This window comes from Roseateles sp. FW301-B2 (assembly GCF_058788955.1).
The window spans coordinates 1-55,904 of record NZ_JBYTBE010000032.1; the positions used below are offsets into that span (position 1 = coordinate 1).

Annotated in this window: 53 protein-coding genes (1 of these 53 running past the window's edge); 30 read left to right on the top strand and 23 right to left on the bottom strand. The window is 67.4% G+C overall.

Annotation, left to right across the window (positions count from 1 at the left end):
* Positions 1-129: 129 nt before the first annotated feature.
* The 3 genes from metG (at position 130) to AC3WQY_RS19175 (ending at position 3,350) form a co-directional block, all read left to right on the top strand.
* Positions 130-2,175, top strand: coding sequence for a methionine--tRNA ligase (gene metG / locus AC3WQY_RS19165; protein ID WP_492710126.1), 2,046 nt, complete (start codon positions 130-132; stop codon positions 2,173-2,175).
* 54 nt (positions 2,176-2,229) lie between these two features.
* Entirely contained in the window at positions 2,230-2,433 is a 204-nt protein-coding gene (locus AC3WQY_RS19170; protein WP_285231416.1) for a DUF3460 family protein, read from the top strand.
* 65 nt (positions 2,434-2,498) lie between these two features.
* Positions 2,499-3,350: a segregation and condensation protein A gene (locus AC3WQY_RS19175; protein ID WP_492710178.1), complete on the top strand. Its 852-nt coding sequence runs from the start codon at positions 2,499-2,501 to the stop codon at positions 3,348-3,350.
* Here the strand turns inward: AC3WQY_RS19175 and AC3WQY_RS19180 are convergent.
* From AC3WQY_RS19180 to AC3WQY_RS19190, 3 genes are all read right to left on the bottom strand, one after another.
* Positions 3,347-4,081 (bottom strand): response regulator, encoded by a 735-nt coding sequence (locus AC3WQY_RS19180; protein WP_285231415.1) that lies wholly within the window; start codon positions 4,079-4,081, stop codon positions 3,347-3,349. The genes AC3WQY_RS19175 and AC3WQY_RS19180 overlap by 4 nt on opposite strands.
* A gap of 123 nt (positions 4,082-4,204) precedes the next feature.
* Positions 4,205-4,657, bottom strand: a complete 453-nt coding sequence (locus AC3WQY_RS19185) for a MaoC family dehydratase (protein WP_492710129.1) — start codon at positions 4,655-4,657, stop codon at positions 4,205-4,207.
* Positions 4,657-5,289, bottom strand: a complete 633-nt coding sequence (locus AC3WQY_RS19190; protein WP_285231413.1) for a nucleotide-binding protein — start codon at positions 5,287-5,289, stop codon at positions 4,657-4,659. The genes AC3WQY_RS19185 and AC3WQY_RS19190 overlap by 1 nt, the downstream gene beginning before the upstream one ends.
* A 47-nt stretch (positions 5,290-5,336) precedes the next feature.
* Between AC3WQY_RS19190 and kefF the strand changes: the two genes are divergently transcribed.
* The 3 genes from kefF to AC3WQY_RS19205 are packed head-to-tail and all read left to right on the top strand — an operon-like array spanning position 5,337 to position 8,248.
* Positions 5,337-5,969 (top strand): glutathione-regulated potassium-efflux system oxidoreductase KefF, encoded by a 633-nt coding sequence (kefF, locus tag AC3WQY_RS19195; protein ID WP_492710131.1) that lies wholly within the window; start codon positions 5,337-5,339, stop codon positions 5,967-5,969.
* Complete coding sequence (gene kefC, locus AC3WQY_RS19200) at positions 5,969-7,804, top strand: glutathione-regulated potassium-efflux system protein KefC (RefSeq protein ID WP_492710132.1); 1,836 nt, start codon at positions 5,969-5,971, stop codon at positions 7,802-7,804. The genes kefF and kefC overlap by 1 nt, the downstream gene beginning before the upstream one ends.
* A gap of 12 nt (positions 7,805-7,816) precedes the next feature.
* Positions 7,817-8,248 carry a DUF1841 family protein gene (locus AC3WQY_RS19205; RefSeq protein WP_492710134.1) on the top strand — a complete coding sequence of 144 codons (432 nt, stop codon included), beginning with the start codon at positions 7,817-7,819 and terminating at the stop codon, positions 8,246-8,248.
* 31 nt (positions 8,249-8,279) lie between these two features.
* On the opposite strand, the gene AC3WQY_RS19210 is transcribed toward AC3WQY_RS19205, so the two are convergent.
* The 3 genes from AC3WQY_RS19210 to flgA form a co-directional block, all read right to left on the bottom strand.
* The gene (locus tag AC3WQY_RS19210; RefSeq protein WP_425334612.1) at positions 8,280-8,678 is read right to left on the bottom strand and encodes a hypothetical protein; all 399 of its coding nucleotides are present in this window, start codon (positions 8,676-8,678) and stop codon (positions 8,280-8,282) included.
* A 77-nt stretch (positions 8,679-8,755) separates the two neighbouring features.
* Entirely contained in the window at positions 8,756-9,085 is a 330-nt protein-coding gene (flgM, locus tag AC3WQY_RS19215) for a flagellar biosynthesis anti-sigma factor FlgM (RefSeq protein ID WP_285231408.1), read from the bottom strand.
* Positions 9,086-9,229: 144 nt separating this feature from the next.
* Positions 9,230-9,985 carry a flagellar basal body P-ring formation chaperone FlgA gene (gene flgA / locus AC3WQY_RS19220; protein WP_492710136.1) on the bottom strand — a complete coding sequence of 252 codons (756 nt, stop codon included), beginning with the start codon at positions 9,983-9,985 and terminating at the stop codon, positions 9,230-9,232.
* Positions 9,986-10,151: 166 nt separating this feature from the next.
* Between flgA and flgB the strand changes: the two genes are divergently transcribed.
* The 14 genes from flgB to AC3WQY_RS19290 are packed head-to-tail and all read left to right on the top strand — an operon-like array spanning position 10,152 to position 26,365.
* Positions 10,152-10,565, top strand: a complete 414-nt coding sequence (flgB, locus tag AC3WQY_RS19225; protein ID WP_285231406.1) for a flagellar basal body rod protein FlgB — start codon at positions 10,152-10,154, stop codon at positions 10,563-10,565.
* Positions 10,566-10,596: 31 nt separating this feature from the next.
* Positions 10,597-11,013, top strand: a complete 417-nt coding sequence (gene flgC, locus AC3WQY_RS19230; protein WP_285231405.1) for a flagellar basal body rod protein FlgC — start codon at positions 10,597-10,599, stop codon at positions 11,011-11,013.
* Between the two features lie 20 nt (positions 11,014-11,033).
* Positions 11,034-11,717 carry a flagellar hook assembly protein FlgD gene (locus AC3WQY_RS19235; RefSeq protein WP_492710139.1) on the top strand — a complete coding sequence of 228 codons (684 nt, stop codon included), beginning with the start codon at positions 11,034-11,036 and terminating at the stop codon, positions 11,715-11,717.
* Positions 11,718-11,757: 40 nt separating this feature from the next.
* Positions 11,758-13,119 carry a flagellar hook protein FlgE gene (gene flgE / locus AC3WQY_RS19240; RefSeq protein ID WP_285231403.1) on the top strand — a complete coding sequence of 454 codons (1,362 nt, stop codon included), beginning with the start codon at positions 11,758-11,760 and terminating at the stop codon, positions 13,117-13,119.
* Between the two features lie 31 nt (positions 13,120-13,150).
* Positions 13,151-13,876, top strand: a complete 726-nt coding sequence (flgF, locus tag AC3WQY_RS19245; protein WP_492710141.1) for a flagellar basal-body rod protein FlgF — start codon at positions 13,151-13,153, stop codon at positions 13,874-13,876.
* Between the two features lie 11 nt (positions 13,877-13,887).
* Positions 13,888-14,670, top strand: a complete 783-nt coding sequence (gene flgG / locus AC3WQY_RS19250; RefSeq protein WP_285231401.1) for a flagellar basal-body rod protein FlgG — start codon at positions 13,888-13,890, stop codon at positions 14,668-14,670.
* 11 nt (positions 14,671-14,681) lie between these two features.
* Positions 14,682-15,356, top strand: a complete 675-nt coding sequence (locus tag AC3WQY_RS19255) for a flagellar basal body L-ring protein FlgH (protein ID WP_492710143.1) — start codon at positions 14,682-14,684, stop codon at positions 15,354-15,356.
* 42 nt (positions 15,357-15,398) lie between these two features.
* Positions 15,399-16,526, top strand: a complete 1,128-nt coding sequence (locus AC3WQY_RS19260; protein WP_492710145.1) for a flagellar basal body P-ring protein FlgI — start codon at positions 15,399-15,401, stop codon at positions 16,524-16,526.
* Position 16,527: 1 nt separating this feature from the next.
* Positions 16,528-17,406 carry a flagellar assembly peptidoglycan hydrolase FlgJ gene (flgJ, locus tag AC3WQY_RS19265; protein WP_285231399.1) on the top strand — a complete coding sequence of 293 codons (879 nt, stop codon included), beginning with the start codon at positions 16,528-16,530 and terminating at the stop codon, positions 17,404-17,406.
* A gap of 9 nt (positions 17,407-17,415) precedes the next feature.
* Positions 17,416-19,479 (top strand): flagellar hook-associated protein FlgK, encoded by a 2,064-nt coding sequence (gene flgK, locus AC3WQY_RS19270; protein WP_492710147.1) that lies wholly within the window; start codon positions 17,416-17,418, stop codon positions 19,477-19,479.
* Between the two features lie 29 nt (positions 19,480-19,508).
* Entirely contained in the window at positions 19,509-20,717 is a 1,209-nt protein-coding gene (gene flgL, locus AC3WQY_RS19275; protein ID WP_285231397.1) for a flagellar hook-associated protein FlgL, read from the top strand.
* Entirely contained in the window at positions 20,717-21,907 is a 1,191-nt protein-coding gene (locus AC3WQY_RS19280; protein ID WP_492710148.1) for an EAL and HDOD domain-containing protein, read from the top strand. Before flgL ends, AC3WQY_RS19280 begins: the two co-directional genes overlap by 1 nt.
* A gap of 30 nt (positions 21,908-21,937) precedes the next feature.
* A complete protein-coding gene (locus AC3WQY_RS19285; RefSeq protein ID WP_492710150.1) occupies positions 21,938-25,711 on the top strand; it encodes a PAS domain-containing sensor histidine kinase in 3,774 nt (1,257 codons plus the stop codon).
* 51 nt (positions 25,712-25,762) lie between these two features.
* The gene (locus tag AC3WQY_RS19290; RefSeq protein WP_492710151.1) at positions 25,763-26,365 is read left to right on the top strand and encodes an ANTAR domain-containing response regulator; all 603 of its coding nucleotides are present in this window, start codon (positions 25,763-25,765) and stop codon (positions 26,363-26,365) included.
* On the opposite strand, the gene AC3WQY_RS19295 is transcribed toward AC3WQY_RS19290, so the two are convergent.
* Positions 26,366-28,057 (bottom strand): sensor histidine kinase, encoded by a 1,692-nt coding sequence (locus AC3WQY_RS19295; RefSeq protein WP_492710152.1) that lies wholly within the window; start codon positions 28,055-28,057, stop codon positions 26,366-26,368.
* A 113-nt stretch (positions 28,058-28,170) separates the two neighbouring features.
* Between AC3WQY_RS19295 and AC3WQY_RS19300 the strand changes: the two genes are divergently transcribed.
* The 3 genes from AC3WQY_RS19300 to AC3WQY_RS19310 are packed head-to-tail and all read left to right on the top strand — an operon-like array spanning position 28,171 to position 34,651.
* Positions 28,171-30,606, top strand: coding sequence for an ATP-binding protein (locus tag AC3WQY_RS19300; protein ID WP_492710154.1), 2,436 nt, complete (start codon positions 28,171-28,173; stop codon positions 30,604-30,606).
* Positions 30,603-32,840 (top strand): two-component system response regulator, encoded by a 2,238-nt coding sequence (locus AC3WQY_RS19305; protein WP_285231391.1) that lies wholly within the window; start codon positions 30,603-30,605, stop codon positions 32,838-32,840. Before AC3WQY_RS19300 ends, AC3WQY_RS19305 begins: the two co-directional genes overlap by 4 nt.
* Positions 32,840-34,651 (top strand): GGDEF domain-containing protein, encoded by a 1,812-nt coding sequence (locus tag AC3WQY_RS19310; RefSeq protein WP_492710155.1) that lies wholly within the window; start codon positions 32,840-32,842, stop codon positions 34,649-34,651. Before AC3WQY_RS19305 ends, AC3WQY_RS19310 begins: the two co-directional genes overlap by 1 nt.
* A gap of 7 nt (positions 34,652-34,658) precedes the next feature.
* Here the strand turns inward: AC3WQY_RS19310 and AC3WQY_RS19315 are convergent, their stop codons facing one another.
* The 16 genes from AC3WQY_RS19315 to AC3WQY_RS19390 form a co-directional block, all read right to left on the bottom strand.
* Positions 34,659-35,900 (bottom strand): methyl-accepting chemotaxis protein, encoded by a 1,242-nt coding sequence (locus AC3WQY_RS19315; RefSeq protein WP_492710157.1) that lies wholly within the window; start codon positions 35,898-35,900, stop codon positions 34,659-34,661.
* 198 nt (positions 35,901-36,098) lie between these two features.
* Complete coding sequence (locus AC3WQY_RS19320) at positions 36,099-36,812, bottom strand: RNA polymerase sigma factor FliA (RefSeq protein ID WP_285235608.1); 714 nt, start codon at positions 36,810-36,812, stop codon at positions 36,099-36,101.
* A 16-nt stretch (positions 36,813-36,828) separates the two neighbouring features.
* Positions 36,829-37,653, bottom strand: coding sequence for a MinD/ParA family ATP-binding protein (locus AC3WQY_RS19325; RefSeq protein WP_492710158.1), 825 nt, complete (start codon positions 37,651-37,653; stop codon positions 36,829-36,831).
* Positions 37,654-37,691: 38 nt separating this feature from the next.
* Positions 37,692-39,350, bottom strand: coding sequence for a flagellar biosynthesis GTPase FlhF (flhF, locus tag AC3WQY_RS19330; RefSeq protein WP_492710160.1), 1,659 nt, complete (start codon positions 39,348-39,350; stop codon positions 37,692-37,694).
* Positions 39,347-41,446, bottom strand: coding sequence for a flagellar biosynthesis protein FlhA (gene flhA, locus AC3WQY_RS19335; protein WP_492710162.1), 2,100 nt, complete (start codon positions 41,444-41,446; stop codon positions 39,347-39,349). The genes flhF and flhA overlap by 4 nt, the downstream gene beginning before the upstream one ends.
* A complete protein-coding gene (locus AC3WQY_RS19340; protein ID WP_492710163.1) occupies positions 41,443-42,621 on the bottom strand; it encodes an EscU/YscU/HrcU family type III secretion system export apparatus switch protein in 1,179 nt (392 codons plus the stop codon). Before AC3WQY_RS19340 ends, flhA begins: the two co-directional genes overlap by 4 nt.
* Before the next feature lie 163 nt (positions 42,622-42,784).
* Positions 42,785-43,420, bottom strand: coding sequence for a protein phosphatase CheZ (locus tag AC3WQY_RS19345; RefSeq protein ID WP_285231384.1), 636 nt, complete (start codon positions 43,418-43,420; stop codon positions 42,785-42,787).
* Positions 43,421-43,443: 23 nt separating this feature from the next.
* The gene (cheY, locus tag AC3WQY_RS19350; protein ID WP_285231383.1) at positions 43,444-43,836 is read right to left on the bottom strand and encodes a chemotaxis response regulator CheY; all 393 of its coding nucleotides are present in this window, start codon (positions 43,834-43,836) and stop codon (positions 43,444-43,446) included.
* Between the two features lie 27 nt (positions 43,837-43,863).
* Positions 43,864-44,820, bottom strand: coding sequence for a flagellar motor protein MotB (motB, locus tag AC3WQY_RS19355; RefSeq protein WP_285231382.1), 957 nt, complete (start codon positions 44,818-44,820; stop codon positions 43,864-43,866).
* 10 nt (positions 44,821-44,830) lie between these two features.
* Positions 44,831-45,688, bottom strand: a complete 858-nt coding sequence (motA, locus tag AC3WQY_RS19360) for a flagellar motor stator protein MotA (protein WP_285231381.1) — start codon at positions 45,686-45,688, stop codon at positions 44,831-44,833.
* A gap of 234 nt (positions 45,689-45,922) precedes the next feature.
* Positions 45,923-46,690: a class I SAM-dependent methyltransferase gene (locus AC3WQY_RS19365; protein WP_492710166.1), complete on the bottom strand. Its 768-nt coding sequence runs from the start codon at positions 46,688-46,690 to the stop codon at positions 45,923-45,925.
* An 18-nt stretch (positions 46,691-46,708) separates the two neighbouring features.
* The gene (gene flhC / locus AC3WQY_RS19370; RefSeq protein ID WP_285231378.1) at positions 46,709-47,245 is read right to left on the bottom strand and encodes a flagellar transcriptional regulator FlhC; all 537 of its coding nucleotides are present in this window, start codon (positions 47,243-47,245) and stop codon (positions 46,709-46,711) included.
* Between the two features lie 33 nt (positions 47,246-47,278).
* Positions 47,279-47,602, bottom strand: a complete 324-nt coding sequence (flhD, locus tag AC3WQY_RS19375; protein ID WP_285231379.1) for a flagellar transcriptional regulator FlhD — start codon at positions 47,600-47,602, stop codon at positions 47,279-47,281.
* Positions 47,603-47,883: 281 nt separating this feature from the next.
* Positions 47,884-48,420: a flagellar transcriptional regulator FlhC gene (gene flhC, locus AC3WQY_RS19380; RefSeq protein WP_285231378.1), complete on the bottom strand. Its 537-nt coding sequence runs from the start codon at positions 48,418-48,420 to the stop codon at positions 47,884-47,886.
* A gap of 33 nt (positions 48,421-48,453) precedes the next feature.
* Entirely contained in the window at positions 48,454-48,777 is a 324-nt protein-coding gene (gene flhD, locus AC3WQY_RS19385) for a flagellar transcriptional regulator FlhD (RefSeq protein ID WP_285231377.1), read from the bottom strand.
* A 205-nt stretch (positions 48,778-48,982) separates the two neighbouring features.
* Positions 48,983-49,468 carry a hypothetical protein gene (locus tag AC3WQY_RS19390; RefSeq protein ID WP_492710167.1) on the bottom strand — a complete coding sequence of 162 codons (486 nt, stop codon included), beginning with the start codon at positions 49,466-49,468 and terminating at the stop codon, positions 48,983-48,985.
* 707 nt (positions 49,469-50,175) lie between these two features.
* Between AC3WQY_RS19390 and AC3WQY_RS19395 the strand changes: the two genes are divergently transcribed.
* From AC3WQY_RS19395 to AC3WQY_RS19425, 7 genes are all read left to right on the top strand, one after another.
* Positions 50,176-51,015 carry a flagellin N-terminal helical domain-containing protein gene (locus tag AC3WQY_RS19395; protein WP_285231375.1) on the top strand — a complete coding sequence of 280 codons (840 nt, stop codon included), beginning with the start codon at positions 50,176-50,178 and terminating at the stop codon, positions 51,013-51,015.
* Positions 51,016-51,399: 384 nt separating this feature from the next.
* Entirely contained in the window at positions 51,400-52,245 is an 846-nt protein-coding gene (locus tag AC3WQY_RS19400; protein ID WP_285231374.1) for a flagellin N-terminal helical domain-containing protein, read from the top strand.
* A gap of 218 nt (positions 52,246-52,463) precedes the next feature.
* Complete coding sequence (locus tag AC3WQY_RS19405) at positions 52,464-53,333, top strand: flagellin N-terminal helical domain-containing protein (protein ID WP_285231373.1); 870 nt, start codon at positions 52,464-52,466, stop codon at positions 53,331-53,333.
* 120 nt (positions 53,334-53,453) lie between these two features.
* The gene (fliD, locus tag AC3WQY_RS19410; protein WP_492710169.1) at positions 53,454-54,863 is read left to right on the top strand and encodes a flagellar filament capping protein FliD; all 1,410 of its coding nucleotides are present in this window, start codon (positions 53,454-53,456) and stop codon (positions 54,861-54,863) included.
* 173 nt (positions 54,864-55,036) lie between these two features.
* Positions 55,037-55,456, top strand: a complete 420-nt coding sequence (gene fliS, locus AC3WQY_RS19415; RefSeq protein ID WP_492710171.1) for a flagellar export chaperone FliS — start codon at positions 55,037-55,039, stop codon at positions 55,454-55,456.
* Positions 55,457-55,512: 56 nt separating this feature from the next.
* Positions 55,513-55,812 carry a flagellar protein FliT gene (locus tag AC3WQY_RS19420; protein WP_285231370.1) on the top strand — a complete coding sequence of 100 codons (300 nt, stop codon included), beginning with the start codon at positions 55,513-55,515 and terminating at the stop codon, positions 55,810-55,812.
* A gap of 27 nt (positions 55,813-55,839) precedes the next feature.
* Positions 55,840-55,904, top strand: partial view of a flagellar brake protein gene (locus AC3WQY_RS19425; RefSeq protein ID WP_492710173.1) — the 5' portion only. It continues 685 nt past the right edge of the window; the window shows 65 of its 750 coding nt (coding positions 1-65); the start codon lies at positions 55,840-55,842; the stop codon falls past the right edge of the window.

Sequence of the window (55,904 nt, forward strand, 5' to 3'; positions counted from 1 at the left end):
GCCCCCGCCAACCCCAGCGAGGGCTGAGGACCGGCACCCGCACGCAGGGCAGCCGCGCGGCCGACCGCGTGCGACTAAAATCCCGCCTCCGCATGGTGTTCTGCCATGCTTCGCTCCATCCGCAAAGTCATGACCCGCAAGCTCTTCGTCACCACTGCCCTGCCCTATGCCAACGCCAATTTTCATATTGGCCACATCATGGAGTACACGCAGGCTGACATCTGGGTGCGCTATCAGCGCATGCAGGGCCAGCAGGTGCACTTTGTCTGCGCCGACGATGCGCATGGCGCGCCCATCATGATTGCGGCCGAGAAGGCCGGCAAAACGCCGCAGCAGTTCGTGGCCGACATCGCCGCAGGCCGCAAGACCTATCTGGACGGCTTCCACATCAGCTTCGACAACTGGCACTCGACCGACGGCGCCGAGAACCACGAGCTGTCCAGGGAGGTCTATCTGGCCCTGCGTCGCAACGAGCTGATCGAGGTGAAGACCATCGAGCAGTTCTTCGACCCCGAGAAGGCGATGTTCCTGCCCGATCGCTTCATCAAGGGCGAATGCCCCAAGTGCGGCGCCAAGGACCAGTACGGCGACTCCTGCGAGGTCTGCGGTGCCGTCTACACCCCTACCGAGCTGAAGAACCCCTTCTCGGTACTGACCGGCGCGACGCCGGTGATGAAGAGCTCCGAGCACTATTTCTTCAAGCTCAGCGACCCCCGCTGCGTGAGCTTTCTCGAACAGTGGACCCAGACCCCCGGGCGCCTGCAGACCGAGGTGCTCAACAAGATCAAGGAATGGTTCACCAAGGATGACGAGGGCAAGGGCGGCCTGGGCGACTGGGACATCAGCCGCGACGCACCCTATTTCGGCATCGAGATTCCGGACGCACCCGGCAAGTACTTCTATGTGTGGCTGGACGCGCCGATCGGCTACCTGGCCTCGCTGAAGAACTACCTGGGCAAGCTGGGCCAGGACTTCGACGCCTATATGGCCGACCCAAGCGTGGAGCAGGTGCACTTCATCGGCAAGGACATCACCTATTTCCACACCCTGTTCTGGCCGGCCATGCTGCACTTCAGCGGCCGCAAGACGCCCAACCATGTCTATGTGCATGGCTTCCTGACCGTCAACAACGGCGAGAAGATGAGCAAGAGCCGCGGCACCGGCCTGGACCCGCTCAAATACCTGAAGCTGGGCCTGAACGCCGAGTGGCTGCGTTACTACCTGGCCGCCAAGCTCAACTCCAAGGTCGAGGACATCGACTTCAACCCCGAGGACTTCGTCGCGCGCGTCAACAGCGACCTGGTCGGCAAGTACATCAACATCGCCTCGCGCGCCGCGGGCTTCCTGAGCAAGCGCTTCGGTGGCCATCTCTCCGGCGATCTGGGCGTGGAGGGGCGTGCCCTGCTGGACGGCCTGCGCGCCCAGGCTGGCGCGATTGCCGAGCTCTACGAGGAGCGCGAATTCGGCAAGGCGCTGCGCGAGATCATGCTGCTGGCCGACCGCGTGAACGAGTACGTGGACCAGAACAAGCCCTGGGAACTGGCCAAGCTGGAAGGCAAGGACGCGGTGCTGCACGATGTCTGCAGCGTCTGCATCGAGGCCTTCCGCCTGCTCAGCATCTACCTCAAGCCGGTGCTGCCGGCGCTCGTGGCCAAGGTCGAGGCCTTCCTGCGCGTCGAGCCCATGCAGTTCGCCGATGCCGCGCGCGCGCTCGGCGCGCATCAGATCGGCAACTACGAGCACCTGATGCAGCGCGTCGACCTGAAGATGGTCGAGGCCCTGTTCGAAGCCCCGCCCGCGCCCAAGGTGGTGCCCGGCGGTGAAGACCTGGCCCCCGAGATCAAGATCGATGATTTCGGCAAAGTGGATCTGCGCATCGCCAAGATCCTCAAGGCCGAGCATGTGGAAGGCTCCGACAAGCTGCTGCGCCTCACGCTCGACGTCGGCGAAGGTCGCACCCGCAATGTGTTCAGCGGCATCAAGAGCGCCTACCAGCCCGAGCAGCTGGAAGGCAAGCTCACCGTGATGGTGGCCAATCTGGCGCCGCGCAAGATGAAGTTCGGCATCAGCGAGGGCATGGTGCTGGCCGCCAGCCACGCCGACGAGAAGGCGCATCCCGGCATCTTCGTGCTGGAGCCCTTCCCGGGCGCCCAGCCCGGCATGCGGGTGCGCTGAGCGCCCGGGCCGACCCGTAAAATTCAACCCATAGACAACCGCGAGCAAGCCGATATGCCGTTCTTCTGGAAGCCCTACAAGTCCGATGTGACCAACTTCATCGACGAGTTGCGGGCCAAGAAGCCCAGCCTCGAGCAGGAGCAGCGCGATGGCCGCGCCCTGCTGTGGGACAAGCAGGTGGACCGTCAGGCCCAGGCCGATTTCCGCACCGCGCGCGTGGCGCAGCAGCCCTACGTCTACCAGACCAAAGAGCACTGACGCAGCGGGGTCAGGTCTTGAGCGATCCTGTCGCCGGCACGCCGCCGTCGCCGCCGTTGACGGAATTGGCCGAACTGCCGGCGCTGGCCGATGCCGTGACCGAGCCGGTGCTGGTGGAGACGATTGACGGCGTGGCCGTGGCGCGCCTGTACGGCGAGCCGCTGTTCGCCATGCCGCAGGACCTCTACATCCCGCCGGATGCGCTGGAGGTCTTTCTGGAGGCCTTCGAGGGCCCGCTGGACCTGCTGCTCTACCTGATCAGGCGCCAGAACTTCAACATCCTCGACATCCCGCTGGCGGATGTGACGCGCCAGTACCTCAGCTATGTGGACCAGATCCGCAAGCACAACCTGGAGCTGGCGAGCGAATACCTCTTGATGGCGGCCATGCTGATCGAGATCAAATCTCGCATGCTGCTGCCACCCAAGAAGAGCGACGACGGCGCCGAGCCCGAGGACCCGCGCGCCGAGCTGGTGCGGCGCCTGCTGGAGTACGAGCGCATCAAGCTCGCCGCCGCCAAGCTCGACCAGGTGCCGGTGCTGGGGCGCGACTTCCTGCGCGCCCAGGTGTTCGTCGAGCAGTCGCTCACGCCGCGCTTTCCGGATGTGGCGGCCGACGACCTGCGTGCCGCCTGGGCCGAGCTGATCAAGCGCGCCAAGCTGGTCCAGCACCACAAGATCAGCCGCGAGCAGCTCTCGGTGCGCGAGCACATGAGCATCGTGCTGCGCCGCCTGCAGGGGCGGCGCTTCGTCGAGTTCGAGGAATTGTTCGATGTCAGCCGCGGCCAGCAGGTGCTGGTGGTGACCTTCATCGCGATGCTGGAGCTGGCGCGCGAACGCCTGCTGGAGATCACCCAGGCCGAGGCCTTTGCGCCCATCTATGTGCGCCTGGCCTATTCGCCCACGGAAATCAACTAGACCGCGGCGTGCCGGAAGGTCGTGAACTGGCTGTCGGGCTGGCGCTGCACCATCTGACTCACCGCCAGCACGGCCTGGGTGCGTGAGCTCACGCCCAGGGCCTTGAGCACCGCGGCCACATGGTCCTTGATGGTCTCGACCGACACGCCCAGCTCGCGCGCAATGATCTTGTTGGGCTTGCCCTGCAGCAGCAGGGCAAGCACATCGGTCTGACGGGGCGTCAGCGACAGGCCCTCCAGGCCGGTACTGCCCTGGAAGCTCGCCGCGCTGGCCAGTTCCTGGATCTGGCGCAGCTTGTTGGGCGCATCCTCGGGCACCAGATTGCGCGACCCCTCGTTGCCCAGGCTCATGGGCGGCACATAGATGCCGCCCGACATCACCAGCTTGAGCGCCTGGGCCAGCATCTCGGTGCTGGTGCGCTTGGGGATGAAACCCATCGCGCCCTGGTCGATGGCACGGATCACATCGCTGGCGCGGTCGGAGGCCGAGATCACCACCACCGGCAGGGCCGGGTAGGCGGCGCGGAATTCGTCCAGCACGTCGAAGCCGCTGGCATCGCCCAGATGCAGGTCCAGCAGCACCAGGTCGAAGTCCTGGCGCGACTGCAGGGTCTGGCGTGCCGCCGCGGCACTGTCGGCCCCCACTACCTCGACAGCATCGCCCAGGCCCTCGATCACGGTCTGCAGGGCCGACAGGATCAGCGGGTGGTCATCGATGAGCAGCACTCTCATGGGCGGCCCTCCTCTACTGGCGATGTGCTTTGCATTTGGGCCCGAATGATAGGCGGGCGCATGCGCTTTGGGCACACCCCTATTGGGTGGACAGGCTGGAATGCTTGTTCGCCAGGCGTATTGCTAGGCGTACTGGCGCGTCAGCGATTCGGCCACGCAGACCGGCTTGGCCTGACCCTCGCGCTCCACCGTCACCTCCACGGTGAGTTGCACGCCGGCTTCCAGTGCCTCGAAGGCGAGCAGCTTGAAGCGGCCGCGCAGCCGGCTGCCCACCGGCACCGGCGCCGGAAAGCGCACCTTGTTGAGCCCGTAGTTCAGGCCCATGCGGGTCTGTGCGATGCGGAAACCGGTCTCGAAGAAGATCGGCAGCAGGCTCAGGGTCAGAAAGCCATGGGCGATGGGCGTACCGAACGGCCCGGCGGCGGCGCGCGGCGGGTCGGTATGGATCCATTGCTGATCGTCGGTGGCGTCGGCAAAGCGCTGGACGCGCGCCTGGTCGATCAGGATCCAGTCGCTCGTCGCCAGTTCCTGGCCGACCAAGGGCTGCAACTCGGCAAAACTCTCGAACACACGCATCAGGCATCCAACCATTTCGTGAGCGGCTGCCACTGCGCCAGATCGCGTTCCACCCGGCTGCTCGCGACATCCCAGAGCGTCAGGCCCCGGGCCGCCAATTGCACATAGTTCTGGGTATCGCGCAACAGGCCCAGCACGGGCACCGGCAGCCCCTGCAGAAACTCCTGCAACTGCTGGACCGAGAGCGTGCCGTCCTTGGCACGCATGCCCACCAAGGCCAGCGCCGGCTTCCGCTGATGAGGAGGCAGGGCTGAACCCGCATCTTGCAGGCTTTGGATGAAGTCGTATGTCGCCTGGATGTCAAACAGGCTGGGTTGCAGCGGGACCAGCAGCTTGTCGGCCAGGCGCAGCAGGTTTTCAAGCTTCTTGCCGTGCAGGCCGGCCGGGCTGTCCAGCACCACATGGCTGACGCCCTTGGGCGGCCTGGCGATGTTCTTGGCATCGAGCTCCCAGCTGGCGATCGCGGGCAGCTGCGGTGGCCGCAGGCCCAGCCAGCGGCGCGCCGACTGCTGCACATCCACATCCCCCAGCATCACCGCATGCCCCTGACGGGCGTAGTAGCCGGCGATATTGCTGGCCAGGGTGCTTTTGCCTACGCCACCCTTGGGGTTGGCCACGAGGATCACCGGCATGCTCGCTCCTTGTCGCTGTGCTGCAGCATGTTAGCGATACTGCGGCGATGAACCGCATCCTGATCCTCTGCGCCCATCCGGACCTGGCGCATTCGCGCGTCACCCGCCGGATGCTGGCGCAGCTCGCGGCGCTGCCGCCCGGGCCGACGCAGATCGCCTGCCGCGACCTCTATGCGCTCTATCCCGACTATGTGATCGACGTAGCCGCCGAACAGCAGGCCCTGCGCGAGGCCGACCTGCTGGTGTGGCTGCACCCGCTGCACTGGTACGGCATGCCGGCGCTGCTGAAGCTCTGGGTGGACGAGGTGTTCAGCTTCGGCTGGGCCTATGGGCCGGGCGGCGATGCCTTGTGCGGCAAGGACCTGTGGCTGGTCAGCTCCACCGGCGGCGCCGCCAGCGCCTATCGCGAAGACGGCTACAACCGCCATCCAATCGAGGCCTTCCTGCTGCCCTACACGCAGACCGCGCGGCTGTGCGGCCTGCGCTTCTTGCCGCCGCTGTTCTTGCACGGCGCGCACCGCGCCAGCGAGGCCGAGCTGCAGCAGCATGCCAGCGGCTTCGTCCAGCAATTGCTCAACTACCCGAACTGGTGTGGCCAGGCCCCCGGGGGCCCGGTGGCGCCCGCCGACCGCGTCCCGGGCGACGAGCGCCCCGCCCCCGACGCCCAGGAGACGTTTTGATGGAGCATGGCAACTGGTTGCACACCCCGCTGGTGTTCATGGCCGCCGCGGTGCTGGCGGTGCCCTTGGCGCGCTGGCTGAGGCTGGGTTCCATTCTTGGCTATCTGGCGGCGGGGGTGCTGATCGGCCCCGGCGCCCTGGGCCTGGTGAGCGCGCCCGCCACCATCCTGGAGGTGGCCGAGTTCGGCGTGGTGCTGATGATGTTCCTGGTCGGGTTGGAGCTGGAGCCACGCCGGCTCTGGGCCATGCGGCACCCGATCTTCGGCTGGGGTTCGCTGCAGCTGCTGGGCTGCACCGCCGTGCTGCTGGGCCTGGCGCTGTTCTTCGGCCTGCCCTGGCGGCCGGCGCTGGCGGCCAGCCTGGGGCTGGCGATGTCGTCCACCGCGGTCGCGCTGGCGGTGCTGGCCGAGCGCAATCTGGGCCAGACCAGCGCCGGCCAGAGCGTGCTCAGCGTGGCGCTGTTGCAGGACATTGCCGCCATCCCCGTGCTGGCCCTGGTGCCCATCCTGGCGCTGGCCGGCCCCGCCGAAAGTGCGGGCGGCTGGCATGCGCTGAAGGCCCTCGGCGCGGTGCTCACCATCGTGCTGGGCGGCCGCCTGCTCCTGCGCCCGCTGCTGCGCTGGATCGCCGCCAGCGACACGCCCGAGATCTTCACCGCCGCCGCTCTGCTGCTGGTGCTGGCCACCGCGGCCCTGATGCAGGCGGTCGGCCTGTCGATGGCGCTGGGCGCGTTTCTGGCCGGCGTGCTGCTGGCCGAGAGCGAGTACCGGCGCGAGCTGGAAACCGATATCGAGCCCTTCAAGGGCCTTCTGCTGGGCCTGTTCTTCATCGCCGTGGGCATGGGGCTGGACCTGCGCGTGCTGCGCGAGCAGCCCGCCCTGGTGGCCGGCCTGCTGGCCGCCCTGCTGCTCGGCAAGGGCCTGCTGCTGAGCGCCATGGCCAGGCTGATGCGCCTGCCCATGGTGGAGCGGCCGGTGTTCGTGATCCTGCTGGCCCAGGGCGGCGAATTCGGCTTCGTGGTGTTCCAGCTGGGCCAGCAGTCCGGCCTGCTCAGCGCCAGCCAGGGCTCGGCCCTGGTGGCCGCGGTGGCGCTCTCGCTGGCCTGCACGCCCGCGCTGCTGCTGATCTCGGACCGCTGGCTGCTGCCGCGCCTAGCCGCCAAGGGCCGGCCGCCGCTGGAAACGCTCAAGGAACAGCAGCAGGCGCCCATCATCATTGCCGGCTTCGGCCGCTACGGCCAGATCGTCGGCCGCATGCTTTATGCCAACGGTTACACCGCCACCGTGCTGGAGCATGATGCCGAGGCCGTGGAGGGGCTGCGCAAGTTCGGCTGGCGCGTCTTCTACGGCGATGCCTCGCGCCTGGATCTGCTGCGCACCGCCGGTGCCGCCAGCGCCCGCGTGCTGGTGCTGGCGGTCGACGACGTGGCGCAAAGCCTGGCGATCGCCGAGCTGGCGCGCACCCATTTCCCGCAGCTGCAGGTGGTGGCGCGGGCGCGCAATGTGCGGCATTACTACAAGCTGCGCGATCTGGGCGTCACCCTGATCGAGCGCGAAACCTTTGATGCCGCGCTGATGAGCGCGCGCAGCGTGCTGGAGCTGCTGGGCCTGCAGCCGCATGCGGCGCGCAAGCTGGCCTGGCGCTTCCGCCGTCACAACCTCGAGCAACTCGCGCTGATGGCGCCGCACCACAAGGATGAAGCCACGCTGGTGGCGATGGCCAAGCAGGGCCGCCAGCAACTCGAGGAGATGCTGGCGCAGGAGCGCGCCGCCGCCGCCCGGCATCCGCCCCAGGCCTGGGGGCCGCCCGCCGCCGAGCACGACCAGGGCGTTTGAGACAATCGCCCCATGTACGCTCCTTCCCAACTCGAGGTGCGGCGCTTCTTCTGCGCCACCTACCGCAAGCTGCGCGACCGCCAGCCGCTCTCACCGATGGAGGCGATCGCCGCCGACTGGATCGATCAGCACCCGGAGTACCACGCCGAACTGGCGGACGAGGAAGCGGCGCTGGCCGCCGTCTACAGCGTCGAGGAGGGGCGTACCAACCCCTTCCTGCATCTGTCCATGCACCTCACCATCACCGAGCAGCAGTCGATCGACCAGCCGCATGGCATCCGCCAGGCGGTGGAGCTGCTGGCGGCCCGGCGCAATTCCCTGCACGAGGCCCATCACGTGGCGATGGACTGCCTGGGCGAGATGGTGTGGGCCTCGCAACGCAGTGGCCTGCCGCCGGATGGCCACGCCTATCTGGACTGCGTACGCAAAAAAGCCACGCAATAGCGTGGCCTTTCGGGGCAGTGGGCCTGCTGGCTTAGGCCTGGATCGAGCCACCCAGGGATTTGCGCTCGGCCTTGCCGGAGGCGGAATAGACGCCGGTCGCTTCGGCCGGCATCAGCACGTCGATGGCGCGGTCCAGTGCCGCGGTGGCGCGCGCCAGCGACTCGCGCTGCGCGGCCACACGGCCACCGGCCAGCACCAGGCGGTTGCGCAGGCCGGCCGGCACATTGCCGGCACGCGCCGCGGCCGAGAAGCGCTCGATCGCCCTGGCCAGCGCCACATGCAGGCTGGCGGCGTGCAACTCGATCGCCTGGGTGTCGCGGCGCAGCAGCGCCTCGCCCAGCAGATTCAGGCAGCTTTCAACCTCGACCAGGGGCAATTCGAGCTCCTGGGAGAGCGATTCGTTGGTTTCTGAAGATGGCAAGGCGTGCATGGTCGGACCCGCCGGGTTGGCGTTCAACAAGGGCTCACAAAGAACTCAAGCCGGCTCCCCTGCGGGAGCCGAAGGCCTCAGTGCGGCGACATTCGGCTGACCATTTCCTGGGCATTCGCGATCAGCTTGTCGGCAATCGCCTCGGCATTGACGCTGAACTTGCCCTCGGCGATGGCCTGCGAAATACGCTGCACCTTGGCCGCGTCGAAGCTGCCTTCGTCCGAAACGCCGGAAATCAGGCTGCTGGCATTGCTGGACAGCGCGACATGCGCGCTGGCCTCGGCGCCACCCGCCTTCTTCGCGCCGCCGGCCGCATGGCCTTGGGCGCGCCCCGCGTCGGCCGCGCCGCTGCGCTCTGTGCCGACCTGAGCCGGTGCGTGCATCTCAGGGCTGTTACCGATCTTCATGGTGTTCTCCAAAGGAAGGGGCTAGCCCCCAACCTGTCCAGGTTTTTCGGTGTATCGACCATCCAGCCGCGAACTTTAGCCCCGCGGCGCAAAAAAAATAGCCAGGCTCCGACCCGCAGGCCGGACCCACGATCAAGGGCGTGCTCATAGCAGCACCTCCACGCGTCGATCACCGACGGCCCGACCCGTGACGGTCCGGCCATTCTCAAAACGCACCCGCACGGTCTGGCCGTCGAGTCCGACGCTGAGCGCCTGACCCTCGCTGGCCACCGCGAAACCGGGCGCTTGCGCCCAGACCCGCACCGTATCACCGGCTGCAAACCACTGCCGCAGCTTGATCGCCCCCGTGCCAAGCGCCTCACCGGCCGACACGGGTCGGCTCAGCGGGCGGCCCAACAAGAGGCCCGGGTCGGTGGTGACCGTCCCGGCAACTGCCGCTATGTCTATTTCGGCCTCGCGCAGATGCTCTTGAGCCAGTACCGTCCCCGCAGCCAGGGGGGTGGCGGCCACCAGGGCGCGGGCATGCACCTGCACCTGCACCGGCAGGGTCACATTCCAGCGCGCCCGGCCATCCACGCAGCGCAGGCCGATGCGGCTGCGGCCCCAGATCTTCTGGCCGGCCGGCAAATAGGGTTCCACCTGGGCGCAGGGTGCCAGCCGCAGGCGTGCATCCAGCTGCCCCACCTCGACCTCCACGCGCGCCCGCTCGGGCGCAGCGGCCCGGGCGGCGGTCTGGGCCAGCTGCTGTACATGGGCAATCAGAGCCGGATCCAGGGGCCCCGCCGGCGGCACGGCCACGTTCGCCGACACCTGCGCCGTCGCACCCAGGGCCAGGGCCAGACCCGCGCCGGCGAGGCGCAGGTGCTGGGCGGCAGCGGGATTGAGGGCGATTTGAAGCATGGGCGGACTGTAGGCCCAGGCGCGGCCGCTTTGAGCGTCGAAATGCGGCCTGAAGTCCTTGCTATTCCCGCTCATGTTTTCCGAGCTGCTGTCCACAATCGCTTCACCTGCCCCATGGCCCCCATGCGTCTTGCATGAGGGCCGCGCAGATTCCAAGGGGAAGCACATGATCAACCGACTCACTGACGCGCTGAACTTCCAGACCGAGGCCCTGACCTTGCGCTCTGAGCGTCAGCGTCTGTTGGCCAGCAATATCGCCAATGCCGACACCCCGGGCTACCAGGCCCGCGACATCGACTTTGCCCGCGCGCTCAAGGAAGCCACCGGCCAGATCGCCACCGCCGGCGCCATGCAGGTCACCCAGGCCGGCCACATCAGCCCGGCCGCCGGCGCTCGCAGCGACAGCCAGAAGCTGCACGCCCTGGCGGCGCAGACCAATCTGGACAGCAACACGGTGGACATGGATCGCGAACGCGCCAACTTCGCCGACAACGCGGTCAAGTACGAGGCCACGCTGCGCTTCATCAACAGCAGCGTGCGCACCACGCTGGACGCGATGAAGTCGCCGAATGCCGCTTAAGGCTGCATAAGGCCGCATAAGGAGTCACGCCATGTCGATGTTCCAGATCTTCCATGTCGCCGGCAGCGCCGTCAGCGCGCAGAGCCAGCGCCTCAATGTGGTGGCCAGCAACCTGGCCAACGCCGACACCGTGGCCGGCCCCGACGGCCAGGCCTACAAGGCGCGCCAGGTGGTATTCCAGACCCAGCTGATGGGCGCTGGCCAGGACCAGGGCAATGCCGGCGTGCGCGTGAGCGAGATCTCCGAGGACCAGACCCCCGGCCGCCGCGTGCACGACCCCAAGCATCCCAAGGCCGACGCCGAGGGCTATGTGACCTACAGCAATGTCAACAGCGTGGAGGAAATGGTCAACATGATCTCGGCCTCGCGCTCCTACCAGAACAACATCGAGGTCATGACGACAGCCAAGAGCCTGTTGCTCAAGACCTTGCAAATGGGTCAATCCTGACCCGCCGCCCGGAGCTCGCCATGGCTGTCAGCACTGTCACCCCCACGACCACGAGTGGCACGACCACCACCACCAAGACCGGTGCCACCAAGGATGCGGCGCAGACCGCGGCCGACACGCAGGACCGCTTTCTCAAGCTGCTGGTGGCGCAAATGAAGAACCAGGATCCGATGAATCCGATGGACAACGGCCAGGTGACGACGCAGATGGCGCAGATCCAGACCGTCAGCGGCATCAGCACCCTCAACAGCAATCTGCAGGCCATGTCCAGCAGCCTGGGCAGCCAGTTCAGCCAGATGCAGGTGCTGCAGGGCGCGGGCCTGGTGGGCCGCGATGTCTCGGTGGCAGGCAACCGCATCGCCATGAATGCAGAGACCGGCAAGGGCGAGGGCAGCTTCGAGATCGCCAGCCCCGCCGACCGCGTCAAGCTGGAGGTGCTGAATGCCTCCGGCGCGGTGGTGGACACGGTGGAACTGGGCGCCCAGACCAGCGGCCTGCACGGCTTCAGCTGGGACCCCAAGCAGCTCGACACCAGCGGCAGGCTCTCCTTCCGCATCAGCGCCAGCAGCGGCAGCGCGGCGCTCTCCAGCACCACCTATGCCTCGGACCGCGTGGTGGCGGTCAACAACAACAGCGGCAAGCTGCAGCTGCAGCTGCAGAACCTGGGCCCGGTGGATTACACCAGCCTGAAGACGATCGACTGACCCCGCTTTACTGACACCAGACCAGACAGGACGACACATCATGGGCTTCCAACAAGGCTTATCCGGACTGAACGCAGCGAGCAAGAACCTCGAGGTGATCGGCAACAACATCGCCAATGCCAACACCTTTGGCTCGAAGTCTTCGCGCGCCGAGTTCGCCGACGTCTACGCCAGTGCGCTGAATGGCGCGGGCCAGAGCCCGGTCGGCATCGGCACCTCGCTGGCCGCGGTCTCGCAGCAGTTCACGCAGGGCAACATCTCCACCACCGAAAACCCGATGGACCTGGCCATCAACGGCGCCGGCTTCTTCCAGGTCAGCGACGGGCTCAACCCCACACTGTACTCGCGCAATGGCCAGTTCAAGATCGACCGCCAGGGCTTTGTGGTCAACAACGCCGGCCTGAAACTGCTGGGCTACCCGGCCGATGGCACGGGCCAGATCCAGCCCGGCCTGGCCCAGCCGCTGCAGCTGCCCACCGCCGGCATCACGCCCGCGGTGACGCAGAAGATCAATATGGAGTTCAACCTCGACTCGCGCGCCAAGACCACCGCCCCCGATCCGGCCGGCCCGCAGACCATGAAGCTGGACGATGCCAAGACCTACAACAACGCCACCTCGTTGACGGTCTATGACGCCAAGGGCCAGGACGTGGCCCTGACCTTCTACTTCCAGAAGCAGGACCCGAGCCCCCCGCCGCCCGACCCGACCTCCACCGTGACCTGGAACGTCTATGCCACCGCCAACGGCGTGCCCGTCGAGGTCGACTCGGCCGGCAATCCGACGCCGGCGGACGCCGACGGCAACCCCACGGCGCCCTACACGCAGCTGAAGTTCGCCAACTACGAGGACAACAGCGTCAGCCCGCCGATCAAGATCGGCCAGCTGGTGCCGCCCACCACCACGCTGGACATGGCCATCCCGGCGGCCGCCAATTCGCGCGGCACCCTGACTCTGCCGATCAGCGGCATCAAGCTGGACATGACCAAGGCAACCGAGGGCGGCACCAGCTTTGCCGTCACCGACGTCAAGCAGGACGGCTACGCGCCCGGCCAGCTCTCGGGCATCCAGATCGACGACAGCGGCGTGATCATGGCGCGTTACTCGAACGGCCAGTCCAAGCCGGCCGGCCAGGTCGAGTTCGCCACCTTCCGCAACCCGCAGGGCCTGCAGCCGGTGGGCGGCAACGCCTGGTCGCGCACCTTCGCCTCGGGCGAGGCGGTGGTGGGCACGCCGGGTGACGGCAATATGGGGGTGCTGCAGTCCGGTGCGCTGGAAGAGTCCAACGTCGACATGACCGCCGAGCTGGTGAACATGGTGACGGCGCAGCGCGTCTACCAGGCCAATGCACAGTCGATCAAGACGCTGGACCAGGTGCTGCAGACCCTGGTGAACCTGCGCTGATCGCCGTTTCTGAGCGCCAAGGAGTACCGCCATGGACCGCATGATTTACCTCTCCATGGCGGGCGCCAAGGCCTCGATGCAGCGCCAGGATGTGCTCGCCAACAACCTGGCCAATGTCTCGACCAATGGCTTCCGCGCCGAGATGGCCGCCTTCCGCGCCGTGCCGGTGCGCGGCGATGGCGCCAGCACGCGCGCCTATGCGCTCGAGACCACCATCGGCTACAACGCCGAGCCCGGCGTGATCGCGGCCACCGGCCGCAACCTCGACGTGGCCATGAAGGGCAACAGCTGGCTGGCCGTGCAGGGGCTGGACGGTACCGAGGCCTACACGCGCGCCGGCTCGCTGGACGTCAACAACGAAGGCCTGCTGGTGCTGCGCAACGGCCTGCAGGTGCTGGGCGACGGCGGCCCCATCAACGTGCCGCCCGATACCGAGGTGCAGATCGGCAGCGATGGCACCGTCAGCGCCAAGGCCAATAATCAGAAGCCCACCACCATCGGCCGGCTCAAGCTGGTGACGCCCGAGGGGCCGCTGACGCGCGGGCCCGACGGCCTGTTCCGCGCCGCCGACGGCGACCTGCCGGCCGACCAGGCCGCGCGCCTGCAAGACGGCGCGCTGGAGGGCTCCAACGTCAGCCCGGTCGAGACCATGGTCGGCATGATCGCCGCGGCACGCCAGTTCGAGCAGCAGATGAAGCTGCTGCAAATCGCCCAGACCCAGGGCCAGACGTCCGCCAAGCTGCTCGGCAGCAACTAAAGAGGCTCACCATGATTCGCTCCCTCTTCATCGCCAAGACCGGCATGGAAGCCCAGCAGACGCAGCTGGACACGATCTCGCACAACCTCGCCAACGTCGGCACCAACGGCTTCAAGCGCAGCCATGCGGTGTTCGAGGACCTGATCTACCAGAACCTGCGTCAGAGCGGCGCCAACACCACCGACCAGACCCAGCTGCCCACCGGCCTGCAACTGGGCCTGGGCGTGCGCACCGTCGCCACCTCGCGCAATTTCAGCCAGGGCAATCTGCAGCAGACCACCAACAACCTGGACCTGGCGATCAAGGGCAGCGGTTTCTTCCAGATCCAGATGCCCGACGGCACCACCGCCTACACGCGCGACGGTTCCTTCCAGCTCGACTCGGCCGGCCAGATCGTCACCAACAACGGCTACACCCTGCTGCCCGGCATCACCATCCCGGCGAACGCACAAAGCGTCACGGTGGGCCAGGACGGCACCGTCAGCGTGGTGGTGCCCGGCAATACCGCGGCGCAGACCCTGGGCCAGATCCAGGTGGCCAATTTCGTCAACCCCTCGGGCCTGGAGCCGCGCGGGCAGAACCTCTTTGCCGAGACGGCCTCCTCCGGCACGCCCAATGCCGGCGCCCCGAATGCCAACGGCCTGGGCGCGCTGCAGCAGGGTTTCGTCGAGACCTCCAACGTCAATGTGGTGGAAGAGCTGGTGCAGATGATCCAGACCCAGCGCGCCTACGAGCTCAACTCTAAGGCCGTACAAACGTCCGACCAGATGCTGCAAAAGCTCGCTCAACTCTGAGGCGCGCCATCATGAAGCAGACCATGCCTTTTGTGATGCTGGCCCTGGCCAGCCTGAGCGCTTGCAGCACCATGTACCGCGAACCGCATATCGAGATGCAGAACGCGCCGGTGGTGCAGCTGCCGGCCGCGCCCACGGTGGTGGCCGCCAACGGGTCCATCTACCAGGCGGCCAGCTACCGGCCGCTGTTCGAGGACCATCGCGCGCGCCTGGTGGGCGACACCCTGACGATACAGATCGTCGAGAAGGTCAGCGCCAGCCAGAGCTCCACCAGCGAGATCGACAAGAGCGGTGCGCTGAGCGCCGGCGTCACCGCCCTGCCCGGCATCTCCAGCAACTCCTTCGGGCGCGCCTCGGCGGCGGGCTCGTCGAGCAACAAGGCCACCGGCAAGGGCAGCAACCAGAACACCAACGAGTTCAGCGGCACCATCACCGCGGTGGTCACCGCGGTGCTGGCCAACGGCCACCTGATGATCAGCGCCGAGAAGCAGATCGGCGTGAACCACAATGTCGACGTGCTGCGTTTCTCGGGCCAAGTGGACCCGCGCAGCATCCTGCAGGGCAATACCGTGCCCTCGGCTTCGGTGGCAAATGTGCGCATCGAGCAGCGCGGCCGTGGTGTCGTCAACGACGCCCATGGAATAGGCTGGTTGTCGCGCTTCTTTTTGAACCTTTCGCCCGTTTAAGTTTCTCCAGAATCGGTCGCACTAGTCTCAAGTGCGGCCGCCATGTCTACCACCCCAATCTCGCAGCAGTTCCAGCGCCTTCTCGGGTGGTTTTTCCTGAGCATGGCCCTCGTCAGCGCCACGGCCCAGGCCGCCCGCATCAAGGAGGTGGCCAGCGTGCAGGGCGTGCGCAGCAACCCGCTGGTGGGCTATGGCCTCGTCGTCGGCCTCGACGGCACCGGCGACCAGACCACCCAGACCCCCTTCACCGGCCAGAGCCTGACGGCGATGCTGCAGCAGTTCGGCGTCATCCTGCCCCAGGGCGTGACCATGCAGCCGCGCAATATCGCCGCGGTGATGGTGACCACCTCGCTGCCGCCCTTCGCCCAGACCGGCCAGCAGCTCGATGTGGTGGTGTCCTCGATCGGCAATGCCAAGAGCCTGCGCGGCGGCACCCTGATCGCCACGCCGCTGCGCGGCACCGACGGCCAGATCTACGCGATGGCCCAGGGCAATCTGATCGTCGGCGGCGCAGGCGCCTCGGCGGGCGGCTCCAAGGTGCAGATCAACCACCTGAGCGCCGGCCGTGTGCCCGCCGGCGCGCTGGTGGAGCGCACCGTGCCCACCGCGCTGCAAAGCGGCGACAGCATCCAGTTCGACCTCAACGCGGCCGATTTCAACACCGCCCGCAATCTCGCCAAGACCATCAACAAGGCCAAGGGCGAGGGCGTGGCCCAGGCGCTGGACGGCCGCACCGTGCGCGTGCGCGTGCCCGCCGACCCGGACCAGCGCGTCAGCTTCCTGGCCGATCTGGAAGACCTGCCGCTGGACCTCAGCAGCCCGGCCGCCCGCGTGGTCATCAATGCGCGTACCGGCTCGGTGGTGATGAACCAGGCGGTGGCGCTGAGCGCCTGCGCGATCGCGCATGGCAATCTGTCGGTGACGATCAGCTCCACCCCCCAGGTCAGCCAGCCCGGCCCCTTCTCGGGCGGCCAGACCACCGTCACCGAGAAGACCGATATCTCGATCAAGCAGGAACCCGGCTCGCTGATCCAGCTGCCCACCACCGCCAAGCTGGCCGATGTGGTGAAGGCGCTGAATGCGCTGGGCGCCACCCCGCAGGACCTGCTGGCCATCCTGCAAGCGATGAAGAGCGCCGGCGCCATCACCGCGGAACTTGAGGTGATCTGACATGGCCTTCAATCCCCTGCCCCTGAATACCGGCAGCTACAGCGGCGGCAACGCGCTGAACGCCGACACGCGCTCGATCGATGCCCTCAAGGCCTCGGCCGCGCGCGACCCCAAGGCCTCCATCAAGGAGGCCGCCAAGCAGTTCGAATCGCTCTTCATGCAGGAGGTGATGAAGAGCATGCGCGCCTCCACGCTGTCCTCGGGCCTGCTCGACAACTCCGCCACGCAGATGGGCACCGAGATGCTGGACCAGCAGTTCGCCGGCAAGATGACCGGCCTGCCGGGCGGCCTCTCCGCCGCCATCGAGCGCCAGCTGCAGCGCCAGATGGGCATCGCCGACGGCGGTGCCAAGGACGCCACCAAGACCCTGCAGCCCCTGCCCGCGCTGGCCAAGAAGGGCATCGCCCCGCATGTGCAGAGCTTCATCCAGAAGCATGACGCGGCCGCCAAGTCGGCCCAGGAGCAGACCGGCATCCCCGCCAGCTTCATGCTGGCGCAGGCGGCGCATGAGTCGGGCTGGGGCAAGCGCGAGATCAGCAACAAGGACGGCAGCCCCTCCTTCAACGTCTTCGGCATCAAGGCCACGCCCGGCTGGACCGGCAAGGTGGCCGAGGTGCAGACCACCGAATACATCGACGGCAAGGCCCAGAAGGTCACCGCCAAGTTCCGCGCCTATGGCAGCTACGACGAGGCCTTCAAGGACTACGCCAGGCTGATCGGCAGCAACGAGCGCTACCGCGACGTGGTGGCCAAGGCCGGCACGGCCGAAGGCTTTGCGCGCGGCCTGCAGAAGGCCGGCTATGCCACCGACCCCGAGTACGCCGACAAGTTGGCGCGCGTCATCAACACCACGGTGCGCGTGCAGCGCGCCCTGGCCTAAGGACAGATCATGGGCACCGGAGCACTGCTCTCGCTGGGCATGCGCGCAATGTTCGCCAACCAGGCGGCCTTGCAGACCATCGGCCAGAACATCGCCAACGCCAACACGCCGGGCTACTCGCGCCAGCAGGTGGTGCTGACCACGCCGGCCGGCCAGGTCACCGGCGCCGGCTTCTTCGGCAAGGGCGTGGTGGTGCAGACCGTGACGCGCAGCCACAACGAGTTCCTCACCAAGGAAGCCTTCAACTCCAGGTCCATCGCGGCCATGGACAACACCGCCAATAACCAGCTGGCGCAGCTCGAGAAGCTGTTCCCGCCCGGCGAACAGGGCCTGGGCTTTGCCGCCAACCAGCTGCTGAATTCGCTCATGGACGTGGCCAGCCACCCGGCCGACCCCTCGGCACGCCAGGTGGTGCTGGGCCGCGCACGCGAGCTGGCCTCGCGCTTCGCCGGTGCCGGCCAGCAGCTCACCGATCTGCAGGCCGGCGTGGTGAGCGATCTGTCGGCCAATGTGTCCATCGTCAATCAGCTGGCCAAGCAGATCGCCACCGCCAACGACCAGATCGCGCGCGCCAACGGCACCGGCCACACGCCCAACGACCTGCTCGACCAGCGCGACCAGCTGGTCTCGCAGCTCAGCGAGTACATGCAGATCTCCACCCTACCGGCCGACGACGGCACGCTGGGCGTCTTCATCGGCGGCGGCCAGCGCCTGGTGCTGGGCGCCGATGCGCTGCAGCTCTCGGTCAGCCGCGACCCCTACGACAACACCCGCGCCACCGTCAGCATCACCGAGGGTCAGCGCACCCGCACGCTGGACGAGAGCGTGCTCACCGGCGGCTCGGTCGCCGCGCTGCTGAACTACCAGAACAAGGACCTGCAGGACGCGCGCAACATGATCGGCCAGCTCGCCACCGCAGTGGCGACGCGCGTCAACGAACAGCAGGCGCTGGGCTGGAACATGTCCGAGCCGCCCGGCGTCGGCGCGCCCATCTTCACGATCGGCAAGCCGCGTGCCCTGCCGGCCGCCACCAATGCCAAGAACCCCGATGGCAGCTATGCCACGCCGGTCAAGCTCGATCTGGTGCCGGGGCAATCGAATCTGTTGCAGGCCAGCTCCTACAAGCTCACGGCCGACCCCAGCGACCCGAGCAAGTACCAGCTGGTGCGGCTCTCCGACGGCCTGACGCGCAGCGTCTCGGCGGGCGACCAGGTGGACGGCTTCACCATCACCTTCCCGGCCGGCCCGCCAATCTCCACCGACAGCTTCGTGCTCGAGCCGGTCGCCAGCAGCGCCATCGACATGAAGCGCGTGCTCGACTCCACCTCGGGCATCGCCGCGGCCTCGCCGCTGAGCGCCAACGCCAAGGTCAGCAACCGCGGCACCGCCACGGTGGACTCGCTGTTCGCGGTGAACCCGAACGTGCACGGGCTCTACGACCTGAGCAACCCCGCGCTGGACAAGGTGCCGGCCTCGCTGAGCTTCACCAACACCAACGCCCTCGATCCCAAGGGGCTGGACTACCAGTTGACCCTGGCCGATGGCACGGTCTACACCGGCACCTGGTATGCCGGCCAGAGCATCGGTGTGGACCCGAACGCGGTGCCGCCGATGGACCTGGGCTTCAAGCTCAACATCAACGGCGTGCCCAAGGTGCCCGAGACCGTCAATGGCGTGGCCTTCCCTGGCGACACCATCGACATCACGCTGACCAAGTTCCCGGCCAACAACAATGGCAATGCCAAGGCCTTCCTGGCCCTGCAGAAGGAAGCCTATATCGGCCAGAGCGTGCTGCCCGACGGCAGCCTCTCGGCCGGCGCCACCATCACCGATGCCTATGCGGCCTCGATGTCGGAGATCGGTGCGCGCGTGCAGGGCGCGAGCTATCTGTCGGACGTCTCGGCCAGCGTGGCGGCCGATGCCGAGGCCACGCGCGCCGGTTTTGCCGGCGTCAATCTGGACGAGGAGGCGGCCCGGCTGATGCAGTACCAGCAGGGCTACCAGGCCGCAGCCAAGGTGCTGCAGACCGCCCAGACCATCTTCCAGGAACTGCTGTCGCTGTCACAGCGTTGATGAAGAAAAGCATCGCCGAGGGCTGAATCATGCGTTTGTCTACCGCCAATATCTTCGATGCCAGCATCGCCACCCTGCAAAAGCGCCAGCAGCATATGCAGGACTCGCAGCAGCGCCTCACCTCGGGCAAGCGCATCGAACGCGCCAGCGACGACCCCACGGGCGCCGCCCGCGCGGAACGTGCGCTCGCCGCGATCGGCCAGGTGGAGGCGAATCAGCGCGCGCTGGATGCCAGCCGCAATTCGATGACGCTGAGCGAATCGGCGCTGGGCGATGCCGGCGAGATCCTGCAGCAGATCCGCGAGACCCTGGTGGCGGCCGGCAATGCCAGCTACAGCGACCCCGAGCGCGCCGGCCTGGCCAACAAGATCTCCGGCCTGCGCGCCCAGCTGCTCTCGATCGCCAACCGCCCCGACGGCGTGGGCGGCTTCCTGTTCTCCGGCCAGGGCTCCAGCAACCCGCCCTTCCTGGACACGCCCGGCGGCGTGGTGTTCGCCGGCCTGCCCGGCTCGGTGGAAACCGGCAACCTGGACAGCTTCGCCCTCACCGTGGACGGCCGACTGGCCTGGGAGCAGGGCCGCAGCGGCAATGGCAGCTTCGTGACCGGCGCGGCGGCCAACAGCATCACCGGCTCGCCGGCCAAGGGCTGGATCGACTCGGGCCGCGTGCTCGACCCCAAGCAGCTCACCAGCAACAACTACGACATCGCCATCAGCGGCGTCGCCCCCGCGGCCACCTATACCTTCACCAACACCGACACCGGCGCGGTGCAGAGCGGCGCCTTCTCGCCCGGCCAGACCCTCAGCTTCGAGGGCATGGCGGTGCAGATCGGCGGCGCGCCGGCCGATGGCGATCTGTTCCAGATCAAGCCGGCCAGCAGCGACCTGAAGCTGTTCGCCGTGCTGGACCAGGCCGTCACCGATCTGCGCACCACCAACCGCGGCGGTGCCGAGATCACCCAGGCCAATCTGGTCGCCATCCGCGATCTGGATGCGGCGATGAGCAACTTACAAAATGTTCGCAGTCAGGTGGGCGAACGCATGAACAATCTGGACGGCTCCGAAAATCGCATGGCCGCGCTGAAGCAGTACAGTCAGCAGGAACGCTCGGCTGCCGAGGATCTGGACATGGTGCAAGGCATCTCCGATTTCCAGAACCAGCAGACCGGCTACGACGCGGCGCTCAAGACCTATGCCATGGTGCAACGCATGTCCCTGTTCCAATACATCAATAACTAATGAGCAATCACCACAGCATCCTGGGATCCCTGGCCCTGGGCTACACGCCCATGGTCGACAAGCAACGCCTCATCGAAGCCAGCCGCCTGACCGTCTTCCCGCTGCGCCCCGACGCCAAGCTGGATGCCGCCGAACTGCTTGCGGCGGTACAGGATGTCTGGCCCGCCGGTGGCGCACCGGTGGTGCTCAACATCCTCAACGAGGGCCTGCTGAAGGACCTGCTGGCCAGCCCGCTGCCCAAGAACATCAGCCTTGAGCTGCCGAGCTTCATGGCCGGCGATGCCAGCCTGGCCGAAAGCCTGGCGGCGCGCGCCGCCGAAGGCCTGGGGCTGATCCTCAAGGGGCGCCCGCATGGCGCCATGCCGCCCGGCTTCAAGCAGGTGGTGCTGGACCTGGACGAGGAGCGCGCCAACGCCGCCGGCACGCACCAGCTGCCGGCCGGCGGGCGGCTGCTGTTCACCGGCGTGCACAGCGCCGCGGACTTTGACGAATGCTTCCGGCGCGGCGCCCAGTCGGTGCTGGGCTGGCCCATCCATGGCGAGTTCGAGGCCCCGGCCACGCCGTCCGCCAAGACCGAGGTCCAGGCCGATCTGCAGGTGATCGTCGAGCTGATGTCGCGCGTCGACCAGGGCGAGGACATCGTGCGCCTGGAGCAGACGCTCAAGCGCGACCCCAGCCTGGCCTTCAAGCTGCTGCGCTACCTGAACTCGGCCGCCTTCGGCCTGCCGGTGGAGGTCACCTCCTTCCGCCACGCCATCATGCTCTTGGGCTATCCGCGCCTGAAGCGCTGGCTGGCCCTGCTGCTGACGACCGCCAGCAAGGACCACAATATGCGCCCGGTGATGCACGCCGCGCTGCGCCGTGGCCTGCTGCTGGAAGACCTGTCCAAGGGCATGAGCGACGCCGAGCTGCGCGACGAGATGTTCATCTGCGGCCTGTTCTCGCTCTTGGACCACATGCTCAAGCAGCCCTTCGACAAGCTGCTGCAGTCCATCCCCATGCCCGAGCGCGTGCGCCAGGCCCTGGTGGACAAGACTGGCCCCTACCAGCCCTATCTGGAGCTGATCCACGCGATCGAGAGCGAATCGGTGTTCGACTACCGCAGCGCGGCCGAGAAGCTGATGCTGGGCGCCGAGGAAATCAACCATGCGCTGCTGCGCGCGCTGAGCAAGGCGGCGCAGCTCGAGTGAGCGCGTGAACAGACCCTAAACTGCGGGTCCATGCCCTCCCAGCTCTCGCTGCTCTCCCAAGACCTCGCCGCCCTGCGCGCTCTGATGAGCGGGCTGGGCGACGCCGTGGTGCTGATGGACGAGCGCCTCGAGGTGCTGGAGGCCAACCCGGCGGCGCAGCAGCGGCTGGGCGTCAAGCCCGGCGCTCAGCTGCCGGTGCTGCGCTCCAGCAAGGGTTCCAAGCTGCAGGACTGGCTGACCCTGGCCATGCATGCGCTGCGCGAGAGCCGGCGCGTGCCCGCCGCCCCCACCCTGGCGCTGGCCGACGGCACGCGCGCCCAGCTGCAGCTGCTGTCGGTGGACGCCGACACGCCCGACCCGGCGCGCTGGATTCTGCATGCGCGCCTGGAGGCGCTGGCCGAAGCGCCGCCCGCCACAACCACCACAACCACCGCCACCGAGCCGAACGCCGGCCATCTGCTGGACCAGGTGGTGCTGTCCTCGCCCGGCTGGGCACGCGAGCTGATCAAGATCTTCTGGTCCTCGCCCTTCCCGGCCTATGTGCAGGATGCCCAGTACAAGCTGGTGGTGGCCAACCATGCCTTTCTGGAGCTGTTCGGCCGCCCGCTGGAGCAGCTGGTGGGGCGCGATCTGGTCGACTGGCTGGCGCCCGCCGACCGCGCGGCCCAGCGCATGAACCGCCCGCAGCGGCCGCAGCGCGCGCTGGCGCGCTCGCTCACCCGGCGCGTGCAGGCAGCGGCGGAGTTCCGCCTGCTCGACGCCAGCGGCCGCGAGCGCTGGATGCGCGCCAGCCAGCACCGCATCAGTGACGAGAGCCAGCCGCCGCTCTACATCTGCCTGCTGCAGGACTGCACCGCCGAGCTGGCCGCGCGCGAGCAGGCCGAGCGCTCGCAGCGCGAGATGGAGCAGTGGCTGGACATCAACCCGCTGCCCATGGTGGTGTTCGACGAGGGCGGCCTGCTGCTCAAGTGCAACAGCGCCTTTGCCGCCCTCAGCATCGACGCGCCCACCAGCCTGTTCGACGCCCCGCCCGCGCTGCAGCAGCTGCTGGCCTGGCGCGAGGGCAGCCTGCTCGACGCGCTGAAGCACAGCACGCAGATCTATCTCACCCAGGCCACCCTGGTGGACCCGGCCGGCAAGACGCGCTGGCTGCAGGGCCGGCTGCGCGCGATGCAGCAGGCGCCGGGAAGCGCGCGCCGCTATATGGCGGTGCTGGAGGACCGCAGCCTGGAACAGGAGCGCGACCTGGCGCACCAGCAGCTCGATGCGCTGATGGACACCGCCGGCGTCGGCCTGGCCACCTTCGCCCAGGACGCCGGCTGGCTGCGCCCGCGTACGCCCAAGCCCGCCGCTGCGGCGGCCCCCGGCGCGCCGGCCGCCGCCCATCCCCTGCAGGGCCTGCAGGGCGTGGGGCGCGACATCGTCGAGCCCGATTCGATGGCCGAGTTCGAGCGCCTGCAGCGCGCCCTCAAGCGCGGCGAGCGCGTCGAGGTGCGCTACGCGGTGCGCCATCCCGAGCTGGGGCGGCGCTGGCTGCTGACGCGCGTGGAGCCCGGCCAGCTCGCCTCCGGCCAGCGCACCACCTCGGTGGTGACGCTGGACATGACGGCGCAGCAGCAGGCGCAGGCGCGCAGCGAGCAGCTGCTGCACGAGCTGGCCACCATCATGGACGGCGCCAGCCTGGGCCTGGCCTATCTGCGCGGCGAGCATCTGGTGCGCTGCAACCCCGGCTTCGGCCGCATGCTGGGCTTCGAGCAGACCCTGCATGCCGGCGCCAGCATCGCCCAGCTGTTCGCCGCCCTGCCCGACCTGTGCCAGCAGATCCAGCTGGCGCTGCCGGGGCTGGAGCCGCAACAGCATTTCGAGGCCGAGTTCGTGCAGGTGGGCACCGAGGCGCCCGGCACGGCGCGCTGGCTCTCGCTGAGCCTGCGCCGCGTGCTCGCCGCAGTGCCACAGGCGGAGACCGAGACCATCGCCGTGATCAGCGACATCAGCCGGCTGAAGGCCCAGCAGGCGCAGCTGGAAAGCCTGGTGCAGGACCGCGAGCTGATGTTCAGCCTTTCCGACGTGGGCATCGCGATCCTGCGCCAGGGCAAGATCGAGCGCGCCAACGACGCGCTCGCCAGCCTCACCGGCTATCGCATCCACGAACTCTCAGGCCTGCCGCTGCAGGAGCTGTTCGAATCGGCCACCGAGTACGAGCACCAGCAGGCGGCCATGCAGGCCGCGCTGACGCGCTCGGGCCTGTGGCGCGGCGAGCGCCGCGTGCGCCGGCGCGACGGCAGCTCGCTGTGGATGCAGGTCAGCAAGCGCGCGATGCGCCGCGGCCAGCCCGAGGCCGGCCTGATCGCCACCTATGTGAATGTGGACGACCGCTGGCGCGCCCAGCAGTCGCTGATGCTGCAGACCGAGCGCGAGCGCGCGGTGCTGGATTCGGTGCTGGTGGGCATCGTCACGGTGGGCCGCGGCGGCATCGAGTGGATGAACCGCTCGGCGCGCCGCATGTTCGGCGGCGATCTGAGCGCCTTCGCGGGCCAGCCCATGAGCATCGTGGCAACACCTGACCCCGACCATCCGTTCCGCCAGTCGCATTACCTGGACGAGCTCACCGAGGGCCAGGCCGAGACCTTCGAGTGCCGGCTGAAGGCGCGCGACGGGCGCGAGTTCTGGGTGGTGGGCAATGCGGTGGTCACCGGCCTGGAGGAGACCGGCCGTCAGCTCACCTACGCGCTGCTGGACATCGAGCGGCGCCGCCAGGCCGAGGCCCAGACCCTGGCCGCCCAGGCCTCGCTGCGCCGCATCATCGAGGCCGCGCCGCTGGCCATCAGCCTGCACGACGCCAAGACCCTCAAGGTCGAGAAGATCAACCAGGTGGCGGCGCGCCTGGCCGGCCGCAGCGAGGCCGAGCTGCTGGGCGCCAGCCCCGAGGAACTGTTCGGCGTCGAGCAGGGTGAGCAGATCCGCCGCGACATGGAGGACGCGCTGCTGGTGGACGCGGTGACGCACCGCGAGTACCGGCTCGGGCGCGAGGGCCAGACCAGCGTCTGGGATGCGCGCCTGCTGCACCTCAGCGAGATGAACGAGCTGGGCGACAGCAGCGAGCCCGAGCAATTGCTGCTGGTGGCCAGCGACGTCACCGAGCACCGCGCCGCCGAAGAGGCGCGCCTGGAGGCGGCGATCTCGCAGCGCGAGCTGCTGGTGCGCGAGGTGCACCACCGCATCAAGAACAATCTGCAGGGCGTGGCCGGGCTGCTGCAGCAGATCGCGGCGCGCCGGCCCGAGGTCAAGGCGGTGATCAGCGAGGCGGTCGGCCAGGTGCAGGCGATCGCCCAGGTCTACGGCCTGCAGGTCGGCGCCTCCGGGCCGCTGCGCGTGCGCAAGGTGGTGGAGGCCATCACCGGCTCGGTGCAGCGCATGTTCGGGCGCGAGATCCGCACCGAGATCGGCGGCGAACTGGCCGGGCAGAGCCACCTCTGGGGCCTGCCCGAGGCCGAATCGATCCCGATCGCGCTGACGCTCAACGAGCTGCTCACCAACGCCATCAAGCACAGCGGCGAGCAGGGCCAGGTGAGTTGCCGCCTGCTCTGCGAGCAGGGCCATGTGGCGGTGGAGATCAGCAACCCCGGCCAGCTGCCCGAGGGCTTCAAGCTCGCCAACGTGCCGGGCGGGGTCTCGGGCCTGGGCCTGGTGCGCGCCCTGCTGCCGCGCCGCTCGGCCATTCTCAGCATGGAGAACCAGGGCGATCAGGTGGTCTGCACGGTGGAGCTCTACCCGCCCAGCGTGAACCTGCTGGCGCCGCTCTGAGCGAATTCTTTAATTCAGCGACAATGAAGCCAATTCGAGGGGGCTGAGATTGTGAGCACGAAGGGCAAGATACTCGTGGTCGATGACGACCGGCTGGTGTTGGCCACGCTGACGCATGGCCTCTCGCAGGCCGGCTACGAGGTGATCGACGCCGACAACGGCGACGACGCCATCCTGCTGGCGCGCGAGCATCGCCCCGACCTGGCCCTGCTGGACATCCGCATGGAAGGCATGAGCGGCTTCGACGTGGCCGCCTACCTGCGCGAGTACCTGCAGCTGCCCTTTATGTTTCTCTCCGCCTTTGCCGACGAGGACACCGTCGCCAAGGTGAAGGCGCTGGGCGCGGTGGCCTACCTGGTCAAGCCGCTGGACATCCACCAGATCGTGCCGGCCGTGGAGGCCGCGTTTGCCAAGCGTGGCGAGCGCAGCGCCGCGGCCGAGCGCCATGGAGCGGGAGCCGGTGGTAGCGGCGAGATCCTGGCCCAGGTGGTGCCGGTGGCGGTGGGCATCCTGATGCACCGCTATTCGCTCTCGCGCGACGAGGCGCTGGCACGGCTGCAAAAGCTGGCCGCGCACGAAACGCGCCCCTTGCCCGAGCAGGCGCTGCGGCTGATCGAAGCGGTGGAATTGCTGGCCCTGCCGGGCCACAGCTGATCAGGCCAGGGTAAAGAAGAAGCGCGCGCCGCCGCCCACCTCGGACTCGGCCCAGATGTCGCCACCATGGCGGCGCACGATGCGGCGCACCGAGGCCAGGCCCACGCCGGTGCCCTGGAAATCGCTGGCGCTGTGCAGACGCTGGAACACCTCGAAGAGGCGGTCGGCGAAGCGCATGTCGAAGCCGGCGCCGTTGTCGGCCACCATGAAGATGCGCTCGCCCTGCTCCAGCCGGGTCTCGAAGCGGATCTGCGCCAGCTCGCGCTTGCCGCTGTACTTCCAGGCATTGCCCAGCAGGTTCTCCAGCACCATGCGCAGCAGCGTCGGGTCGCCCTGCACCTGCATGCCGGGCTGCACATAGCACTCGATGGCGCGCTCGGGATTGGCGCGCTTCAACTCCTCCAGCACCAGGTTGGCCATCTGGCTGAGGTTGATGCCCTCGCGCTGCAGCGGCCGCGAGGACAGCTGGCTGAGCGAGAGCAGCGCGTCGATCATGCTGTTCATGCGCGTCGCCGCTCCCATCACGCGGTCGATATGGTCGTTGCCGATGCGGTCCAGCAGGCGGCCATAGTCCTCCTTCAGGATGCGCGCAAAGCCCTCCACCACGCGCAGCGGCGCGCGCAGATCGTGCGAGACCGTGTAGCTGAAGGATTCCTGGTCGGCGCGCGCCACCTCGGCCGCGTCCAGCGCCAGCGCCGCCGGCACCGAATCGGGCGCACCCTGCGGCCACAGGCTCAGCAGCTGCGCCGGGCCCGTGCCGTCCAGGCGCAGCGCGCTGGTGCACAGCCACCAATGGCCGCAGGCCACGCCGCTGTGCGCGCCCGGCTGCGCCAGCGCCTCGCGGATCTCGGCCGGCAGCGCATCCTGGCAGGCACCCCAGTTCAGGCCCAGCAGCTGCGCGGCCGGCCGCGCCATCAGCTGCGCCGCCACGTCGTTCAGATCGAGCAGCTTGACGCCATGGCCATGGCCATCGGTGGGCGTGCTGAGCAGCCAGGCGGGCCCGGGCATGGCTTGCAGCCAGGGCTGGGTGGCCGCCGGTGCGGATACCGGCGCGGCGGCGGGCGCGGCACTGGGCTCGGCGCCGGGCTTGTCGGATAGCGGCGCCGCGGTGCCGAGATAACCCGCAAAGCGGCCGCTGGCATCCAGGCAGACCTGGGCGCGCAGCAGCCAGCGCGCCGGCGTGCCGCCCGCCTCGCTGGCGCAGGCCTGCACCAGCACATCGTGCAGGGGCAGGTGCTGGTCCAGGCGTTCCTGCAGCGAGGCGCCGGGGCCGCTGTCCACCAGGGCAAAGCGCTCCCACAGCGACTGCGTGGCGGCCATGCCCACCCAGCTGGAACTGGGCGCCACCTGCGGCGCCTGCCAGCGCACCAGATGGTGCTCGGCATCGGTCTGCCATTGCCAGTGCGGCTGCAGCTGCGCCAGCAGCTGCGCATGCTGGCGCGCCTCGCGCAAGGCCTCGGTGAGGCGCGCGCGGGTCAGGCGCACCGCCACATGCCAGGTGGTAGCCACCGCGCCCAGCAGCAGCGCCACGCCGCAGACCAGGCCGATCACCAGCAGCCCCGAGCCGCTCTCTTCATGGCCCAGGTAGATGCCCAGGCTCAGCAGCAGCAGGCCCGCCAGCCACATCGCCAGCAGCCGCGGGCTGCCCCTGCTGGGGCGGCGGTCGGAGGCGGCTTCGCTGGGACGATTCATGTGAGCCATTGTAAGGACCACTCAAGTTCGCCCGCCGCATGCCGATCACGTCGTGTGGACCCGCATGACCTGACCCCGCCGGTCCACCTACAGGGACAGGCATAGAACACGCAATGACAAGACCCGAGCCCATCGAATGGAGCCCCGACGAGGAGCCCGCCGGCCACGCGCCGGCGCTGCTGCGTGCCTCGCCCGAAATCCAGGCGATCGCGGATCAGCTGCCGCTAGGCGTGCTGGTGATCGAGACCAGCGTGGCGCGCATCCTGCATCTGAACCGCGAGGCCGAGCGCCTGCTGGTGCTGCGCCGCGCCCAGGTACTGGGCCATGCGGCCAGCCAGCACCTGGACCCGGCGCTGGCCGAGCTGTGCCAGCCGGCCCGCTGGCGCCAGCTGGAGGGCGCACGCCAGGCCGGGCGCGAAGACCTGCGCCTGCAGACCGCCTTCGGGCTGCGCTGGCTGCAGGTGCAGCGCAGCCTGGTCAGCTGGGCCGGCGCGCGCCGCCCGGTCGGCCTGATCAGCCTGCAGGACGCCAGCGCCAAGCGCCAGCTCGAGCGGGCGCTGCAGGAAAGCGACACGCGTTTCCGCGAGGTCACGGACTCGGTGCGCGAATGCCTGTTCGTCACTACCCCCAACTGGGACCGCCTGCATTTCAGCTCGCCGCTGCTGCTTGACACCCTGGGCCTGACGCCCAGCGAGCTGCGCATGGGGCCGCAGCTGTTCGAGCAGCGCGTGCATCCCGACGACCGTGCGCTGTACGCCCGCCGCCTGCAGGCCCAGGCCGAGGGCCAGCCGAGCGACATGGTGCTGCGCATCCTGCACCCCGCCAAGGGCCTGCGCTGGGTGCGGCTGCGCACCCGGCTGCAGCCCCATGCCCATGGCCAGTCGCTGGTCTACGGCATCCTCGCCGACGTCAGCGACGAGCAGGCCCGCCAGGCCGAGCTGCAGCGCGCACGCGATCTGGCCGAGGCCGCCAGCCAGGCCAAGAGCGCCTTCATGGCCAATATGAGCCACGAGATGCGCACCCCCATGAACGGCATCATGGGCATGACCCAGCTGCTGCTCGGCACGCCGCTGCTGGACGAGCAGCGCGGCTACGCCCAGGCCGCCTACCGCAGCGCCGAGACCCTGCTGCGCCAGATCAACAATGTGCTGGACTTCGCCCAGGCCGAGTCGGGCCAGCTGGCGCTGGCGCTGGACGCCTGCTCGCCGCGCCTGCTGGCAGAGACGCTGCTCGCACAACATCAGCCGGCCGCGCATGCCAAGGGCCTGCAGCTGCTGCTCGAATGCGGCGAGGGCCTGCCGCTGGAAATCCAGGCCGATGAGCTGCGCCTGTCGCAGGTGCTCGACAAGCTGCTCGACAACGCCATCAAGTTCACCGCGCGCGGCGAGGTCAGGCTCAGGCTTGAGGCCGGCGCCGAGCAGCTGCATTTCCGCGTGCAGGACAGCGGCGTCGGCATGGCGGCCGAGGATCTGCCGCGTCTGTTCTCGGCCTTTACCCAGGGCAATGCCAGCCTGGCGCGCCCGCATGAGGGCAGCGGCCTGGGCCTGAGCATTGCGCAGGGCCTGGTCAAGCTGATGGGGGGGCAGATCGAGGCGCTCAGCACGCCGGGGCTGGGCTCCTGCATCACCGTGAGCCTGCCGCTGGCGGCGCCGACGGCGGAAATACCGGCAGCGGCGGGGTCGGCTCAGCGAACATCCGGATTGACGCCCTTTTCCGGACGCTCCATTCTTGTGGTCGAAGACAATGAGACCAATCAAGAAGTTATCCGAGAAATGCTGCTGCAGCTGGGTTGCCGTGTCCGCCTTTGTGCGGACGCGCTGAGCGGCTTGCAGGCATTGTGCGAGGAGCAGTTCGACCTGGTGATGATGGACATCCACATGCCGGGTATGGATGGGATGGAGGCCTTGAGCTGGTTCCGCAAGGGGCCGACGCAGCAGTTCAAGTTTCTGTGCCCGCCCAGCACCAAGGTGGTGGCGGTCACGGCCAACGCCCTGGACGGCGATGAACAGCGCTTGCGACAGCATGGCTTTGATGGCTACCTGCCCAAACCCGTCCGACAAAGCCAGTTGCTCGACATGCTCACGCTCAGCATTCCCGATGCCGCCTCGCCCACCGATGCCAATGCCGACCGCAGCCCGCTTGAGGGACGCACCATGACTTCCACACCAGAATCCACGCCCGGTGCGCCCGCCCTGCTGGACAGCCAGGCGCTGGCGCGTCTGCGCGAGCTCGACCCCGGCGGCAAGAACCAGCTGCTGCAGCGCGTCGTGCAGGCCTTCCTGAAGTCGCTGGAACGCCTGCTGCCCGAACTGGCCCAGGCCCGCGCCGGCGCAACGCTGGAGCTGGGCGCGGTGCGGCATGTGGCCCACACCCTAAAATCCTCCTCGGCCAGCCTGGGTGCCCTGGAGCTGTCAAGGCGTTGCGCCGATATCGAGGCGATGGTGCGCAACAACCAGTCCGAGGGCCTAGACTCCCTACTCGACGGCATGCAGGACGAGGTGGAACGTGTGCGCCATGCTCTCAGCGAGCTTTTGACGGGTCCGCAATGAATGCAGTAGATCAAAGCCTGGACGCCGACCTGCCCGAGCAGGCACGGGTGCTGCTGGTCGATGACGACGAGGTCAACCTCCTGCTCACGGCGATTGCCCTGCGCGAGCGCGGCTTCGACATCACCGAGGCCACCGGCGGCGCCGAGGCCCTGAAGGTGATTGGCGAATGGTCGCCCGACGTGATCGTGCTCGACGCCATGATGCCCGAGCTGGACGGCTTCGAGACCTGCCAGCGCCTGCGCGAGATGCCCGGCTTCGAATCCACCCCGGTGCTGATGCTCACCGGCCTGGACGACGATGCCTCCATCACGCGCGCCTACCAGGTGGGCGCGACCGACTTCTTCGTCAAGTCCACCCAGTGGAGCCTGCTGGCCGGGCGCCTGCGCTACCTGCTGCGCAGCTCGCGCACCCGCATCGAGCTGGAGCGCAGCAAGGCGCGGCTGGCGCGCGCGCAAGACCTGGCACGCATGGGCAGCTTCGAGTGGCACCGCGGCGTGGGCCACTTCACCCTCGCCAACGAGGCGCTGCGCGTGTTCGGCCATGGGCCGCATGAGCACCTGGACTTCATCAGCGTGATGCGCATGGTGCCGCGCGAGGAGCGCATGCTCTTCATGCGCCTGCTGCGCGACGTGATCGCGCACAACTCGGTGCTGGTGACGGACCTGCCGGTGACGCTGCTGGACGGGCGCTCGCGCGTCATCCACATCGAGGCCGAGCCCGAGTTCAACGAGCATGGCAACGCCAGCGGCTATACCGGCATCCTGCAGGATGTGACGGACCGCCGCATGGCCGAGGACAAGATCCGCCAGCTCGCCAATTTCGACGCCCTCACCGGCCTGCCGAACCGCCGCCAGCTGATCTGGCGCGCCGAGCGTGCCATCGAACAGGCGCGCCGCATGGGCCACGAGGTGGGCCTCTTGCTGATCGATCTGGACCGCTTCAAGGTCATCAACGATACCCTGGGCCATGCCGCCGGCGACGAGCTGCTGATGGAAGTGGGCCGACGCCTGCGCGCCTGCGTGCGCCATTCCGACCAGGTGATGGAAGGCATGCTCGAATCGGTGGGCGGGCGTTCGCACCGCACGCTCGAGGCGGTGGGCCGGCTGGGCGGCGACGAGTTCGTGGCCCTGCTGCCCGAGGTGGCCGACGAGCGCGATGCCGAGCGCGTGGCCCAGCGCGTGCTGGACGCGATGCGCGAGCCCATCTTCATCGCCGGCCAGGAATGCTTCGTCACCGCCAGCGTCGGCATCGCCATCTACCCGCGCGACGGCCTCACCATGGCCGACCTGCTGCGCAATTCCGACGTCGCCATGTACGCGGTGAAGAGCCAGGGCCGCAATGCCTCGGCGCTCTACACCCCCATGCTGGCGGGCCGCGGGCGCGAGAAGCTGGAGCTGGAATCGGCCCTGCACAAGGCCATCGAGCGCGACGAGATCGTGCTGCATTACCAGCCCAAGATCGATGTGCGCGGCGCCCGCATGGTGGGCGCCGAGGCGCTGATGCGCTGGCAGCGCGGCGACAAGCTGGTGCCGCCGGGCGACTTCATCCCGCTGGCCGAGGAAACCGGCCTGATCGTGCCGCTCTCCGAATGGGCGCTGCGCGAGGCGGCGCGCCAGGCCAAGGTCTGGCAGCTCAACTTCGGCTTCAGCGATTCGATCGCGGTGAACCTGCCGAACCGCCTGTTCGAGCGCTCCGATCTGGTCGAGCACATCCACCAATGCGTCAGCGCCTATGGCGTGCCGCACCGTGCGATCCAGCTGGAGATCACCGAGACCGGCCTGATGAAGGATTTGCAGAACGTCATCCCGGCCCTGCACCGCCTCAACGAGGTGGGCGTGGAGATCTCGATCGACGACTTCGGCACCGGCTATTCATCGCTGGCCTACCTCACCACCCTGCCGATCTCCGAGGTGAAGATCGACCGCAGCTTCGTGCGCGACCTGGGCATCACGCCGCAGAGCTCGGCGGTGGTCACGGCCATCATCGCGCTGGCGCGCTCGCTGGGCTTGCGCGTGATCGCCGAGGGCGTGGAGACGCTGCGCCAGATGGAGGTGCTGCACCGCCTGGGTTGCAGCGTGATGCAGGGCTTCCTCTTCAGCAAGCCGCTCGCGCCCGATGACCTGGAACGCTGGCTGGCCCAGACCGTGCTTCCGCGCAAGGCGCCCTGGATCGCCCAGGCCAGCGCGGAGGATGCCGCGACCGAACTGATGCGGCCCATCAGCGGCCAACGCTGATGGACGACACCAAACGCAATCCGCAGCCGCCGGCGCAACTGGCCAAGGGCGCGCTGCGCCGGCTGATGCTGGAGAAGCTCGAGCCCACGCCGGAAAACTACGCGCGCGCCTATGCCGCCGAGGCCGGCGACATGGCGCCGGCCGGCGCCAGCGACAACTGGCCCGAGCGCGGCCAGCCGGTGCTGGCCAAGCTGCTGGCGATCGGCGTGAGCGAGCTGCAGGCGCGCCAGGATCTCAATGCGATGCTGCGCGCGGGCCGCTGGGACGAGGCGCTCAAGGTGCTGGAGCGCATCCAGCAGAGCAGCGGCCCGGCGGTGATTGCCGACGCCATGGCCAGCGTCACCGAACGCCTGGTGCGCGGCCTGGAGCGCGGCGGCCGCCAATGGACGCTGGCGCGCAAGAAGGACGGCCTGGCGCGCGTGCTGGAAAGCAACCGCAACGATCCGCAGCGCCTCGTGAACCGGCTGCGCCAGCTGGTGGCGAGCTGGGACAGCGACGTCAGCGACGCCAGCATCGATACCGTGCAGGATGATGAACAGCCCGGTGGCACGCCCAGCCAGTTCTTCAGCGAGGAAGAACAGGCGCTGGACACCAGCGCGCCGCCCGCGGAGGGGCTGCAGGCCTGGCCGCAGCTGGGCCAGAGCCTGCACCAGACCATCCAGCATGCCCTGCCGGCGCTGGACGAGCGCGCCGACGCGCTCAAGCTGGAGCTGGAGGCCTGCCTGGCCGAGGTGCGCGCCCATGGCGCCACGCCGCAGCGCGCCGAGACCATGGAGGCGCTGTGCCTGCGCGCGCGCCGCATGCTGGACCACCGCCACCATCTGTTCGGCCAGCTGGGCGCGCTGTGCAAGGAGCTCAGCGCCAGCCTGGTGGAGCTGGCCGAGGACGACTCCTGGGCGCGCGGCCAATGCGAGGTGATGAACGAGGCGCTCGAGCAGGGCGTGAGCTCGCGCGTGGTGCGCATGGTGGACGAGATGCTGGGCGGCACGCGCCGGCGCCAGCGCGCGCTGCGCGAGGAGCGCCGCAAGGCGCGCGATTCGCTCAAGACCCTGATCCACCAGATGCTGGCCGAGCTGGCCGAACTGGGCCAGCACACCGACCGCTTCAGCGACAACGTGGGCCGCTATGCCGAGGTGATCGAGCGCGCCGACACGATCGAAAGCCTGGCCGGCGTGGTGCGCGAGATGGTGGAGGAAAGCCGCAGCGTGCAAAGCCTGGTGCAGGCCACCCAGGCGCGCCTGACCGGCGAGCATGAGCGCGCCTCCAGCCTCTCCAAGCGCGTGGACGAGCTGGAGGGCGAGCTGCGCAAGCTCTCCAGCGAGGTGCAGACCGACCAGCTCACCAAGATCGCCAACCGCCGCGGCCTGGAGGCCGCCTTCAACACCGAGCAGGCCAAGCTGGAACGCGAGGGCTCGGTGCTCGCGCTGGCCCTGCTGGACGTGGACAACTTCAAGAAGCTCAACGACACCCTGGGCCATGCGGCCGGCGACGTGGCGCTGAGCTCATTGGCCGCGCGCGTGACGCAGATGCTGCGCCCGGGCGACCTGGTGGCGCGCTACGGCGGCGAGGAATTCGTGCTGATGCTGCCGCGCACCCCGCTGGACGAGGCCCAGCAGGTGCTGACGCGCCTGCAGCGCTCGCTCTCCGCGGCGCTCTTCATGCACGAGGGCAAGGACGTGTTCGTGACCTTCTCGGCCGGCATCACGCTCTACCGCCTGGGCGAGAAACTCGAAGAGGCGCTGGACCGCGCCGACGAGGGGCTTTACGAGGCCAAGCGCACCGGCAAGAACCGCGCCTGCATCGTCGACTAGGCTCCCGCTAGAAGCCGAAGGCGAGGCGCAGCCCGCCCCAATGCCGGCCCTTCACCATGATGGGCGCCGAGGCCTCCTTGAGCAGCACGAACTTGCCGCCGCCCATGTCGCGGCGGTAGGTCTGCAGCAGGAAGGGCCGCTGGTTGCGCGCCGAGGCCAGGCCGGTGCGGTCGTTGAAGATGCGGCGGTAGCGGCTGTGCGCGGTGTTCCACACCACGTCGCCGGCACGCTGGGGCTGGCAATAACTCTTGTTGTGCGTGGCCACATAGCCGTTGCGGTCCACCGCGATGCAGTACACCACCTTGTCGCTGAGCTTGAGCAGGCGCTCCTGCACGGCCGGGAAGAGGCGGTCGGCGAGGCCGACGAAATCGGTCAGATGCTGCGGCGGGTTGGTGCCAGCGATGGGCTTGTAGCGCTCGTCGAACAGCTGGGCCTCGCTGATCTGGCGCGCGGCCAGGGCCTGCTCCAGCTGGTCGGCGATCTCGCGCGCCGCGGCCTGGGCGCCGCGGATATAGAGCGCGTCTTCCACTTCCACGCCCGAATCGGCGATGCGCTCGATCAGCTCCTCCGACAGGCGCAGGAAGCGGTCGCTGCAGGCGAAGGCGGCATCCAGATAGCGCATCGCCTGCTGCACCTCACGCTCCAGCTCGCCCGAGCGCTGCGCCAGCTGCAAGGTGGTCTGCTGGCTCTGCTGCGCCGAGCCGGCAATGCGGCCCACATCCTGTTCGACCTCGGCAAAGGCCTGGTGGATGCTGCTGCCACCACCACCGGCCGCATCGCTGCGCAATTCCTGGCTGAACTTGTCGACGCGCGCGTCCAGCTGCGCCACCGTGCCCATGATGGATTTGGAGGAACTCTCGACCTGGGCCGCCAGCGCCTTCACCGCATCGGCCACCACGCCGAAGCCGCGCCCGGCCTCGCCGGCACGCTTGGCCTCGACCGAGGCATTGAAGGCCACCAGCCGGGTCTGCAATGCGATCTTGGTGATCTCGGAGGCGGCGTCGGACACCTGGTGCAGGGTCTGCACGATGCCGCCCACCTCGTTGCCCACCTGCTCGAGGGCCTGGCGGGCACGCGTGACGGCGGCGCGGGTCAGGTCGGTGGCGGAGGCGATCGCCAGCTGCGACTGCTGCACCTGGCCCAGCTCGGTGGAAACGGCGGCCATGGCCTGGGCCTGGGCGGTGACGACCTTCTGGGTGTCTTCGAGCGCGCCGCGCACTTCGGCGGCGTCCTTGCCGAGCGAGGACATGCTGCGGGCGAGGTGCTGCACCAGCGATTGCGAAGAGGACGCAGCCCCGGGCTGCGCAGAGGCAGGCTCAGGCGCTAGCGCCGATTCCTTGCGGCGACTCCACTGCAACATTGCTGTCCCCCATGGTTCTGATCGCCGGCATTGTGGGGCCGGTCGTGCCGCAGAGCTGACGGGCAGCTTACCCGGCCAGCCGGGCGCTCACCACTCGCGCAATTTGACACGCAAACGCGCGATGGCCTGGCTGTGCAGCTGGCAGACGCGCGACTCGGTGACCTTGAGCACCGCGGCGATTTCCTTCAGGTTCATGTCGTGCTCGTAGTACATGCTCATCACGTACTGTTCGCGCTCCGGCAGGTTCTTGATGGCGGCCACCAGGGCCTGGCGCATGCGATGGTCCTGCAGCAGGGCCATCGGGTTGTTGCTGTCGTCGGCCACATGGCGGTCGAGGTAGTCCTCGTCGCCGTCGTCGCCGCTCATGTCTTCCAGGTAGACAAGCTGGGTGCCACGCACCTTGCCCAGCAATTCCTGGTACTCGGTCAGGCTCACGCCCATCTCGACGGCGATTTCCGATTCCTGCGGCGCGCGGCCCAGCTTCTGCTCCAGCTTGTGCACAGCCTGCTCGATGGTGCGCTGCTGACGGCGCGTGCCGCGGCTCATCCAGTCGCCGCCGCGCAGCTCGTCGAGCATGGCGCCGCGGATGCGCTGGGTGGCAAAGGTCTCGAACTGCACGCCCTGGCCCACGTCGAAGCGCGAGAGCGCGTCGGTGAGGCCGATCAGGCCGACCTGGATCAGATCGTCCAGCTCGACATTGGCCGGCAGCTTGGCAATCATCTGATGTGCCAGGCGTCGCACCAGCGGGCTGTACTGCTTGATCAGGGAGGAGTTGTCGAGGCGACCTTTGGCGGTATACATCATCGGCTCCAGCTTATCAGTTGGCGGCCATCACCAGGCCTTGGGCCGGGACGGTGGCTGGACGGCGCTGCCACATGGCGCGCGGACGCAGGGGCATGGCATCGGCGGCGGGTTCGGCCACCATGCCGGGCGGTGCGGCAATCAGGAGTTCACGTGCCAGATGGCGCAGCTCGGCGCTCATCGGGCTGCTGGCGGGCATGCGCGGGTCCAGGCAGGCCCAGTCGCGCAGCACGGCACCCAGGAAGCCGTCGCCGCAGCTGCTGATCTGCGCAGCGATGCGGTCGGCCAGGCGCAGCTGGGGCGAGCAGGCCAGCAGCAGGCTGTAGACCATCAGGCCGGCGCGTTGCGCCAGCCATTTCATGCCGGCATAGGCGTGGGTGACACTCATGGTGTCAGTATCCGCCAAGAGCACCGGGCGCACCTCACGCGAAGCCACCACGCGGGCCAGTTCGGCGGCACTTGCGTGCAAAAGCACCACATCGGCGTAGGGCGCGGCGTCGGTCACCACCTCCAGGAACTGGGCGGCCGAGCCGTTGGCGTTGATATAGCGCATCGGCAGGCCGCGCGCCGGCAGGTAGGAGACATGCTTGGACAGGCGCTCCACGCAGGAGGCCAGGTCCACCGCGGCCAGCTCGCCCGCCTGCGGCGCCTGCTCGCCGGCGTCGATCACCAGCGTGTGCAGGCCCAGCTCGGCGAAGGCCGCGCACAGGCCCTCCAGCAAGGCGCCGCCGCCCACCACATGGGGGTTGCTGACCACCGGCACGAAGCGCACGCGGGAGCTGGCGAAGAGCTTGCGCAGGCCGTCGGCCTGGTCTTGCGGGGGGGTGCTGTGGTCGCGCATGAGAGTCACCTGCTTGGGGTTACTTCTTGGTCTAGGGTTCAGTGGACGCCCATGGCGGCCGGGATGCCGGCGGCCAGCGCGGGGCCCCCTGCAAAAATCAGATTCACGTCGGCGTTGTCCATGCGCCAGGCGGCGGTGGGCTGGCTGCGCATGGCGCGCTGCACCAGCGCCTGGGCCGACAGGCGGTGCCAGTCTTCCGGCACGCGCTGGCCATTGGCCACGCCGATGATGCGCAGCTTGTGGCGGATCATGGTGTCCAGCGCCGGGCCGAGCTTGACGGCCTCGTCGATCTTGGAGAGCACCACGCCCTGGCATTCGCTGGCGCGCCAGGCGGCCACCACGTCGTCGATGGTCTCGCCCTGCTGGGCCGCATTCACCACCAGGATCTTCTTCACGCTGGCGTGGGCCAGCATGTCCAGCAGCTCGCGGGTGCGGGTGTCGCGCTGGGCCATGCCCGCGGTGTCGATCAGCACCATCTTCTTGGCGCTGAGCAGCTCCAGCAGGTCTTCCAGCGAGGCGCGGTCATGTGCGGTATGCACCGGCACGCCGAGGATGCGGCCGTAGGCGCGCAGCTGCTCGTGCGCGCCGACCCGGTAGGCGTCCAGCGTGATCAGGCCCAGCTGGCCGGCACCATGGCGGGTGGCAAAGGCGGCGGCGATCTTGGCGGTGGTGGTGGTCTTGCCCACGCCGGTGGAGCCGATCATGGCGAACACGCCGCCCTGCTCTTCCAGCGCCGGCATGGCCTCGTCGGTGAGCAGATTGCGCGCCAGCACATTGGCGGCCCATTGGTTCTCGTCGGGCGAGCCGGTCTTGTCCTCGGCCAGATGAGCGGGGCAGCCTTCCACCAGCTTGCGCACCAGGGCGGGCGAGAAGCCCACTTCCAGCAGGCGCTGGGTCAGGCGCGCCTGGGCCGGCTGGCGCTGCAGCTTCTCCATGAAGGCCAGGGCACCAAAGCGCTCCTCGATCATGCCCTTCATCGAGCGCAACTCGTTCATCATGTCCTGCTGGTCGCGGCGCGAGGCGCTCGGGATGTCCGACAGGCTGGGCATCTCGGTGAGGGCCTGGCGCACATCGGGCACGCGGATCTCGTCGCGCAGCACCGGCGGCACGCGCGGTGCAGCGGCCTGCGGCGCGCTGCCGCTGTCGACGCGGCGGGCATTCATGGCCTGCATGGCGGCCTGGGCGCGCTGCTGGCGGAGCGCGGCCAGCGAGCTGACGCCCTCGGCCTCCACCGGGTCGGCGGCGCGATCGTCCAGCATCGGGTCGGCCAGCATCGGATCCTGCTGACCCTGCAGCTCGGCCTGGCGGCGCTTGAGCATGCGCTCGCGCACATAGTCCTGGAAGGACAAGGTGCTCATCGCCAGCGTGTTCACGTCCTCGTTGACCTCGTTGCCGAAGCCGGGCTCGTGGCGCTCGGCCAGGCGGGCGGCGAGCCGGCCGCGCGGGGCTTCTGCGGGGGCCTGGGGCTGGATCTGGGCCTGGGCCGGGCGCGCGGCGACGCGGCTGGGGCTGCTGACGCGCGGTGCCGTGGCGGCCACGCGCTCGATCTGCGACATGCCCTCGGGGGCCATCGCCAGCACCTCCACGCCTTCGGCGCAGGGCTTGTTGGAGAGCACCACGGCGTCGTCACCGAAAGCCTGGCGCACCAGGGCCATGGCCTCGCGGGAGGTGCGGGCGGTAAAGCGCTTCACATTCATGCCGTGCCTCCGATGATCGAACCGATGCGTATCGTGTGGGTTTCGGGAATTTCGCTATGGCCCAGCACCTTCAGGCGCGGGGCGGCACGGCGCAGCAGGCGCGCCATCGGCGCCCGGATCAGGTCGGGCACCAGCAAGCAGGCGGGCACGCCGCGCTCTTCCTGGGCCTGGGTGTTCTCGGCGGCGCTGCGCGCCAGGGTGTCGGCCACGCCGGGGTCCAGTGCGGCGCCATGGGGCGAGTTCAGGGCCTGGGTCACCAGGCGCTCCAGCTCGGGTTCCAGCGCGATCACGTCCAGCTCCTTCACCGGGCCATAGATCTGCTGCACGATGGCTGGCGCGATATGGGTGCGGATGCGGCGGGCCAGCTCGGCCGGGTCGCTGATGGCGCCGGGGCCGGCCGCGTTCTCGGCGATCGATTCGACGATGGAGCGCATATCGCGGATGTGCACGCCCTCTTCCAGCAGCAGCTGGAGAACTCGTTGCAGGGTAGCGATGCCGACCATTTTGGGTATCACGTCTTCGATCAGTTGCGGTTGCAGCTTGGTGAGGTGGTCCACCAGTTGCTGCGTCTCCACCCGGCCCAGCAAACGGGCCGCGTGGACTTGCATCAAGTGTGAGAGATGGGTGGCAATCACGGTCGAACAATCAACCACGGTAAATCCCGCCATTTGGGCCATATCCCGCTGGCGGTCTTCGATCCACACCGCCGGCAGGCCGAAGGCCGGATCGGTGGTCTGGGTGCCGATCAGGCGCTGGGTGGCGTGGCCGGGGTTGATCGCCAGCCACATGCCGGGATAGGCCTCGGCCTCGCCGATGACGGCGCCGCGCAGGGTCAGGCGGTACTGGCTGGGGCGCAGCTCCAGGTTGTCGCGGATATGCACGGCCGGTGGCAAAAAGCCGACTTCCTGCGCGAACTTGCGGCGAACGCCCTTGATACGCGAGAGCAGATCGCCCTCTTTGTTCTTGTCCACCAGGGTGATGAGGCGGTAACCGACCTCCAGACCCAGGGTGTCCACCGGCACCAGATCGTCCCAGCTGGCCTCGGCGTTCTCGATCGGTGCGGCCACCGGCGCCGGCGCCTTGGCCTGGGCGGCGGCCGCCTGCTGCTTGGTGCGCAGCCACCAGGCCAGATAGCCCATGCTGGATGCGATCAGCAGGAACACCAGATGTGGCATGCCCGGGATCAGGCCCAGCATGCCGATCACGCCGGCGGTGATGGCCAGGCTCTTGGCCGAGCCGAACACCTGGCGGCCGATCATGGTGCCGATGTCCTTGTCCTTGCCGACGCGCGACACCACCATGGCGGCGGCCACCGAGATCAAGAGCGCCGGCACCTGGGCCACCAGCGCGTCACCGACGGCCAGCAGGATGTAGGAATTGGCCGCCTGGCCGGCCGTGAGGCCGTGCTGGGCCACGCCGATGATGAAGCCGCCGACGATGTTGATGAAGAGGATCAGGATGCCGGCCACGGCGTCGCCGCGCACGAACTTGCTGGCACCGTCCATGGAGCCGAAGAAGTCGGCTTCGTCGCTGAGCTCGGCGCGGCGGCGCTTGGCCTCCTTCTCGTCGATCAGGCCCGCGTTCAGGTCGGCATCCACCGCCATCTGCTTGCCGGGCATCGCGTCCAGGGTGAAGCGCGCGCCCACCTCGGCGATGCGCTCGGCGCCCTTGGTGACGACGATGAAGTTGATCACCACCAGGATGGCGAACACGATCAGGCCGACCGCGAAATTGCCGCCGATCAGGAAATGGCCGAAGGACTCGATCACCTTGCCGGCCGCGCCGGTGCCGGTATGGCCCTCCAGCAGCACCACGCGGGTGGAGGCCACGTTGAGCGAGAGCCGCATCAGGGTGGTGAGCAGCAGCACGGTCGGGAAGGCGGCGAAGTCCAGCGGCCGCAGCATATGCGCCGCCACCATCATCACCATCACCGCCATCGCGATATTGAAGGTGAACAGCAGATCCAGCGCAAAGGGCGGCAGCGGCAGCACCATCATCGACAGGATCAGGATCACCGCCAGCGGCGCACCCAGGGCACCGATGACCGCGGCGCGGGGGCCCAGGAGGGCCTGCAGTTGAGCGATCAGCGCGTTCATGCTTGTTCAAACTCCAGGTCGTCGTCGCTCATCGGAACGGGCTTGTTCAAGGGGTCCAGCTCGGGCGGCACATGCGGGTTCGGCTGCTGCTGCGGCGCGGTGCCGCGGCCGGCCATGGCGGCGCGCAGCTGGAACACATAGGCCAGCACCTGGGCCACCGCGGCAAACAGCGCGGCCGGGATCTCGCGGTCCAGCTCGGCATGGGCGTAGAGCGCGCGCGCCAGCATCGGCGACTGCAACACCGGCACCTTGGATTCTTTGGCCAGATCGCGGATCTTGAAGGCCAGGGTGTCGGCCCCCTTGGCCACCACCTTGGGCGCGGCCATGCTGGCCTCGTCGTACTTCAGCGCGACGGCGAAGTGGGTCGGGTTCATCACCACCAGGTCGGCGGTGGGGACGGCGGCCATCATGCGGCGCTTGGCCATCTCGCGCATCTTGGCGCGCATCTTGGCCTTCATCTCCAGATTGCCCTCGACCTCCTTCATTTCCTGCTTCACTTCCTCGCGGGACATGCGCAGGCGCTTCATGTAGGACTGGTACTGCAGCGGCACGTCGATGAGGGCGAACAGCGCCAGCGCGATGCCCAGCATGCCCAGGCCCGACATCAGCTGCTGCCCCGCATAGGCCAGCGCCGCCGGCAGCGGCACCGACATGATGCCCACGTAGGCGGCGATGCGGTCCTTCAGCACCAGCGCGCCGACCACGCCCAGCACCAGGGCCAGCAGGCAGGCCTTGAGCGCCTGGCCCAGGCCCTGCCACTGGAACAGCCGGCCCAGGCCGGCGATCGGGTTGAGGTGCGAGAACTTCGGCGTGAGCGGCTTGAAGGTCATGTTCCAGCCGCCCAGGGCCAGATTGCTGGCCACCGCAGCCAGGCTCAGCACCCCGCCCACCGGCAAGATCACCAGCAGAGCGCGCATGCCCAAGTCGGCAAGGCGCTCGCCCATGAAGCCCGGCCGCGCCAGCAGCTGCGCGTCGAAGCGCAGGCCCTCGCGCACCAGTTGCTGCATCCAGTCCAGTGCCTCCGGGGCGCCGGCGGTGAGCATCACGCCGGCGGTGACCATCATGGCGAAATGCACCAGATCACGCGAACGCGGCAGCTGGCCCTCGGCCCGAGATCGTTTGATCTTCTTGGCTGAGGCCGGTAAGTTTCTGTCTTGTGCGTCTTGGTCGGCCATGGCGGGATGCACGCGAGAAGCGCGTGCCGCCATCTTGGCCGTTCAGGGCCGGAACTTGAGCGAGAAAAGCGGGGGCTTTTGCCCTGTCATTCGTGCTGACAGGACGGCAAATAGCAGAGCCCGCCGGGCGTTGCGCACGGCGGGCTCCGGGAACGGTCGAAAATCAGAAACCCAGGCTGGCGAGCAGATCGTCCACTTCGCCCTGGTTGCTCACCACATCGGTGCGCCCCTCGGGGTTGACCACGGGGCCCTGCAGGATGTTGGGGTCCACCTTCTCGCGCTGCTCGGGCGGCACCACCGAGACCAGCAGCTTCACCAGGCTGTCTTCCAGATCATTGGCCAGGGTTACGACCTTGGCGACCACCTGACCGGTGAGGTCATGGAAGTCCTGCGCCATCATGATGTCGGTCAGATGCTGGTCGATATGCGAGGTGGACGACTCCACCTGCTTGACGAAATTGAACACCGCGCCGCTCGCCACCGCCTTGACCGGGTCGGCGGTGATGGCCTTGGCCATCTCGGCGGTGGCCGAGGTGATGCGGGCATGCTCGGCCTTGGCCTGGTCGACCGAGTTCAGCACCTTGTTGGCGGCCTCGGCCGTCTTGGTGGCGATATAGCTCAGGCGGCTGCGCGCGTCGGGCAGGCCGTCGGTGGCCACCTGCAGCTTGGGCATCACGCCCAGCTGCTGCATGGTGTCGTGCAGCACGCGCGTGATGGTGCCGATCTGCTGGAATACCTCGGGCGAGACCGTCAGCGGGTCGGTGCCGGTATGCAGCTTGGCCAGTTCTTCCATTTTCATAAGAGGCTCCTGGAAGAAAGGGTTCAGGCCGCGGCGGCCAGCTTTTGCATGATCTTCTGGACTTTTTCTTCCAGGGTGGCCTTGGTGAAGGGCTTGACGATATAGCCGGCCGCGCCGCTCTGGGCCGCCAGCACGATGTCTTCCTTGCGGGCCTCGGCCGTCACCATCAGCACCGGCAGATGCTTCAGATTGGGATCTTCCTTGATGGCCTTGAGCAGTTCGAAGCCCGTCATATTGGGCATGTTGATGTCGCTGACCACGAAGTCGTACTTCGACTGCTTCAGCATGTTCAGCGCTTCCACGCCATCCTCAGCCTCTTCGGCGTTGTTGTAGCCGATCTCCTTCAGCAGACCGCGCACGATACGGCGCATGGTCGAGAAGTCATCGACGATCAGAAATTTCATGTCAGTGCTCATGGCATTCCTCGCAGGGGCTAGAGGGTCTTATCGGGTCGTGGCTGGAGAACTTGAGCCATTATTAGCGGAGGCGGCGGCTTGTGGTGCATCGGCGCCCTCTTCCTCCTCATCCGTCACGTTTTTCAGCACGGCATCCTCGGCGTCCCGGTTCATCACGATGATGGAAATGCGCCGATTCAGCGCGCCCTCGGGGTTCTTGGGCTCGAGCAGCTTGCTCGACGCCAGCCCTTGCACGCGCAGCATGCGCGCATCCGCCAAGCCGCCGGCCACCAGTTCGCGCCGCGAGGCATTGGCGCGGTCGGCCGAGAGCTCCCAGTTGCTGTAGCCGCGATGCCCCTCTGGGAAGGGCACGGCGTCGGTGTGGCCTTCGATGGTGAGGCGGTTCGGCACCTCGGTGAGCACATTGCCGAGCTCGCGCAGCAGCTCGCGCATATAGGGCTTCACCACCGCGCTGCCGCTGTCGAACATGGGGCGGTTGTTCTCGTCCACGATCTGGATGCGCAAGCCCTCCTTGGTCATGTCCAGGCGGATCTGGCCGCCCAGCGCCGCCAGCTTCGGGTTGTTGGCCAGCACTTCCTTGACCTTGTCCTTGAGCTGCTCGAGCCGCGTGCGCTCGGCGCGGCGCTGCTCTTCCTTGAGTGCGCGCAGATTGACGGTGTGGCGGCGCGCCTCGACATCGCCGGACTTGACCTGGCCGCCCTGGCGGGTCAGATCCAGGCCGCCGCCCTTCACCACATGCGAGGCGTCGCCGGAACCCGAGCCACCGGCCATCGACACCTTCAGCGGCGAGGAGAAATAGTCGGCAATGCCCTTCTTGTCGCCGTCGGTGGTGGAGCCCAGCAGCCACATCAGCAGGAAGAAGGCCATCATGGCCGTCACGAAGTCCGCATAGGCGATCTTCCAGGCGCCGCCATGGGCGGCATGGCCGCCCTTCTTGACGCGCTTGATGATGATGGGTTGGAGCTTTTTTGCGTCGCCGGCCATGGCCTGGTGCCTACTTCTTCTTCACGTGCGTTTCGAGCTCGATGAAGGTCGGGCGCTCGGTGGAGTACAGCACCTTGCGGCCGAACTCGATCGCCACCTGGGGTGCGTAGCCCTGCATGGAGGCCAGCAAGGTGGTCTTGATGCATTGCAGCTCCTTGCCGCCCTCGTCCACCTTGGACTCCAGCAGGCCGGCGAGCGGCTCGGCAAAGGCGTAGGCCAGCAGAATGCCCAGGAAGGTACCCACCAGGGCCGAGCCGATCATGCCGCCCAGCACCGCGGGCGGTTGGCCCACCGAACCCATGGTGTTCACCACGCCCAGCACCGCGGCCACGATGCCGAAGGCCGGCAGGCCGCCGGCGAGGCGTTGCAGGGCCTGCACCGCGGCATGGGCCTCGTGATGATGGGTCTCGATCTCGCTGTCCATCAGCGATTCGATCTCATGCGCGTTCAGATTGCCCGACACCATCATGCGCAGGTAGTCGGTGATGAACTCGGCCACATGGTGGTCATTGCCCACTGCCGGATATTTCTGGAACAGCGGCGAGCTGTGCGGGTCCTCGACGTCCTTCTCGATCGACATCAGGCCCTCCTTGCGGGCCTTCTGCAGGATGTCGTAGAGCAAGGCCAGCAGCTCCATATAGCGCGCCTTGGTGTACTTGCTGCCCTTGAAGCAGTCGCCCAGGCCCTTGGCCGTGGCCTTCATGGTCTTCATCGGGTTGGTGGCCAGCATCGCGCCGATGGCCGCGCCGAAGATGGTGGTCATCTCGAAGGGCAAGGCGTGCAGCACCACGCCGATATTGCCACCGTGCGCGATGAACACACCGAAGATGCAGGCCATGGCGATGGCCCAGCCGATGATTACGAACATGAGTTGTGGCCTATGGGGTTACCCGACCGCTGCGGCAACAGCTGGAGCCGCGCGGATGGTCGATTCCCTGCCTTATCGGCCCGAAATCCCTGCGCTTGAGTGTGCCGCGCGGCACCGGGCCCAATGCGATCAACACCAGGGCATTCGCCCCATAAAAGAAAACGGCGGGTCCCAACTCGGGGAACCGCCGCAAAGCACAGAGGCTGTGCTAGGAGGAGACAAGCAAGAAAGTGTTCAAGGCCGCGCCGGCAACTGGTAGACCCAGAGACGGCGCGCGCTGCCGGCTTGCAGTTGAGCATATGGCGCGACGCCAGGGATTGCAAAGTCCAGACTCACCAGGACGCTGCCAGCGTGCATTTCTTGGCAGGCCTTGGCCCAGGCGCGCGGCATCGACTCCGGGCGCTGGAACAGATAGACGAGCGCAAAGCCGCTCCAGTCCTCGGCCCACATATCGCCGCGCCGCACCGTGGCCCAGGGGCATCGCAGCGCCGCCAACCAGGCCCAGGGCCGGCTCCACTCCACGCCATGGATGCGCGCAGCGGGATAGGCGCGGCGCAGGGCGCGCAGGCCATCGCCGACGCCACAGCCGGCATCCAGCACCAGGGCGTCGGGGCGCAGCGCAATCCGCGCCGGCAGATCTTGCAGGGCGGCATGCGGGGTCGGAAACAATGGCGCGTCCTGCCAGGCACGGCGCGGATAGGCCAGCACCAGCAGCGCCAGGGCCGCCAGCCAGCCCCAGCCGGGCAGGCTCAGGCCGGGGCTGCTGAGCAGCAGGGAGAGCGGAAAGCCGCCGGCCACCATCAGGCGGCGCCAGCGCGGGCCATGGGGCAAGGCCAGTGCCAGGCCCAGCAGCACCGCCCCCACCATGGCCAGCGTGACCTGCCAGGGGCGGAGCAGCAGATAGACGGCCCAGCAGCCGGCCCAGCTCAGCAGCGCCGGCAGCGGCCAGCGCAGCAGCCAGGCCAGGCGCGGGGCCAAGCCGGTGGCAGCGGAGACGGGCAAGGCGGGCACGCTTGCCGTTCAATGCATCTGGATGGCGCCTTGGGCGCGGCCCTTGCCGGCGCGTGCGGGCGGGTTGCACAGGCCGCACACATAGTGGCGTGCGATCTCGTGCGGATGCGTCACGAAGTGGCCGCCGCACTTGCCGCACTTGGTCATGGTCAGCATGCCGTTGTCCACGAACTTCACCAGGCGCCAGGCGCGCGTCACCGACAGCAGCGCCTCCAGGCCCTGCGCCTGGGTCTGCTCCAGATAGAGCTGGTAGGCCTTGATGACGGTGTCGATCTCGTCCATCTCCGCCACCTTGTTCAGGTACTCGTGCATGTTCAGGAACAGCGAGGCATGGATATTGGGCTGCCAGGTCATGAACCAGTCGGTCGAGAACGGCAGCTGGCCCTTGCTGGGGCTCTTGCCCGAAACTTCCTTGTACAGACGCAGCAGGCGCTCATACGAGAGATCCGTCTCCGACTCCAGCACCTGCAGGCGCGCGCCCAGGTTGATCAGGGTCACGGCACGTTCGATCTGACGGGCTTCGGTGAGGATGCTCTTGACTCGCATGGTGGCTGCTCCGGGGTGTTCTTGTTCTGGGGCTCAGGCGGCTTCTTGGTGGCGGCCGGCCATCAGGATGGATGCATGCAGGCGCGAGACGCTGTCGTTCGCGGCCGGCTTGCCATGGCTGGTGAGCAGGCCCCAGACCAGGTCGTCGTCCATGCGGAAGCGGCACAGCAAGGTGTTGCCGGCGGCGATCTTCATCATCTGGGCCGGGCTCAGGGTGTTGAGCAGCGCGGCGGTGTCTTCCGAGATACCCAGGCGGAACAGGGCTTGTTCGCGATCTTGGCGGATCAGGGTCTGTGCCAACATCAGGTAGGACAGATTGGCTTCACGGATCTCGGTGAGGATTTGGTCGGCTTGCATGTCTGTCTCCGTTCGCATCAGCGGTTGGGGTATCAACGTGATACGGATTGTGAAGAGCCGAACAAGTTCACAACATCAGGCCAGTTCGGTGCATTGAGTCCCGCTTCTTCCCATTCGCTTGTCAGGCAAATTCCTACAAGCCCCGCAAGCGACGCAAAAAAAGCCCGGACAAGCCGGGCTTTTCTGAATCGAGAGCGTTTGCTTTTCAGCCCATGCGCATGCAGGCGCTCGGGCCTTCATCCGGCGTCGCTCAGGCCGCGGGGCCTGAGCTCGGTCCGGATTCAGTGCATCTGGATGGCGCCTTGGGCGCGGCCCTTGCCGGCGCGTGCGGGTGGGTTGCACAGGCCGCACACATAGTGGCGTGCGATCTCGTGCGGATGCGTCACGAAGTGGCCGCCGCACTTGCCGCACTTGGTCATGGTCAGCATGCCGTTGTCCACGAACTTCACCAGGCGCCAGGCACGCGTCACCGACAGCAGCGCCTCCAGGCCCTGCGCCTGGGTCTGCTCCAGATAGAGCTGGTAGGCCTTGATGACGGTGTCGATCTCGTCCATCTCCGCCACCTTGTTCAGGTACTCGTGCATGTTCAGGAACAGCGAGGCATGGATATTGGGCTGCCAGGTCATGAACCAGTCGGTCGAGAACGGCAGCTGGCCCTTGCTGGGGCTCTTGCCCGAAACTTCCTTGTACAGACGCAGCAGACGCTCATACGAGAGATCCGTCTCCGACTCCAGCACCTGCAGGCGCGCGCCCAGGTTGATCAGGGTCACGGCACGTTCGATCTGACGGGCTTCGGTGAGGATGCTCTTGACTCGCATGGTGGCTGCTCCGGCTTGTTCTTGTTCTGGGGCTCAGGCGGCTTCTTGGTGGCGGCCGGCCATCAGGATGGATGCATGCAGACGCGAGACGCTGTCGTTCGCGGCCGGCTTGCCATGGCTGGTGAGCAGGCCCCAGACCAGGTCGTCGTCCATGCGGAAGCGGCACAGCAAGGTGTTGCCGCTGGCGATCTTCATGATTTGAGCCGGGCTCAGGGTGTTGAGCAGCGCGGCGGTGTCCTCCGAGATGCCGAGGCGGAACAGCGCTTGCTCACGGTCGGCACGGATGAGGCTTTGCGCCAGCATCAGGTAGGACAGATTGGCTTCGCGGATCTCGGTGAGGATTTGGTCTGCATTCATGTCGGACTCCTGTTGCGCTGTTCAGCTCTCGTTTCAACGTGAAACGGATTGTGTGGACGCAAACAAGTTCACGACATCAGCCCAATTCGGTGACTGAAGTCCCGGTTTTTCCAGGGTGCTTGTCAGGCAAACACCTACACCGGCCCCATGGCCGGTCAGCGGGTCGCGCGGCCGCCGCGGGCGGCGCGCCCCATGGGCGGCGCGCTCAGGCGGCCGAACGTACGCTGCTGTCGCCGAGCGCCTGCAGGCGCTGCAGCTCGATCTGCACCAGCGGCAGCAGATCGGGCGCTTCCTGCATCAGGTTGGCCAGCGCGGGGCCCTGGAGCAAGGCCTGCAGGGCTTCGATGGCGGCCGCGTATTCGCCCAGGCCGGACATCGCAAAGCCCAGGGTGTAGAGGCTGGCGCCATGGTCGGGCGTGAGCTCCAGTGCCCGGTAGGCATGGGTGGCGGCATGCGCCAGCTCGCCCGCGCTCAGCAGCAGCGCCGCCATATCGCTCAGCAGCTCGTGGCTGAGAGGTTCATGCTCCAGGGCCTGGCTCAGCAGGCTCAGCCCGCGCCCGACGCGCCCCTCGGCGGCCTCGGCAAACGCGGCATTGCGCGCCTGCGTCAGCAGCATCAGCGCCTCACTCGAGCGCTGGGCCTCGTCCCCGGTGGCGGCCTCGGTCAAGGCCTCCGCCATCTGGGCGGGCATGGCTTGGAATCGCGGGCTGCTTGTTTGCGTGTGCATCTTCATGGTGATCACTCCAGACATCGCCAATGCGGGACGCATGGGGCGCTCCGCCTGAACCAATCAAACGCTGGATCAATCGAGGCGCGCTCGCGTATCGACTCCAGTTGCGCAGACTTTAGGGTCGGGTCGCACGATCATTCGTTGGAAAAGCACGGTCCACGCGCCGCATCTCCAAACATGCAAGCCGGCAGGCGCGTCGAAATCCTGTACAGAGCGCGGCGGCAGGCCCCAGGCCCGGCACCGGCTCCTATTCAGCAACAGGAAAGACCGACAGGAACCCAGCAAGACTCAGCCAGCCCCATGCCCAGCGCCACCGGCGCCTGTTGAACGGATTCGCGCCACGCGCAAAAAACCGATCCAAACAACAAGCCCCCAAGTGCCGCGCTTATCAACCGATCGAGCCTATTGACAAACAGCGCTTAAGTTCCTACTTGCGCTGTCCGATAGCCATTCCAACGGGTCTGCAAAAACAGATTCGTGGTCCGGTTAGAAGGCCGCAAGTTGAGCTCCCCCTGGGGGGTGCAGGGCACAACGGTTGACTAGCGCCGGGCGGTACGTCCCCCATGGCCGCAATGCCGCAAGGGTCGCAAGCACGGGTGCCACACCCGGGCATCCGAGTCACGTCGGCGCTATGCCGGGAGTCTTTTAAAGCTGAATAGGAGCGCATCATGCCCGCTGTTATCAATACCAACCTGCTGTCCATCACTGCGCAGCGCAACACCTCCGCCACCCAGAACTCGCTGGCCACGGCCATGCAACGCCTGTCTTCGGGCCTGCGTGTCAATTCCGCCAAGGACGACGCCGCCGGCATGGCCATTGCCGAACGCATGACCGCCCAGGTGCGTGGCATGAACGTGGCGCAACGCAATGCCAACGACGGCATCTCGCTGGCGCAAACCGCTGAAGGCGCGCTCTCCAAGGTGAGCGACAGCCTGCAGCGCATGCGTGAGCTGTCGGTGCAGGCCCGCAACGCCACCAACACCGGTGACGACAAGGACTCGCTGGGCAAGGAGTTCTCGCAGCTGGCGGCGGAAATCACCCGCGTGCTGGGCGGCACCACCTTCAACGGCCGCGCCATCCTGGCCGGTGCCTCGGGCACGCAGACCTTCCAGATCGGCGCCAACACCACCGCCAACGACGTGGTGGATGTGGTCACCAAGGACATGACGGCCGAGGCCGACATCACCGCGGTGACCGGTGCCACGCTGAACAACGGCTCCGACGCCGCTGCGATCGCGACCATCATCGACAACATCGATACCGCGATCAAGAACGTCAGCGTGGAACGCTCTTCGCTGGGCGCTTCGCAGAACCGCTTTGACGCCGTGATCTCCAATCTGCAGATCTCGGTGGAAAACCAGAGCGCCGCACGCAGCCGCATCCTGGACGCCGACTTCGCGGTGGAAACGGCCAACCTGAGCCGCTCGCAGATCCTGCAACAGGCAGGCAACGCGATGATTGCCCAGGCCAACCAGTTGCCGCAGCAAGTCCTCACGCTTCTTCGATGAAAGCTGGCCAGCCCCGCTGGCCTTGAGTACCCCCGCGGCTATCAACCAACAAGCGGATAGCTTCAAACCCCCAGCACAAGCCCCTTGAAACGCCGCCCGGCAGCTCGCAAGAGCCCACCCGGGTGGCGTCTTCTAGTCAAAAAGGATTCAAGTCAATCCAGGTGTCGTCGATAACTGCTTCAACGAGTCCAAGCAAGTGAAAGGACCGTGGTCCGGTCAGCCGGCCCCGAGCGCCAACGCCAATCCAGGCGGGCATCGGGACAGGACGCGGACGGTGCAACACACGGCAATGGTGCGGTGGTGTTGCTGGCAAGGTCAGCTGCCAAGCGGCCTGGTTATCGAACCGTAAAGACCGGAAGTCTTTGACACCGAAAGGATTGAATCATGCCCTCGATCATCAATACCAACATCCAGTCGCTGAATGCCCAACGCAATCTGTCTGCGTCGCAATCGTCGCTGGGTACGTCGATGCAGCGCCTGTCGTCCGGCTTGCGCGTCAACTCGGCCAAGGACGATGCGGCCGGCCTGGCGATTGCCGAGCGCATGAACACCCAAGTACGCGGCATGAATGTGGCGATCCGCAATGCCAACGACGGTATCTCGCTGGCGCAGACCGCTGAAGGCGCACTCTCCAAGGTGGGTGACGCGCTGCAGCGCATGCGTGAACTCTCGGTGCAGGCCCGCAACGCCACCAATACCGGCGACGACAAGGATTCGCTGGGCAAGGAATTCGCCCAGCTGGCCACCGAGATCACCCGCGTGATCGCCGGCACCACCTTCAACGGCAAGGCCATCCTGGCCGCCGATTCGGGCACGCAGACCTTCCAGATCGGTGCCAACACCACCGCCAACGACGTGGTCGACGTGGTCACCAAGGACATGACGGCCGAGGCCGACATCACCGCCGTGACCGGCGCGACGCTGGACAACACCTCCGACGCCGCGGCCCTGGCCACCATCATCGACAACATCGACACCGCGATCAAGAACGTCAGCACCGAGCGCGCCACCCTGGGTGCCTCGCAGAACCGCTTCGACGCCGTGATCTCCAACCTGATGGTGGCGGTGGAAAACCAGAGCGCCGCACGCAGCCGCATCATGGATGCCGACTTCGCCTCCGAGACCGCCAACCTGAGCCGCGCGCAGATCCTGCAGCAGGCCGGCAACGCGATGGTGGCGCAGTCCAACCAGCTGCCCCAGCAAGTCCTGACCCTGCTGCGCGGCGGCTGAAGCAAGCAAGCCTCCCCGTCCCTGACTCCGCCCACCGCATTCGCGGTGGCGGAGCTTTTCTATTGGCCGTGGTTTCCCCTCCTAATTGAGCTTTCACGGCGCGCGCGCACTCGCAGAATCCAATCCATCGGGCTTGCATTTCTGGCCCGAGATCCGGAACCACCGGAGCCCTTTCGGAAGGCGACTTCCGGAGACCGGATATCTGTAGGAGTGCTCAAATGCCCCAGACCATCAATACCAACATTGCATCGCTCAACGCGCAGCGCAATCTGAACATGTCTCAGTCAGCGCTGAGCACGTCGATGCAACGGCTGTCGTCGGGTTTGCGTGTCAATTCCGCCAAGGACGATGCCGCCGGCCTGGCGATCGCCGAACGCATGAATTCGCAGGCTCGCGGCATGAGCGTGGCGATACGCAATGCGAACGACGGCATCTCGCTGGCGCAGACCTCGGAAGGTGCGCTGGGCAAGGTGACCGACGCGCTGCAGCGCATGCGTGAACTGGCGATCCAGGCCCGCAACGCCACCAACTCCAACGGCGACAAGGATTCGCTGGACAAGGAGTTCGGCGAGCTGGCCAAGGAAATCCAGCGCGTGTTGGGCGGCACCAGCTTCAACGGCAAGTTCGTGCTGGGCTCGGGTGCCGGCTCGCAGACCTTCCAGGTCGGCGCCAACACCACCGCCAATGACGAAATCGTCGTCACCACCCCCGATCTGACGCTGGAGCCCCTGGTCACCACGGTGGCGGGCACCGACATCAGCGGCGCCGGCCGCGCAGTGATCGACAACACCTCCGACCCGACCACCATCGCCACTGTGGTGGCGAACATCGACGCGGCGCTCAACAAGATCAACGAGGAGCGTGCCACGCTGGGCGCCTCGCAGAACCGCTTCGACGCCGTGATCGCCAATCTGCAGGTGGCGCACGAGAACCAGATGGCCGCACGCAGCCGCATCATGGACGCCGACTTCGCGCAGGAAACCTCGGCCATGAGCCGCTCGCAAATCCTGCAGCAGGCCGGCAATGCCATGGTGGCCCAGGCCAACCAGCTGCCGCAGCAGGTCTTGCAGTTGCTGCGCGGCGGTTGACGCGGCAGCGATACAAGACCGAATGAGCGGGCGACCCGGGTTTTACACCTTGGTCGCCTTCAGTTTTTGGGTCCGCTGCCGAATAGCACCTGATAGACCCTCTCGGACGAGGAGCCCGATATGACTGCCATCACCTCAGCCGGCATCGGCAGCGGCCTCGATGTTGAATCACTCATCACCAAGCTGGTCGCCAACGAGCGCACGCCCATCACGCAGCTGCAGAAGTCGGCGGACGGGCTGAAGACCCAGCTTTCCGCCTACGGCAAGCTGCAGAGCAATATGGCGACGCTGCGCGACGCCGCCTCCAAGCTCAACAACGTCGACACCTGGGCGGCCAATCTGACCAGCTCGAGCGACGCGGCCTCGGTCACCGCCAGTGCCGGTGGCGGCACCCTGCCCGGCAGCTTTGCGGTGGCGGTGTCGCAGCTGGCCACCTCGCAAACCCTGGTCAGCAGCACCGCCTATGCCTCGGGCAGCACCTCGGTGGGCACCGGCACCATCACCATCGAGATCGGCAGCTGGAACGCCGACGAGACCACCTTCACCGCCAAGCCCGACAAGACCGCGATCGACATCCCGATCGGCGCGGGCGAGGACCAGCTCAACCAGATCCGCGACAAGATCAATGCCGCCAAGGCCGGCGTGGTGGCCTCGGTGGTGACCGACACGAATGGCTCGCGCCTGGTGATGCGCGCCACCGACAGCGGCGCCGAGAACTCCTTCCGTGTCAGCGTCAACGGCGACGCCGGCCTGGCCGCCCTTGCCTACGACCCCTCGGCGGGCATCAGCTCGATGACCGAGAAGCTGAAGGCGCAGAACGCCAAGGCCACGCTCAACGGCATCGAGGTGGAGTCGCAGAGCAACACGCTCAAGGAAGCCATCGACGGCATCAGCATCACGCTGCTGAAGACCACCAGCGCCGACGTCAACATCACCGTGACGCAGGACAAGGACAGCGTCAAGAAGGTCATCAACGACTTCGTCACCGCCTACAACGGCGTGGCCCAGTACATCCGCGATCAGACCAAGTACGACGCCACCAACAAGACCGCCGGCACCCTGCAGGGCGACAACACCTTGCTGGGCCTGCAGTCGCAGCTGCGCGGCATCATCTCGGGCTCGACCACCCTGGGCGGCAGCCTCACGCGCCTCACCGACATCGGCGTAACCCTGGGCACCGACGGCAGCCTCAAGGTGGACGGCAGCAAGCTCGACAAGGCCGCCAACAACCTCGACGGCCTGAAGCAGCTGTTCAAGGGCCTCGACGCCGGCGATCCCAGCAACGACGGCCTGTCGCAGCGGCTGAGGCGCTTTGCCGACGATGTGCTGGGGGTGGACGGCCGCATCACCGCCCGCCAGGCCGGCATCCAGGCCAGCATCAACGACAACAGCAAGCGCCAGAGCGCGCTGGAAGACCGCGTCAGCCTGACCGAGAAGCGACTGCGCGCCCAGTACACCGCGCTGGACCAGAGCATGAGCAAGCTCAACAGCCTGGGCAATTACGTCACCCAGCAGCTCGCCAAGCTCTGACCCCGGGTCAGTCCCCAGCCACAACCGCCCCAAGGGGCGGTTTTGCTTTTGCGCTCTTGCATCTGGATACAGCTTGTCGCGAAAAGCCCGGCTCTCCCCCCGCAAGGGTGGCTCAAGTTCCCCCGCAGGACGCCGAAAACTGATTCAACACGGCCCACTTGGATGTCTGAATCATGTACGGAAACGCATCTCCCTTCGCATCGCGCACGCAACGGGCCAGCACGATGTACAGCCGGGTCGGCGTGGAGACCGATGTCTTCAGCGCCAGCCCGCACCGCCTCGTCAGCATGCTGTTCGACGGCGCCTTCGACGCCATGGCCCAGGCCCGCGGCGCGATCCAGACCGGCAACACCGAATTGAAGAACCGTTCGCTCAGCCGCGCGGTGCGCATCCTCGATGAGGGCCTGAAGGCCGCGCTCAACCTCGAGGCCGGTAACCTGGCCATCGACCTGCGCGACCTCTACGCCTATATCTGCATGCGCCTCACCCATGCCAATCTGCATGGCGACATGGCCGCGATCGAAGAAGCACAGAACCTGCTGCAACCGGTGCGCGAAGCCTGGAACGCGATCGGCGACAAGGCCGCCGCCTGAAGCGCAACACAGCCAAACAGCACCCCATGAAACCTCGCATTGAAGCGGATGTCGCGATGAATACCCAACTTCTCAGCTATTACGAAGCCATCGAGCAAGCCAGCGCCGACATGCTCTCGGCCGCCCGCACCGGCAACTGGGATGAAGTCGTCAAACTCGAAGGCGCTTGCGTGCTGCTGATCTCCCAGCTCAAGCATGCCGCCTCGCACAGCGCCCTGCAGCCCGAGGAAGCCAAGCTCAAGACCCGCATCATGCAGCGCATCCTGCTCAACGACGCGGAGATTCGCCACCTGGCCGAACCCTGGCTCGACGACCTGGACCATGTGCTGAAGGGCCAGTCCAAGACCGTACACTGAAACATCCAGGGTCAATAAGGCACAGCATTGTCCGAGCCACGTCCACCTAGAACGCTGAAGTCGCGCGCCGTCAACGCGGGCGAATTCCGCGT

What these genes read in the sequence shown, in the direction of transcription:
- AC3WQY_RS19390 (WP_492710167.1), bottom strand. Translation starts at nt 49,468, where the DNA reads ATGCCCGCCCAGATGGCGGAGGCCTTGACCGAGGCCGCCACCGGGGAC.
- flgE (WP_285231403.1), top strand. Translation starts at nt 11,758, where the DNA reads ATGGGCTTCCAACAAGGCTTATCCGGACTGAACGCAGCGAGCAAGAAC.
- AC3WQY_RS19210 (WP_425334612.1), bottom strand. Translation starts at nt 8,678, where the DNA reads ATGCACGCCTTGCCATCTTCAGAAACCAACGAATCGCTCTCCCAGGAG.
- AC3WQY_RS19285 (WP_492710150.1), top strand. Translation starts at nt 21,938, where the DNA reads ATGCCCTCCCAGCTCTCGCTGCTCTCCCAAGACCTCGCCGCCCTGCGC.
- AC3WQY_RS19405 (WP_285231373.1), top strand. Translation starts at nt 52,464, where the DNA reads ATGCCCCAGACCATCAATACCAACATTGCATCGCTCAACGCGCAGCGC.
- flhC (WP_285231378.1), bottom strand. Translation starts at nt 48,420, where the DNA reads ATGCGAGTCAAGAGCATCCTCACCGAAGCCCGTCAGATCGAACGTGCC.
- AC3WQY_RS19315 (WP_492710157.1), bottom strand. Translation starts at nt 35,900, where the DNA reads ATGTCCTCGCTCGGCAAGGACGCCGCCGAAGTGCGCGGCGCGCTCGAA.
- fliD (WP_492710169.1), top strand. Translation starts at nt 53,454, where the DNA reads ATGACTGCCATCACCTCAGCCGGCATCGGCAGCGGCCTCGATGTTGAA.
- AC3WQY_RS19190 (WP_285231413.1), bottom strand. Translation starts at nt 5,289, where the DNA reads ATGCCGGTGATCCTCGTGGCCAACCCCAAGGGTGGCGTAGGCAAAAGC.
- flhD (WP_285231379.1), bottom strand. Translation starts at nt 47,602, where the DNA reads ATGCAAGCCGACCAAATCCTCACCGAGATCCGTGAAGCCAATCTGTCC.
- AC3WQY_RS19205 (WP_492710134.1), top strand. Translation starts at nt 7,817, where the DNA reads ATGTACGCTCCTTCCCAACTCGAGGTGCGGCGCTTCTTCTGCGCCACC.
- AC3WQY_RS19345 (WP_285231384.1), bottom strand. Translation starts at nt 43,420, where the DNA reads ATGAAAATGGAAGAACTGGCCAAGCTGCATACCGGCACCGACCCGCTG.
- AC3WQY_RS19185 (WP_492710129.1), bottom strand. Translation starts at nt 4,657, where the DNA reads ATGCGTGTGTTCGAGAGTTTTGCCGAGTTGCAGCCCTTGGTCGGCCAG.
- AC3WQY_RS19260 (WP_492710145.1), top strand. Translation starts at nt 15,399, where the DNA reads ATGTCTACCACCCCAATCTCGCAGCAGTTCCAGCGCCTTCTCGGGTGG.
- motA (WP_285231381.1), bottom strand. Translation starts at nt 45,688, where the DNA reads ATGTTCGTAATCATCGGCTGGGCCATCGCCATGGCCTGCATCTTCGGT.
- AC3WQY_RS19420 (WP_285231370.1), top strand. Translation starts at nt 55,513, where the DNA reads ATGAATACCCAACTTCTCAGCTATTACGAAGCCATCGAGCAAGCCAGC.
- flgF (WP_492710141.1), top strand. Translation starts at nt 13,151, where the DNA reads ATGGACCGCATGATTTACCTCTCCATGGCGGGCGCCAAGGCCTCGATG.
- flgJ (WP_285231399.1), top strand. Translation starts at nt 16,528, where the DNA reads ATGGCCTTCAATCCCCTGCCCCTGAATACCGGCAGCTACAGCGGCGGC.
- AC3WQY_RS19300 (WP_492710154.1), top strand. Translation starts at nt 28,171, where the DNA reads ATGACAAGACCCGAGCCCATCGAATGGAGCCCCGACGAGGAGCCCGCC.
- AC3WQY_RS19305 (WP_285231391.1), top strand. Translation starts at nt 30,603, where the DNA reads ATGAATGCAGTAGATCAAAGCCTGGACGCCGACCTGCCCGAGCAGGCA.
- kefF (WP_492710131.1), top strand. Translation starts at nt 5,337, where the DNA reads ATGAACCGCATCCTGATCCTCTGCGCCCATCCGGACCTGGCGCATTCG.
- flhC (WP_285231378.1), bottom strand. Translation starts at nt 47,245, where the DNA reads ATGCGAGTCAAGAGCATCCTCACCGAAGCCCGTCAGATCGAACGTGCC.
- AC3WQY_RS19235 (WP_492710139.1), top strand. Translation starts at nt 11,034, where the DNA reads ATGGCTGTCAGCACTGTCACCCCCACGACCACGAGTGGCACGACCACC.
- flgL (WP_285231397.1), top strand. Translation starts at nt 19,509, where the DNA reads ATGCGTTTGTCTACCGCCAATATCTTCGATGCCAGCATCGCCACCCTG.
- AC3WQY_RS19295 (WP_492710152.1), bottom strand. Translation starts at nt 28,057, where the DNA reads ATGAATCGTCCCAGCGAAGCCGCCTCCGACCGCCGCCCCAGCAGGGGC.
- flgM (WP_285231408.1), bottom strand. Translation starts at nt 9,085, where the DNA reads ATGAAGATCGGTAACAGCCCTGAGATGCACGCACCGGCTCAGGTCGGC.
- flgG (WP_285231401.1), top strand. Translation starts at nt 13,888, where the DNA reads ATGATTCGCTCCCTCTTCATCGCCAAGACCGGCATGGAAGCCCAGCAG.
- flgB (WP_285231406.1), top strand. Translation starts at nt 10,152, where the DNA reads ATGATCAACCGACTCACTGACGCGCTGAACTTCCAGACCGAGGCCCTG.
- flgC (WP_285231405.1), top strand. Translation starts at nt 10,597, where the DNA reads ATGTCGATGTTCCAGATCTTCCATGTCGCCGGCAGCGCCGTCAGCGCG.
- AC3WQY_RS19325 (WP_492710158.1), bottom strand. Translation starts at nt 37,653, where the DNA reads ATGCGCGACCACAGCACCCCCCCGCAAGACCAGGCCGACGGCCTGCGC.
- flhA (WP_492710162.1), bottom strand. Translation starts at nt 41,446, where the DNA reads ATGAACGCGCTGATCGCTCAACTGCAGGCCCTCCTGGGCCCCCGCGCC.
- AC3WQY_RS19180 (WP_285231415.1), bottom strand. Translation starts at nt 4,081, where the DNA reads ATGAGAGTGCTGCTCATCGATGACCACCCGCTGATCCTGTCGGCCCTG.
- AC3WQY_RS19395 (WP_285231375.1), top strand. Translation starts at nt 50,176, where the DNA reads ATGCCCGCTGTTATCAATACCAACCTGCTGTCCATCACTGCGCAGCGC.
- fliS (WP_492710171.1), top strand. Translation starts at nt 55,037, where the DNA reads ATGTACGGAAACGCATCTCCCTTCGCATCGCGCACGCAACGGGCCAGC.
- flhD (WP_285231377.1), bottom strand. Translation starts at nt 48,777, where the DNA reads ATGAATGCAGACCAAATCCTCACCGAGATCCGCGAAGCCAATCTGTCC.
- motB (WP_285231382.1), bottom strand. Translation starts at nt 44,820, where the DNA reads ATGGCCGGCGACGCAAAAAAGCTCCAACCCATCATCATCAAGCGCGTC.
- AC3WQY_RS19400 (WP_285231374.1), top strand. Translation starts at nt 51,400, where the DNA reads ATGCCCTCGATCATCAATACCAACATCCAGTCGCTGAATGCCCAACGC.
- flgK (WP_492710147.1), top strand. Translation starts at nt 17,416, where the DNA reads ATGGGCACCGGAGCACTGCTCTCGCTGGGCATGCGCGCAATGTTCGCC.
- flhF (WP_492710160.1), bottom strand. Translation starts at nt 39,350, where the DNA reads ATGAATGTGAAGCGCTTTACCGCCCGCACCTCCCGCGAGGCCATGGCC.
- flgA (WP_492710136.1), bottom strand. Translation starts at nt 9,985, where the DNA reads ATGCTTCAAATCGCCCTCAATCCCGCTGCCGCCCAGCACCTGCGCCTC.
- cheY (WP_285231383.1), bottom strand. Translation starts at nt 43,836, where the DNA reads ATGAGCACTGACATGAAATTTCTGATCGTCGATGACTTCTCGACCATG.
- AC3WQY_RS19320 (WP_285235608.1), bottom strand. Translation starts at nt 36,812, where the DNA reads ATGTATACCGCCAAAGGTCGCCTCGACAACTCCTCCCTGATCAAGCAG.
- AC3WQY_RS19280 (WP_492710148.1), top strand. Translation starts at nt 20,717, where the DNA reads ATGAGCAATCACCACAGCATCCTGGGATCCCTGGCCCTGGGCTACACG.
- metG (WP_492710126.1), top strand. Translation starts at nt 130, where the DNA reads ATGACCCGCAAGCTCTTCGTCACCACTGCCCTGCCCTATGCCAACGCC.
- kefC (WP_492710132.1), top strand. Translation starts at nt 5,969, where the DNA reads ATGGAGCATGGCAACTGGTTGCACACCCCGCTGGTGTTCATGGCCGCC.
- AC3WQY_RS19170 (WP_285231416.1), top strand. Translation starts at nt 2,230, where the DNA reads ATGCCGTTCTTCTGGAAGCCCTACAAGTCCGATGTGACCAACTTCATC.
- AC3WQY_RS19310 (WP_492710155.1), top strand. Translation starts at nt 32,840, where the DNA reads ATGGACGACACCAAACGCAATCCGCAGCCGCCGGCGCAACTGGCCAAG.
- AC3WQY_RS19340 (WP_492710163.1), bottom strand. Translation starts at nt 42,621, where the DNA reads ATGGCCGACCAAGACGCACAAGACAGAAACTTACCGGCCTCAGCCAAG.
- AC3WQY_RS19255 (WP_492710143.1), top strand. Translation starts at nt 14,682, where the DNA reads ATGAAGCAGACCATGCCTTTTGTGATGCTGGCCCTGGCCAGCCTGAGC.